Raw genomic sequence first — 50,084 nt, 5'->3', positions numbered from 1 at the left:
AAGAAGCTGCCGCCTGCAACATACAGGCAACAGCTTCTTCACGTATCCTAACCTTTTTTAAAATGTCCTTTACAAGGGGTACAGTTTATTTTCCCGGAAGCCTTTTTTTATTTTACAGATAGCACATCGATCTTAAGAACATACTCCTGCAACAAGGTCCCTTCATAAAGGAGAGGCTTATCGTATAACATGGTTAGGCAAGAATTGCTCGAACAATGCTGATTACTCGTATAAAAAATTCAGAATTAACATCTACTTGACCAATAACCGCAGCATTCCTTGCGGATAAGTCGATCGACTTGGTATGCATAGTCAACGCGGCTCCGCTTAAAATTGTAAGTTCGGGCTTACCCACTAAGCTCCCATTAATATGAATACCTTTAGGAACTTCAACCTCAAAAGAGTACCCCTTCCGGGAGCTGATTACGGGTACTAATACGGCTAAATCAGCAATGGATTCATCAATCAATCCATCGGATAGTACAATGGCTGAGCGATATCCAGCCTGCTCGTGCCCTTTCGTGGGGTTTAGATTCACCCATACTATGCTTCCACGGACTACAGTTCCCGTTATGGGCATTAGATGATCTCATCTCCTACAGGCTCTACGAATTCTTCTTCATGCGCTTTTATACCAGATTTGGAGGATCCTCGTAGACTCAAAAACAATGCTCGAAGGCCTTCTTGATCATCGGCAGCAGGATACGCAGGACGCAGTACAATATTTCCATCTTCCGATACGTGGAAGTTTACGTTTGTGCCTTCTGAAAGTTTTGCTTGTTTAGCCACTTCAGATGGTATACGAACAGCCAAACTGTTACCCCACGATTTTATTTGTCCTTTTGCTAAAGATCTTGTTGCAATCGTCACTTGAATCAACTCCAAAAAAAAGCCCCTTCCGTCATGGGAAGGGGTTTTATAAAGAGGAAGTATTTAACAAAAAATCAGCTTCCCCACCGGCGCTCACCGGTCAGATATTTTTCGGTCAAAATAGACAGCAGCTGGATACCGACCTCGTTCTCCCCGCCCTCAGGGATAATAATGTCCGCATATTTCTTGGAGGGCTCGATGAACGCTTCATGCATCGGTTTCACCGTGCTCAGATACTGGTCGTGGATGGATTGAATCGTCCGCCCGCGATCCTCGATATCACGCACGACCCGGCGCAGAATCCGCACATCGGGGTCGGTGTCAACAAACACCTTGATGTCCAGCAGCTGGCGCAGGTTCTCGTCAGACAGCACATGCAGTCCTTCAATAATGGCAATATGGTTCGGCGTCAGCGCAAGCGTCTCTTTCTGTGAGCGGGCATGATTGGAGAAATCATAAACCGGTGCCTGAGCGGGCTGCCCGGATTTCAAAAGCTCCAGATGCTGAACCAGCAGTGCGGTGTCAAAGGCAAACGGGTGATCATAATTGATCTTTTCACGTTCTGCAAAGCTGAGATGAGGGTTGTCCTTATAGTAATTATCCTGAGATACAAAAGTCACTTTATCAGGTCCCAGTCGGTCAATAACCGAACGGGCCACCGTCGTTTTACCGGAACCGGTACCACCGGCAATGCCAATAATAAGCATGGTGCTTTGCTAAACCTCCCTAAGGTTTTCGTTCCTTGCAATTGTAGTATTGTATCACAGGGAGATGCATTTTTCACTATGGCGCGGGCTGGAACCTTCAGGGATAATGCAGGCATGAATGTAACACCGAACGGGTGGACACGGGCCAGTGCGGGTCATCATCAAGCAGTCGGCCTAATATCAAACATACGAGTCACCTCATCATACAATCCCATAGACATCATAAATTGTTTCAGCAGTTCAAATACGGGAGATGGCGCGTCAAATTGGTTATGAACATACATGTAGTTGATGTCACGGATGAAAGCGAGCTTGGCTTCTATACTGGAGGCAGCTTCAAAATAAGCCGTCATTCTTTGCAGCTCTGCTTCATCCTGAGGTGCATGGGGCTGAAATGCATAGTGTTCGCCGTGGACTAGGGCATTACCGATAATGCCCAACCCATCCAGAGTGGAAAGGACAGAGGACTGCGCCCTCTCATTCATGGTTTCCCGGAGGTATGGAAGCACAGGTCGATTCGCTGCACCTAATTCTTGTTTGAGACGTGAATGGATCTCATCATACGCAAGTCTTAGCGACTGGGGTGCGTCGTCATCAACAGTTTCATAGGTTTCCGGAGGCTGATCCCCGTCCCGATGGGGCCACCAAGCTTCCAAGCACTCGGCATGGGGTACGGAAACGATCAGATCCATGAATTCCACAATATTACGTGCAACTAGGCGCAGCGGAGGGTCATCCGTGGGAGTTACACAGACAATGGGTGCATCCTCCAGATGCTTGACCCGGCCAAAATCCGTTAAAAATCCAAAATGAATGCCAGCCCCGCCCGTGTCGGCGATGGGAATCAGATCTGGCGGTGTGATGGAGTAAGGGAAATAAGAGTTCGCTAAACGAAAGGAGATAAGATCCATGCTAAATCCCCGGTCTAGGAAATGCTTATCAAGCGTATGCAAAGAAACGATGATTTCAGGTACCTTGTAAGATCCGTACGCTGCAAGAAGTGATGTATCCATTGACATTGCTATATCCTCCCTGGGATGATCTGGTTGTACGTTGAAGGTCATTATTTATGGAAAAATAAGGTTATACATATCATATAGTAGCTAAATTTATATGACAACGGCAAAAAGGCTGCCGGGGTGCAGTTTACGACCCCGACAGCCTTTTTATACAGCTTGATATGCTTGGCCAATGCAGTGCATTGCCGATGCAGCAGCCCGACCTCTAAAATCGGCCGCTTCGCCGCACCGTTTCGCCACATTACGCCCAATCACGCCGCAGTGTAAACAGATCCTTCAGCTCTTCGGTCGACAGCTCGGTGATCCAGCCCTCGCTGGAGGAAATGATATTATCGCTGAGCTGCTGTTTGCTCTCCAGCATCTCGTCGATCTTCTCCTCCAGCGTGCCGAGAGAGATGAACTTGTGCACCTGAACATCTTTGGTCTGGCCCATGCGGTAGGCGCGGTCCGTGGCCTGATTCTCCACCGCCGGGTTCCACCACCGGTCGTAGTGGAACACATGGTTGGCTGCGGTCAGGTTAAGCCCGACCCCGCCGGCCTTGATAGACAGGATGAACACATTGGGCTGTTCATCTGCCGGCAGTGTGCGGGACTGGAACTGGTCGATCATCCGGTCACGCGCACTTTTGGACGTACTGCCGTTCAAGTACAGCACCGGTTCTCCAAGCTCCTGGTGCAGCACCTGCTGGAGCATCTCACCCATTCCGATGTACTGGGTGAAGATGAGGCAGCGCTCGCCCTCCTCCCGAAGTTCCTTGACCAGCGCCAGCAGGCGCTCCAGCTTGGCCGAGCGGCTGATGATGCTTTCCGTGTCCAGCAGCTGGGCGGAGGAAGGCTTCGCTTTTCCTGCTGGAATACCCTTGACGGTGATCAGGTCCTGGTCACCGCCAGATTCATCACCTTGAAAGAGATTGTTCCCTAACCCGGCATGCTGCAGCTGGCGTGAAGCCTCAGTGCCAGCAGGTTCCTCCCTGAACGGAAGAGGCTCCTTCGATAGCAGAAGCGGATGGTCGCACAGCTGCTTGAGGCGGGTGAGTGCTGACAGGATCGCACCCTTGCGCTCAATCCCTTCCAGCTTCTGCATCCGTGTCATCAGGTCGCTGACGGTCTGGTCATAGAGCGCACCCTGCTCTGTGGTCAGGTGGATGAAGGTTTTCATCTCATTCTTATCCGGCAGATCCAGCTGGATGTTCGGGTCTTTCTTTTTGCGCCGCAGCATGAAAGGTTTGACAAGCTTTTGCAGATCGGCGGTTTTGTCTTCGTCCTGGCCTTTCTCGATCGCCTGGATAAAACGGTGTGTAAATGCCCGCAATCCCCCCAGATAACCCGGGTTGATAAAATCATAAATCGACCACAGCTCAGCCAGCTTGTTCTCGATCGGCGTACCGGTCAGGGCAATCCGGTGTCTCGCCGGGAAGCTGCGCACCGCAGTGGATTGCTTGGTCTGCGCGTTCTTGATATTCTGCGCTTCATCGAGACAGATGGACTCCCATTTCAGGCTCTGAAGCAGCTCCTGATCCAGTGTTGCCGTGGCATAGGAAGTCAGCACCAGATCCGCTCCGGCTGCTTCAGCAGCAAATTCCTCGCTGCTGTACCGCTTGCTGCCGTAATGCAGCATAATCTGGAGCGAAGGGGCAAACCGGCTGAGTTCCTTCTGCCAGTTGCCCAGCACGGAGGTCGGACAGATGAGCAGGGAGGGCCTGCGCTCCTGGCTGCCTTCTGTCTGCTCCGCGGCGGTCTCTTTGATATGAAGGAGATAGGTGATAAACTGAACGGTTTTGCCCAGTCCCATATCATCAGCGAGACAGGCACCCAGTCCAAAGCGCCGCAGAAAAGCAAGCCAAGAGTACCCCTCATGCTGGTAATGGCGCAGCTCGGCCCGCAGACTGGATGGCACCGGCAGCAGCGGCCCCTCGCTCTGGCGCCCGAGCTGGCTGATCAGACGGAGAAGGTGCTCGTTCAACTCCACCTCCAGGCGGACGCGTTCCGGCGATTTCTCCTCGCCGTCCACAGCACTGCCTTCCGCGCCTTCTTCGCCCGCCCCCAGCAGATGCAGGTGGAGAATGTCCTGAAAGGACAGGCCCTCCGACTTGTCCACACCCGACATGGCTTGACGGATCTGTGCGATGAGTGCCGGGTCCAGCGGAATCCACTGGCCGCGGAACTTCACCAGCCGCTCGTTCCGGGCGACCAGCTCCGCGAACTCGGCTTCCGTGAGGTCGGCATTGCCAATTGCGATACGCCAGTCAAAATTGACAAGAGAATCAAGGCCGAACAGCGAGCTGCCCGCACCGCGTTCCGCACCTTCTCCGGTGCGGACCTTGGCCCGCAGCCGAGGGCGCTTGCGGCTCGCCGCCTCCCACCAGGACGGGAGCAGCACCTGCCATCCGGTCTGCAGCAGCCGGGCGCTGTCTGACGTAAGGAACCGCCAGGCGGCTTCGTCGGTCAGGGGACCTCCGAACAGATCCTGGCTGTCCCCTGAGCGCATGGAAGCAGGAAGAGCTCCGCGGAGGCGTTCCAGCCAACCGGCTGAACGCTCTTCCACATGTACAGACCATGGGTCCGGCCATGAACCATATGCCCGGCCGTCTTCGGTCAACCGAATGGGAAACAGGACGGTGGGATCGGCCTTATCCTGCAGTACCAGGGTGAGCCGCCAGCCGGTTTCTTCTTCATCCGGTTCCAGCAGCTGCAGGATCGGCCGGAATGGGGCGATATCCGCTTTCCAGCCAATGGCAATGAGCCAAGATGAGGCATCCATACCGCTGGCAGCGGTACGGTCGCGGGAGAAGAGAAGCGGATATTCCTGCCGCAGATCTGCTGCATCCGCCTCCGTGCCGAAGCATTGGTGGAAGACCGATGCGGTGAATGCAGCATTCATCCCCTCACTAAAGAGCGGGTCTTCTTCCAAATCGGCAAGCACGGACCTCGCTCTGGCATCCAGCGCTTCGGCATCCCAGGTCCATTGAAGCTTTCCTTCTTTATAAGCGTCAAAGCTCGGGACGAAGGCTTTGCGGCTTATCAGATCCTGCAGGACCGGTGCGAGTTCCATGAACGGCTGGCTTTCATCCCCCCAGTTCCAGGAAATATGCGACAGCAGCGGCAGCTCCGAGAAGAAAGGAATCACCTGCTCTGCAGGCAGCACGACCAGCTCGACATCCTGAATCTGCTGTACCTCCAGCTGCGTACCGTAGACAGAATCTTCATGCCAGGCGAACAGCCGCTGTTTTAAATATTGTCCGGAGAGATAGGTTCCGGTATCCAGTACGCCATAGATCAAGGCGTCTCCGTATGCACTCAACGTAATCTGTACATGGATCGTTTGGGTATGCATGCTCATGATATCAGTTTTCCTCTCCGCAGCTCCTCCTGAAGCGCGCGCAGCCGGCTGTGGCGTTCAGCAAAAGTGTCCATAAACGCGTTCCAGCGCTCGGTCTGCTTTAATTTTTTATACAGCTTGGCCAGCCGTTTCAGGAGTTTGACTGCAGATTTGTAGCTGCTTCGGTTTTTCTGCAAAATATATCGTTCCACCGCCTGGTGGTAAAAAGGGAGCAGCAGCTCAGGAGCCTCTTTCTCAATCGGCGCAAGTACGGTGACCCGAAACTCCAGCGGCTCCCGGCCGGTACTGAGCTGATAATCCATCCACTTGCGCCATTGCCCGCGGGAGAGCAGTGCGTCCTGGTAGATCTGACTGGAGTAGGGAAGCATCTCGCTCAGCGTATCCCACAGCTGCTGCTCGGCATGCGGTATATGCTCTACGGCGTGTTCCCAGTATGACATATATTCGTCCATCCGCTGGTTGCGGTAGCTGGCCAGCAGGGGACCGGCCTGAACCAGCCACTCCGTCAGGCGTTTCCAGGAGGCATTTTGCTTCAGCACCTGCAAAAAATGCAGCAGATGGACAGGCTGGATATACAGTGCTTTGTCGGCTGCACGCAGCAGATCCCAAGCCATTTCATCTTCGTTCAGGTAAAAATGCATCAGACTCTGGGCGAACATGCCGGAAGCACGTAACCCCGGGGCAAGCTCAAGCTCAGCGGTTCTCAGCTGCTGCAGCTCATGTCTAAAGGTTTCCTGATTCCGGCAATAAGGTGCAATGCCATCGATCCAGAGACGATTATAGATTTGTGAGAAAAAAGGGTGGTTTCGCGGCTCGATCAGCATTTTTCCTCTCAGCCAGTGCAGCGTTTCCGTCAGGCGTTCCTGATGTGATCCATCGTTGTCCTCGAGCCGGAACGCCCAAGCCTCGCTTTGCAAGCGGCGGTGGACGTCTTTCGCAATATCATCTGCTGCCATTTGCACATGATAGCCCATGAACAGCGTAGCCCCGGCTCCGGGAGCCTGCGGCTGACCGATAAGCTTATCCAGGACGAACAGCCTGGCGTGAAGGTCATATAAAGCATCCATCAGAGGACGGCTCTTTTCCGCGGAGCTGGGCTTGATATCCGTCAAAGCCGCCAGCATGTTGCGGGCATACAAAGGACTGGAGGCAGGGGTGCCCGTCATGGCTGCCATCTTTTGAAACAGCTCATGCCAGGCGGATATCGGCATGTCCTGCATGCGAGAGGCCTGATCCCGGAGCGCTGCCAAGGCTTCCTGATGCTGCTTCACGGCAGAGGGCGGCTTCTGCGCCTGGACTGCCTGCGGTTTGTCCCTAGTTACAATTTTCGGCACGTCCAGATACGAATGAGCATTAGCCAGAGCAAGGACGGACCTCCCTTGACTGGAGGCCGCTTGGAACAGGACGGCCGCCATATGCTTGCAGGCCTCGCCTACCGGACAGGTGCATGCACTGTTTTCCAGGGATTCCGGAAGGATGCGGACCTGATAGGACTTGCCGCCATTGACGATAGCATCGATCTCGCCCGATTCATGAAGCTGCATCGACTTCACCCGGTTTTGCTTGTAATATTGAAAGCCGCGCTTGATCATAAGGTCCGAAAAATACGCGGCGGTGTTCTGTATCAGTGTCTGCCACTCCAAATCATCCAGCGGCTGAGCAAGATTCATACATATCCATCTCCTAAAAAGCAAAGGTTTCTGGCTCTAATCTAACATATTCCATGATGACAATAAACAAGCTGGTAGAGAAAGGATGGCCGTTTTGGGCTGTTCGCTGCGGCACTTCTAACGGATATTCGCAGCACTCGTCTCTATGGCGCACTGCCGTAGATGCGTCACTCAGCCTCACTTACTTAGATTCGCAGCATCACGTCTCACAGCAGCACATTCGCAGTACTCATTATACTGCCGCAGATGCGGGAACCCCGCTCACAGCAGCACATTCGCAGCGCCCCGTTCCTCTGCCGCACATCCCGCCTCCCGCTTCATAGCCGCATATTCGCAGTAAGCAGTAAGTTGTACTTTAACGGACATACAGTCCGTTAAAGCCCATTTTGCAGGTGTTTTACGATTCTAACGGACACAGGAGACGCTTAGAAGGGAGTTTTGCGCTGTCCCACCCTGTTTTTGGCACGCTAACGGACTGTATGTCCGTTAGCGTATGCAAAAGTGCCAAATATTACTTCTAACGGACTGTATGTCCGTTAGAGCGGATTAAGGGAACCAGATGTCCTTAAATACCTGATAAAATACACCAGCATCTCCGTTTACAGCGACTTCAACTGACAGATCAGCGCCAGCCCAGGGATCTGCCCCTCAGAATACCAACGCCAACAACCTCACTGCACAGCAGCACAGCACTTCGCTGCCCGTTGGGGCCCACCAGCACCAGCTCCCGCCAGCACACAACAGCATCCCCGCCACCACCTCATTGCACAGCACCCCGTTGCCGCTGGGGCACCCCAGCGCATTCCGCACTACGCAGCTACGGCAGCTCTGCCGGGAGGGTCATCTGCTGCTGATCCTCCCGGAATTTCACTGGCGGCATGCCGTATTTGGAGCGGAACACGCGGTGAAAATACGAATAGCTGGCAAAGCCGCACGTCTCGGCAATCTCCTCCAATGTCATAGAGCTGTATTTCATGCGCTCCACGGCGGCGTTCAAGCGGATCTCGAGCGCATACTGAATCATCGTTTTGCCGTAACTGGCCTTGAACAGCTGAACCGCCCGGGACAGGCTGAGACCCACATGAGACGCAGCCTCATCCAGCTTGAAGGTGACCGTCGCGTGTTCTTCGATGAACCGCTTCAGCCGCAGGGCGGTGAAGGCGGAACGGTCTGTCGTTTTGTTTTCGGTGATGGCCCGGTCCAGGCACAGACACAACCCGCGAAGCAGATATCCGATCAGCTCCCCGTTCTCGCCTTCCAGGCCGCGGCGCTTCTCCAGCAGCAGCTGTCTCCATAACCCCAGCAGATGATCGTCGATGGTAATCCGGTTGACCCGCTGCCGCGACATGCGTTTCCACCAGTCCTCGATCCATGTACCGTCGCAAAATATATAGTAATCACCGCTCGACATCCGGCCGTCATTTTTTTCGTCGCTGACCTGCAGTTCATATTCATCCCCCGGCTCCAGCAGCAGCAGGTCACCTGCCTGAAGAAGATATTCGTTACCGTTGCAGTAGGCCCGGGAAGAGCCTTCCGTCTGCAGCCTGAACAGATAGGAGGTCAGTCCGCTTTTGTAGCTGTGGCTGAATCGTTCACTGTGATAGGAATAATCGCAGATCAGCAGTCTTGCTTCCGTCATGGATACACACCCCAATTTAAAAATAAGCAAATAGTGCAGGTTTATGGAATATAGTTTATGTTCATTTTAGCTTAAAATACGTTATGATGGTACCAGATAGAGCAATCAATTAACTTTTTGAATAGAGGTGCATCACCAATGAGAAGAATGAGTATTGGTTTGCAATTGTATACACTGCGCGAGGAAACAGCAGCAGATTTCAAAGGGACGCTCCGTAAAGTAGCAGAACTTGGTTACGAAGGTGTTGAATTTGCTGGATACGGCGGGATTCCGGCCGAAGAAATGAAGGCTCTTTTGGACGAGCTCGGCCTGAAAGCCATCGGCAGCCATGTCGGCCTGCATCTAATGCGCGAGAATCTGCAGCAGGAGATTGACTACCTGAAGACGATCGGCGCTAAATACATGATTTGTCCTTTTGTCCTTCCTGAAGACCGCAAGGGTGAAGAGGATTGGAAATCCCTGTTCTCCTTCCTGGAGGAAGCTGGAGCAGAAGCTACGAAACAGGGCCTCATCTTCGGATACCATAACCATGATTTCGAGTTCACAGATCATGTGGGCAGCGAAACCGTATTTGATGCCATGTATACAGCAGTATCTCCGGAATTCCTGCAGGTTGAGATGGATGTATGCTGGGTGCAGTTCGCCGGCCAGGATCCATTAGCGTATATTAACAAATATGCGGGCCGTCTGCCGCTGCTTCACCTGAAGGATTTTGACAAGGACGAGAACGGTGGCCTCAAGACATTGGAGCTGAGCCAAGGTATTGTAGATCTGCCGGCTGTGATCCAGGCTGCATCTGATGCAGGAACGCAGTGGCTGATCGTGGAGCAGGACAACTGCCAGAACCCGCCGCTCCAAAGCATTGAGAACAGCTTGAACTGGGTGAAAAACAACTATCTGAACCAATTCTAAAAACTTGCCTAAACCACAAAGCAGTGGCGGTATCAGGGATTAAATCCTGTGCTGCCACTGCTTTATTTTGGTCTGCTGACGTGAGATTAGCCGGCTATCTTTTCGCTGAATTTCCTCAGCTCATCCTCGTTCGCAGCATATATCCTTGCACTTAACCGGACATTTCATCCTCGCGTGTTGTATGATAGTTACGAATCTATAAATGAAACGGAGCTGCCGTTGTGCAATATGATTGCCTCATTGTCGATGATGAAATCAGCCTCGCGGAGACGACGTGCGAGTATTTGAATATGTTTGATGTACGGACATCTTTTGTGACGAATGCGAAAGACTGTCTTGATTTTCTGGCAGAGCATGAGCCGTCGCTGATTTTGCTGGACATTAATCTGGGCGGCGATTCCGGGTTTGAACTGTGCAAAATCATTCGCCGCACGCTGCAGGTTCCCATCCTGTTCATCAGCGCCCGGACCAGTGATGACGATGTGCTCATTGCTCTCAATATCGGCGGGGACGATTACATAAAGAAACCATATACACTGAGCGTGCTGCTGGCCAAGGTGAAGGCTGTGCTGAAGCGGTATCAGTCTGTTCAATGGTCACAGCTGCACGGCAGCAGTGAAGTCGGCATGGATGAAGCCGCATCGGGAGGTCATACCCCGGGCTCAGCAGCAGATTGTGCAGCAGTTAAGGGCTCAGCCCCGGGTCAAGCTGCGGCTTCTGCCGCAGCCGCAGTACCAGTACCGGATTTGCCTGTCCTTGTGGATGGTGACCTCGGTTTGGTTCAGGTGCGAGGGCGGGAGATTCGTCTCAAACCGATGGAATTCAAGCTGCTCTCATACTTAATGGAGCACAGGAACCGGGCGCTCAGCAAGGGTGAGCTGTTTCGCAGCGTATGGGGGGATGTCATTACCGGTGACGGTACACTAAATGTGCATATCCGCCATCTTCGGGAGAAGATTGAAGAGGATGCCAATAATCCAAGATGGATACTCACCGTCTGGGGGACGGGTTATGTATTCAAGGACGGTGTCTGAGGTATGAGGCTGAAGGTGTGGGCGGTTGTCTTTTTTGGCGTGATTACGCTTGGCTTCGGATATTCCTGGCAGCAGCTGCAGCAGATGCAGTGGGATTCCGGTGTAGATATTGTGGCGGTGAATGATGTTGTCAAAATAGCGGAGCGGGAGTGGGGCCGTCTCGACCAGCAGGCCTTTGCAGATATATCCTTTGACTATGCGGTTCTGGATATGGACGGAGCGGTACTGCTGAGGTCAACGGATGGGATCTCTACTACCGTTTACGATGCCATCGCGAACCGGGATACGGTGGCGGATGTGATGAAGGGACAGTCCGTTGTCGGTAAGGTTATCATTCCGAGCACGGGCGGACAGGCCGCGCAGCAGACAGCAGCTAACATCCTCACTATGGCTGCCCTTGTGTATGCCGCCGCTGCCGCTGCCGGGGGTTTTTACTGGGTGTACCTGAACAGGACGATCATCTCGCCATTTCGGCAGCTGCAGCAGTTCGCACAGCATGTGGCCCGCGGTCACCTCGACCTGCCGCTGACGATGGACCGGCATAACCGGTTCGGTGCTTTTACCGAGAGCTTTGATCTGATGCGTGATGAGCTGGCAGCTGCCCGGCAGAGCGAATTCGAAGCGAATCAGAGCAAGAAGGAGCTGGTGGCCAGCCTCAGTCATGATATTAAGACTCCCTTGTCTTCCATTAAAGCGGTCAGCGAGCTCATGCTGGTCATGACGCAGGATGAGAAGCAGCAGAAGCAGCTGCGGACGATCTATCACAAGGCGGAGCAGATTAACCTGCTCGTTACGGACATGTTCCATGCGACATTGGAAGAGCTGGAGCAGCTGAATGTCGAGGTGAACGAAACGTACAGTTCGGTGCTTTCGGACATGCTTGATCGTGCAGATATGGATAACAGGCTGAAGTATGAGCCGATCCCGGAGGTCATGCTGCTGACCGATGAGGGCAGGCTTCAGCAGGTGCTGGATAATGTGCTGAGCAACTCGTACAAATATGCGGGCACGCCGGTTACGATCGAATTTTCAATGCAGGCGGAGACGTTGGATGTGACCATATCCGACGATGGACCAGGTGTGCCGGAAGAGGAGATGCCGCTGTTGTTCAATAAATTTTATAGGGGGCGGAATGCGGAGAACAAGTCCGGCGCCGGGCTCGGGCTCTATATTTCCAAATATCTGATGAACCGTATGGGTGGAGGCATCACTTGCCGTAACCGGGAGGGCGGTGGATTCACCGTTACCTTGAGCCTCAGGCTGGCCTAGACCGTCTAGACCGCATAGACTGCGTGATACCTATGAAGGCTCCTGCCGCTGACGACGCAGACAGATCAGCCTCGCGGTCATACCTTCAGCACGAATCTGAGCCGCGCAAAAATTAAGAATTCGTTAAGAATTGCACAAAGCCCTGTTAAGAACATCTCAGGTAAGATAAGGCTGTAAGCATGAGTGCAGTCTTATTTTGTTTGTATAAGGGGAGTGAGTCCGGATGGTGAAATCGTTGATTACGACACAAAAGCTGTGCAAAACCTTTTCCAAAGGCGGCCAGCAGCAGCATGTGCTTAAAAATATGGACCTGGATATCTACGAAGGAGACTTTACGGTAATTATGGGAAGCTCGGGTTCCGGAAAATCGACACTGCTGTACGCTCTGTCCGGTATGGATAAACCGACGCTGGGTGAAATCCGGTTCGCAGGAAGAGAGATTTCCAAGCTCAGCCACGATCAGCTGGCGCTGTTTCGCCGGGATCACTGCGGGTTTGTTTTTCAGCAGATTTACCTGCTGGATAACATGAGCGTGCTGGACAATGTGCTGGCAGCGGGCCTGCTTCAGGCCCGGAAAAAGAAGGCGGTTGCGGAAAAAGCCAAAGAGCTGCTGAAGCGTGTCGGTCTGGCAGAAGAAGCGTGGGGGAAATTCCCCTCCCAGCTGTCGGGCGGCGAGGCTCAGCGGGCAGGCATTGTGCGTGCCTTGATTCATGAGCCGGATATCGTCTTTGCCGATGAACCGACGGGGGCGCTGAATTCGGCATCCAGCATGGCAGTGCTGGATATTTTGACCGAGATCAATGCCGGGGGACAGAGCATGGTGATGGTGACGCATGATCTCAAAAGCGCGCTGCGCGGCAGCCGGATCCTGTACCTGCGTGACGGGATCGTCTGCGGGAAGCTGGCATTGGGCCGATACAGTGCGGCAGCGGGGGCGGAAGACGGGCTGGCAGCCCGTGCAGGAGCCAGTGCAGGAGGCAGTACTGACGGCAGCACGGTGACCCGTACGGAAGATGGTACAGTAGCCGGAGATGACAGCAGCCGGCTGGAACGCCTGAACCGCTTCTTAGCCGAGATGGGGTGGTAGGATGAGCATCTGGAATCTGACTGCAGCGAATCTTCGCAAAAACTGGGGGTCGGCATTGTCTTTAGCGATGCTCATTCTGCTGTCTACCCTGCTGCTGCATGTAGGCCTGGGGATTTTCGTCAAGGTAGATCCGTTTTTTACAGAGCGTGTTGAGGAGAGCCAGAGCGCGCACGGTATCGTTATTTTGCAGGAGAAGCTGTATGAACCGGAACAGCTTGCTTATTTGCAGCAGGATTCCCGTGTCACTTCGGTTGAAGCTGAACAGGTGATGTATATGGGCCAGGCCAGCATAGGAGTGGGCAGTCAAAGCATGGGCGTGGCATCGCTGTTCATGAATCTGGATCAGGAGCGTGACATTGCGCCCGTGAAACTCCTGCAGGAAGCCGCTGTCCCGGCAGAGAAGGCTGTCTATGTCCCGGTCTCGCTGAAAAATATGGGATATGAGCTCGGTGATGCGCTGGACCTCAGCTACTTGAACAAGGATTTTCAGTTCATGGTAGCTGGATATTTTGAAACGACGGCTTTTGGGACGGTGAACTCAGGTACTCTCAAATTTTATGTCAAAGAACCGGCATATCAGCAGCTGGAGAAGTCGATCAAAGACACGGCGGGCAGCCGGATGCTGTCTGTGCGTATGGTGGACCCGGAACAATCGTCCCAACTTCTTCGCAGCTTCAAGGAAGAGACCGGGGTCAGACAGTCCGAGGAAAGTACATTTCTGAACACCAATTTTATGGATTACCGCAGCATGGCGATGGTGACGACAATGATGATTTCGATTTTTGCTATGCTGCTGGTCGCATTTTCATGGATTATTGTCATCGTGGCTCTGATTGTCATTCGATTCCGGGTCGTGAACACAATTGAGGATCAGATGGTGAATATGGGCGTTCTGGGGGCGCTGGGTTATACCAGCCGGCAGATCAAAGCGTCTTTGATTCTTCAGTTTATGGTGATCAGCGCGGTGGGAGCAGGGCCGGGATCGCTGTTAAGTTATGTTGCTCAACCGGCAATCAGTGATCTGTTATCCAGTTTGTCGGGCTTGACCTGGGTCAGCGGTTTTCAGCCGGTGATTGATCTGGTCAGTGCCGTTGTGGTGCTGCTGCTGGTGCTCGGTGTTACCTTTGCAGCAAGCCGGCGTATCTCTAAGCTGCCGCCTGTGATTGCTCTTCGCGGTGGTGTGCATACCCACAGCTTCCGCCGAAACGCGGCTCCGCTGGACAGGGGCTGGGGCGGACTTCAGCTGCGGCTGGCGATGAAAAATATAGGAGCTAATCTTCGGCAGAATGTCATCGTGGCCTTGATCATGGCCGGCGTCACCTTTGCTTCCGTATTCACGGCGATCATTCATTACAATGTTGCTGTAGACAAGGGCGCACTGTATGACATGTTTGGCAGCGAAATGTCTGACATTGTGATCAGTGCACAGGAAGGGGCCGACAGCGCATCTCTGTTCACAGCCTTGGCAGGAAAAGAAGGGGTAGTTAAGGCGAATCTGCTGGATGTTTCCCCCGGGTTCATGGATGGGTTGGACCTGGCGGTGTATGTGGCTGAGGATTTTGACAGCATGGAGAATCTCTCGGTATACAAAGGCAGGATGCCCCTTCATGATAATGAAATCGTCCTGACCGGGGTGATGTCTGACAACGTAGGGAAGACGATCGGGGAGACGGTGGAGCTTGAAGCCGGTGGTAACAGCGGAAGCTTCCTGATCACGGGATTGACCCAAACAATGAATAACGGCGGTCAGGTGGCACTTATGACCCTTTCCGGGATGCATACTTTGAACCCGTCTTACGATATTCGCAGCCTGCATCTATATTTGGATGACCCGAGCAGGGTGGATGACGTTATTGATGAGCTTAAACAGGACTATGCGGAGAACATTGCTCAAATCCAGAACTATTATGAGCTCGCAGAAATGCAGCTATCGACATACAGCTCCTCGATTTCACTGCTCATGACCGTGGTTCTGATCGTGACTTCTCTGGTCGTAGCGCTGATCGTGTATCTGGTGATTCATTCGCTGATTTTGAAGCGGAAGCGGGACCTTGGTATTTACAAAGCAATCGGTTATACCACGTTTCAGCTTATGGTGCAGACGGCGCTTAGTCTGCTGCCAGCCATTGTCGCTGGGGCAGTTATAGGTGGGCTGCTGGCTGCATGGGTTTCCAACCCGCTGTTGTCCCTGCTTCTCTATAATGTCGGCGTATCGAGTGCTGCATTTGATGTTCCCGTGATCGTCGTGATGGTGCTGTGTGCTGCAGTAGTCGGGCTTGCTTATGTCATCTCCCTTGCGACTTCGCGGCGAATCCGCAAAGTATCCGCATATGAGCTGATTGTGGAATAGAAATAAACCCGGCCTGGTGCGCCGGGTTTATTTTTTTGGAGTGATCAGACAGATGACGTTGTGGAGAAATTAGTGGAGCAAGCATTCAGTGTAGTAATCCAGCAGCATTTAGTGGTATTTAGTGGATGGGGTTTGAGCAGTGAAATCTGTTTTTCACTACGGCTTAATGTGTGCACCCACACCATACCAGTGTCCGGATTTTAACTTGAGGGTGAGCTTAACCGGCTCCTTGAACGCGAAGTCAGTATGGGCATAGGTTTGAGAAGTAAACACTTTAGATACGACAAAAAAATGCAGCGGGAAAACCAGCCCAATGTCATGGACGCTGCCCTCATAGGCATAATTCGAGGTCGCACCGCGCTCTGCGGGATGGATGGTTTGATATGTGGCGTCGTTCATATACTCCGTATGATCGGCTTGTCCGCTCATGGCTTTTTCTAGGATGGTTTTAGTATCGTTCGCGATCCAGACGCCAACCCCGACATAGGCAATGATAAACAGCAGGATAATGGATACGGCGAGCTTTCGTTTTTTGCTGCTGAGTTTCAATAGAATTCCTCCTTGGGCTAAGAATTATGGATTAGTTGATACAAAGGCAGACTAGGCAATGGCGACCTGCATGAAGCATCGATATTGTGATTTACTGGTGTATCCGGTGTCTGGTGTGTGGAGCCTTATTGTATAGAACGTTACTTGGGGGGGAATAGTTGGTGAGTTATCATAATAATGTGCAGGGGGAGCGGTAAATGGGACGGATTTGTATGAAACATCGTACAAATGGACGGCGCAAGTAGGGTAAATGAGTAGATTTGTACGAAATATCATATAAAATATGCGGTGTAAGTGGTAAATGAGCCGAATTTGTGTGAAGAATCGTACAAAGCGGCCGTATGAGCGGTAAATGAGGAAAATTTGTGTGAAGAATCGTACAAATGGATTCCGGGAGCGCGGGGGGTGGCGGTGTAGGGGCGGTGCGAGCGGAGTACGGAGCAAATGTGTGTGGAAAACCACATACAATGGGCAATGCGAGCGGAGTATGGAGCAAATGTGTGTGGAAAACCGCATACAATGGGCGCTGCGAGCGGAGTATGGAGCAAATGTGTGTGGAAAACCACATACAATGGGTGGTGCGAGTGGGGTATGGAGCAAATGTGTGGAAAACCACATACATTTGGCGCCGCGCGCAGGGCATGGGTCAAAAAAAAGGATCACCTCTGGTCTCTACAGACACGGAGGTGATCCTTCCTGACGCTACCCGGGCGCTACCCGGGCGCGTTGCCCTGCCACTGACCTGGCACCAGCCAGGGAGCGCAACACCAAACGTTACCCTTGGATACGATGAATCGTAAATCCACCGGTGGATGCGTGAAGCTTGCCTGCTGCCTGTTCCGGCTCGACGCCGCTCAGGCATTCTACCGCATAGCGGAATTCATAGAAGCCGCCGAGCGTGGCCTTGAAGTTGGTCTCCCAGTAGTTGGTCAGGATCCACGCATAGGTGGATAGGCGGCTTCCTTCCGCCTGCATGCCGTGCAGCAAACGCGGCTGAACATCCAGCGTGCCCAGCTGAAGCAGCGGCGTATCCGTCATCGACAGGGCCAGCGCCTGCTTATCCTTGGCGGAGTGCCAGAATACCCCTTCCTGCACACTGGTGTAATCCAGCAGGCTGTTCGGGATCTGGTCGATCCACGGACGGACCAGGCTGCCCGCTTTGTCCGCATACAGCTCTGCACCAGCACCCAGCGAGAACGGCAGAGCAACAAACACGTTCTCCGGCAGCCATACGCTGTCCTTGTGGAAGCGGACAGATACTTCGACTCTAGGCTGCTGCGCGAACATTTTGACGTGCAGCGCATAATAGGCCATGCCTTTGACGTCATAGACGAACTCCACCAGAGCGTACAGCGGTCCGTTCTCGACCACCTTAACCTTGGTCAGACGGCCCGTATCCCGCTGGACGTTGGTGCCCTTGCGGTTGCGGCCCATACGGGAGCGCGTGCTGACCACATGCATCGGATCATGCTCATCAACAGCCGGTGTGACCTCATATACAGGCGTGAATGGCGCGTGCTTCCGCTCCGGATCCAGAAGATCCGCGGCACGCTGCTTGTCATACCAGGCGGTGATGCCTGCACCCAGCTGCCACTCAATGCGCAGGCTGGCGGACTCGATGGAATGCTCTCCGACCATAATAGAGCTGCCGGTCTCCGGTTCTTTGCGAATATCGTCAATACCTTCAGCCGCGATGGAGATGGTATTCAGCGCTGTGACAATCTTCTCGGACGGCGAAGCTCCAGCAGGATCCAGCGGCTGGAACAGCAGCGTACGGGCCTCTCCGGATGCGAGGGTCAGCTCGGTGACCAGCGCATGATTCCGGGCAAGCTGGCAGCTGAGTTCCTTGCCGGTCGACTCGTCAATCAGCTGGAACGGCTTCTGCAGGAGTACCGTTTCCCAGCCATCGAGCGGTACGGTTACTTGCAGCGTGGCTTCCGCCGGCTCGGTGTTAATCACTTCATATCGAAGTGCGCGGTGCGGCGCGAGCAGGGCGCCGTCGCGGGCAGCCAACGTCTCATCCAGCGCACGGTAGGCCAGCACGCTGGCTTCGGCAGCATAAGCCTGCTTGCGCACTTCAAGCATCTGCACCTGCGGATGCCACGGCTCCCAGACAGAGGAGTGGTAGCCCCAGGTGTGCTCGGCATACATCGTCAGCGCCTGGGATGCTTCATCGACCCGGGACGCCGTAGCCACCTTTTGGCCGGGATCCAGACGCTTGACCTTGCGCAGTGTACGCTGGGCATCACGGTAAATCTGCGTATGCATCGCCGTAGAAGCAACACCGTCCGTCCACCAGTCCGGCCAGTCTCCGCGGTGTACCGGCACATCAGAGAGATCCTCCTGCTTCAATGCTGTGAAGAACTCGGACAGGGTGGCCTGCTTGATCGTAACCTGATCGCCGTTCTTCTCATTCCAGTCCGCGATCCACTCCGCAATATCCGAGTTCGGGGAGGCGTTATCGGTGCCCAGTCCGGATACCATTACCGGTACGAAGGAATATGGATATTCCTCCTGCTCCAGATTCCACAGGTAGCGGTTGATCCGGATTTCGGCGATTTCATTGTGAACATACTCCGGTTCCATCAGGTTATGACGGATTTCATCCTTGATCATATACTTGCCCAAGGCATCCGGACAGAAGCCCAGCTCATTGCCGAACATGTAATGCTCTCCATTCCAGACTAACAACTTCTCACCGTTTGGCGCTTCCCACCAGAAAGGCGTCTGCTTTCGTCCCAACGGATACATGCCATGATGTGTGTGAATACAGGAGAACAAGTGCTTAATGTTGTTCTCCAGCAGACTGCCGGCATAGCCCCAACTGTAGCCGTTAATGTCAGCCGTCATGGCGCTGTCGATCGTATGCCCAAAAGATTGTGCATACTGCTGCGCCTTGCTGTGATTGCGAACCAGCAGGTCATAATCCGCGAGCTCGGTCATGTTCAAATAGGTGCCGGACAGCTCAATGTCTCCGCGCAGAATAGCCTGCTGGAAAGCCTCCTTCTCCTCGTCTGTTGCTGCCTTCAGAAACTTTTCCACGGCCCAGAAGGTTTCACAGGTCCAGCGGAATGGCTTCCATTCCGGATGGTCTCCTTTGTGGGCAGCCTCTGTAATCTTGATGGCCTGGCGGATAAAATCCACATGATACTGCTCGATCCGCTCCTGACGCTCGGTGTACCCGATATCCGTATGGGAATGGTGGATGGCATAGATCGTCCAGGGACGGGATGGTGTATGGTTGTTTTTTGTAATGGCGCTCATAGAAATGAACCTCCTCCATAGATATCAAAAATATTAGTTCCTGTCCGGTACCTCAAACAGTCTGTCAATGCCTTTGTACACAAAGGACATAGCGTCCGGAAACTGTACAATCTGAACCTGCAGCGGGCATAAAACCTGATGGAATGCATCTTCCCACAGCTTGCAGCTGTTGGAGATCTGTCCTCCAAGCACGATACGGTCCGGCTTGAATTCAGCCGCGTAGGGCAGGAGCAGTTCTCCCAGTTTTCGTCCATAATCCTGAAACAGCTCGCGGACTCCTTCATCTCCGTTGGCTGCCGCCCAGGCGAGGTCCGCGACATCCAGATCGCCGGTCTCCATGCCCCGGTCGGCTGCCATGCGGAGGATGCCCCTGCGGCCAAAATAATGATCTGCGATTCCGTCCCCGTAAGGTTCAGCGAACAGCATGCCATTATCCGGGACGCCGTCTTTTCCGGCGATGACCTGCCCTTCCGCGACGAAGGCAGATCCGAGTCCTGTCCCGAGTGTAAGGCAGATGAAGCGTTCGGATGGAAACAGCAGGCTGACGCCTGTGCCGAACAGCAGGGCATCATTGCCAAAGGCAATGGGTGCGGAGGCCAAAGCCTTCGTTGCTGGCGTAGACAGTGAAGTGTATAAGCGTGTCAATTCCTCCTGCAGCAGACTGCCGACCGAGAGGCCGTACAGAGCTTCATACTTCGCCACGCCCCGGAGCAGGGCAACCCCTTTTGCATAGTCAAAAGGGCCGGGAAACGCGAGTCCGATACATGTGTCCACGTCCGGGCCGATGGTTCCATACCGCGCCTGATAGGTTTCGAGCAGTGCAAGACAGGATCCCGCCAGGCCCTGGATAATGTCTGCGGCACTTCCTTGAGAACAGGAGGGCCGCTTCATCTCCACACCGGGTACGAGCTCGCCGTTCAGCAGGACAGAGCCTTTCAGAACGGTGCCGCCAGCATCTACAGCCAGAGTAAGCCGATTTCGCGCTGCCGGATGAAGCTCCGCTGGATCAGCGGAAATCATGTCCTGCCTCCTTGCCCGCTTTCCAGGCAAAAGGGAGCAGCGGCTGTTTCCAATCCGGATTGACGCTTGCAGCAATCAGCGTGACGGGAGCATCTGACAGGTTCTCCAGCCGGTAGGCGCCGACTTCTGCCGGTATGATGTAAGCTTCGGCATAGCCCCACTCTACCGCCATGTTTTCATTCGCTTGCGGCACCAGCCGCACACGCTGACCCTCCACGAGGTTCAGCATGACGAACTCCCCGCAGGTATCATCTTCCCACGTGTCCTGAAGCTTAAGACGCTTCACCTGGAACAGCAGATCATCGCGCTGGCCCAGCAGTTCTTCCGTGTTACCGCCCTGGCTGCGAACCACCTCTGGCCGGGCAATCAGCCCGTTCTCAGCCGCTGTGGTATCCATATCATCATCGATGTTATGCCGGGCATGCTCGGGATTCATCGGACGAGGCTTGCCGTCGGCATCCAGGCGCAGATAGTCATAGATTTTAAAGGTGAACCACCAGGGCGTGGAGGAAATTTCGAGCACCAGATTGTCTTTGCCGGAGCAGTGCACCGTGCCCTGAGGAATCAAATACAGATCCCCTGTAGAGGCTTCATATTCATTGACGTAGTCACTTACGGGCAGTGGTGTTTTGCTGTCATGTGCCTGTTCGACGGCTTCAAGCAGTGCGGCTCCGGTTACGCCATTTTTCAGGCCAAGATAGACCTTTGCTCCGGGCTCCTGCTTCATGATGTAATAGGACTCCTGCTGGGTCATGTGCTCATTGAACGTGGACTCGATATAAGACTGCTTGGGATGCACCTGCAGTGACAGTTTGCCGCCGTCCATCGTGTCCAGGTAATCAAACCGGATTGGAAAATAGTCTCCGAACAGCTCCACATTGCGCGGGCCCATAATCTGTTCCGGTGCAGCTTCCATGAGCAGGGTAAACGGAAGCTCGATCGTGGCAGACTGCACCTGAATCAGCAGCGTGTTCTCCGGCGCGATCGGCTCAAAGCTCCATGCGCAGTTAGGCCATTCCTCCGGCAGGTCGCACAGCTTTTTCAAATACTGGCCGCCCCAAATGCCGGGTGCAAAGAACGGCTTAACGCGGAAAGGCTGGCGGGACTGCTGTACAAGCACTCTCTTCAGCGCTTGGACCGGCAGGCCAACCGGATTGTCAGGCTGGTTCATATCGATATAAAAGGCCTTGTTCAAGGCCAACGTTTCGTAATGAGCAAGCCACTCGCGGCGATACGTCTCCCAGACTGGCCACTGCAGGAAATAACAGTCTTTGTACGTCTCGACCTTATCGGATGTATCGCCCAGCCCGAAGCTACCCATGCCGTTGGCATGGCGCAGCTGCTGGTTCTCACGCGAGAAATCGGCATAGAAGCTGATGTCCCCATATTCACCGGCAAGCAGTGCGGCTCCCGGGCCGTACAGTACATGAATGCCTCCTTGGCTGACGGCACTTTGAAGCTGATTCCGGGCATCCTGCTGCGCATCTTCCCGAAAGTATTGCAGAGGGCTTACGCCATGGGCAGTGAAGCCAAACGCCCGGTTATCTGTCAGATAAGAGGCCATGTCATGGCGCAGGCGTTCTTCGGGTTTTAGATAAGCAGAGGTAGAATTTGCTGAAGACGCTATACCTTCACGCTCACAGACTCCTTGAAGTGCTTGTATAAGTGCATCAAAATCCGTGCCGTGCGTTCCGTCGAGGAGCACAACCGTGCTGCCTTGTTCCTTCATGCCCTGATAAGCGGACAGTATGAGAGAAGACCAGGCTTCTGCACCTTCGTACATGAATACAGGCTGGTCCTGAACTGTAAGCCGGTTTACGGGATGTGATTGGAATGTCGTTTGAGGTGTCATGAATAAAAGTCCCTCCCTTACAATGTTGGCGTACACTTTCATTGTAGAAGGAGGGCAGGGAAACGTCTTTGTAAAAAGAGGATCTGTTTTTATAAAATCAGGACATGGTGTCCGAAGGGTTGAAGGTGGAGTCGAAACGTCCCTCTGTAAACTGGGAGCGCCGGAAACGTGCTGGGCTGACCCCCAGCTTTACCGTAAATACACGGGTGAAGTAGTGAACGGATTCAAATCCGCACAGGGCAGATATCTCTTTAATTTGGCGGTCTGTGGTGAGCAGCAGGCTCATTGCTTTTTGCACTCGCTGTTCCTGCACGTAATGGACAAAGGACTGATGCCTGTATTTGCGAAAGCTTCGTGTCAGATGCCTGGAGGTAATATGAAGGTGATGGGCTACGCGCTCCAGCGACAGCGGCTCGCTCAGATTATCCTGAATAAACAGCTCCGCCTGATGAATGATGAAGGCGCCCTCATCCATGCCTTCCGAATCTTCGGCAGACGGAGAACAGTGAGGTCCGTGGGCCGCGAGCAGAGACAGGATCAGGGAGAGGGCTGTATTTTGAAGGGTCAGCGGCGGATAAGCTGCTGCCGGCTTTTGCAAATCAAACATCGATAACAGAGCCTGCCATATATGAGACGAAGGATACAGGGTTCCATCGGGAATGACGGGTATGCCCACTCGGGCCAGTTTACCGAAAGCAGACAGGTAGTCCTGTGCTTCCTGCGCTTCTTGGCGTTCATGCTTCTCAGCTCCACCAAGTTCCACTGGCTCGTCAGGCTGGGCAGGCTCAAAAGCAACATAGCACAGGGCAAGGCCATCACGGCTCTTAATCTGGTGCGGGAGGCCGGGCCTGGAAAGAAACAGGGTTCCGGTGTTCAGCGGATACTCCTGATTTTCTTCAATATATGAGCCTGAGCCATGAAGCACATAGCAGGCCTCGAAGAATGAATGCTTGTGCTCCGTATTGTCAAAATGCCGGGGCATGAATCCCCAGTAGTGAATGTTCAGCGAAATTTCGGGCTGACGTATCGTATGCAGCGTACGGTTCAGCACGGCGTTGGCTTTTTTGAAAGCTGCAATCCGTGAACCTTCGTTCATGCTCATAAGAACAGCTCCTCTTTGGTCATGCGGCCGCTCATAGACAGGCCTTTGCCTTGCATCCAAAGTGTAAACCATATATCTTCGGCAAGAAAGGGCCATACTACTATGAACAAGAACAGCAGGTGATAATGATGAAAATCATGACATTAAACACTCACTCCTGGCAGGAAGAGCAGCAGATGGACAAAATCAAGCAGCTGGCTGCCTTCATCCACGAGCACGACATCGACGTGATCTCTCTTCAGGAAGTCAATCAAAGTATGGGCGCCGAGGCTGTACCGCATTCCCGTCTGACCCATTATCGGCCTGCAGAGCAGGACATCGTCATCAGGGAAGATAATTATGCATACATTTTGCAAAGAGAGCTGAAAACAGAATATTACTGGACCTGGGTTCCTGTACATGTCGGGTTTGTGACCTATGATGAGGGACTTGCGATTCTGTCCAAAATGCCGATCCAGCAGACGATGAGCCACTACGTGTCCGCCATGAGAGACTACAGCAATTACCGTACGCGCAAAATCTTAGGCATCCAGGCTTCCATGCAGGGAATGGACACCTGGTTTGTGAACGGACATTATGGCTGGTGGGAAGATGAGGAATCCTTTCGCGGACAGTGGGACAGGACGGAAGAAGTGCTGGCCGGCTTGAGGCAGGGGCGGCTGTTTATCATGGGTGATTTCAACAATGTTGCCGAGCGGAGAGGCGAGGGCTACGACTATCTCATGAACAAGGGCTGGCATGATCTGTATCTAACGGCAGCGGACCGTGACGAAGGGTTTACCGTGGTCAAAGCCATTGCCGGCTGGGAGGATAATAAACGTCCGCTTCGGATCGACTATATCTGCTCCAGCCATCCGGTCTCTGTGCTGACCTCCCGGGTTGTCATGAACGGGGAGAGGGGACCTGTCGTTTCGGATCATTTTGGCGTCATGGTTGAGATAGAAGGAAAATGAAGGTTAGGGTCGAATGGATAATGTGACCGGACATGTAAGGTTTGGGTCCGGAATGAACCCAAAAGGCTATGGTGATGTCAATGGTGGACGTTAACTATCGGACAGAAAAGGATTTTCTGGGGGAGAAGAAGCTGCCAGCCCAGGCGTATTACGGCATTAATACGGTGAGGGCGATTGAGAACTTTCCCATCAGCGGGGTGCCGATTCATCCGGAGCTGATTACCGCACTTGCAGATGTGAAGAAAGCGGCCGCGCTGGCTAACATGCAGCTGGGCCTGCTCCCGAAGAGCATCGGTCAGGTGATCGTGCAGGCAGCCGAAGAAGTGTTGAACGGACAATTCCGTTCGGAGTTTATTGTAGATTCCATTCAGGGAGGCGCAGGAACCTCCATTAATATGAACATGAACGAGGTGCTGGCCAATCGGGCACTGGAGCATCTCGGCAAAGTCAAAGGCGATTATTTCTACTGCAATCCCAATAACCATGTCAATATGTCGCAATCGACGAACGATGCCATACCGACAGCCATCCGCATTGCCTCGTACCGGCTGGCACAGGAGCTGCTGAGCGTTTTCCGCCAGCTGGTGGATGGCATCAAGGAAAAGGCAAAGCAGTTCGATTCGGTGATCAAAATGGGCCGTACCCATCTGCAGGATGCTGTTCCGATCCGGCTTGGACAGGAATTTGGTGCTTACGCCAGAGTGCTGAGCCGCGATATAGCACGCATCGAGCGTGCAGCACAGGGTCTGCTGGCTATTAATATGGGAGCCACCGCTGTAGGCACAGGGCTGAATGCACCTGTCGAATATATGGAAAGCGTGGTTGCGCTGCTGAAGGAACAGACGGGTATGCCGCTTGCCCAGGCGGATGATTTGGTCGATGCGACTCAGAACACCGATGCATACATGGAGCTTTCTGCAGCTTTGAAAGTATGTGCCGTCAACATCTCCAAAATGTGCAACGATATCCGCATGATGGCTTCCGGACCGAAGGCGGGCTTCAATGAGCTGCTCGTCCCGGCCCGTCAGCCGGGCTCGTCCATTATGCCGGGCAAGGTCAATCCGGTCATGGCGGAAGTGATGAACCAGATCGCTTTTCAGGTGATGGGCAACGATCACACGATCTGTCTGGCTTGTGAAGCGGGGCAATTTGAGCTCAATGTTATGGTGCCGGTTGCGGCGAATAATTTAATGCACTCGATCAAGATCTTGAAGAACGGCATGGAAGTATTTCATCGCAATCTGATTGCTGACCTGGAAGCAAATGTTGAGCGCTGCAAGCATTATGTCGATACGAGCTATGGCATCATTACGGCCCTGAACCCGCACCTGGGTTATGACGTGGCATCCCGGCTGGTGAAGGAGGCCCAGAAGACAGGCCAGAGCGTGAAGGAGATTATTTTGGAAAAAGGCATGCTCACCGAGGAACAGGTTGCATTGATTCTGGATCCGTATCACATGACGTCCCCGGGCATTGCGGGGGAGGAATTCCTGCTCAATCAGTAGTCAGCAAGTGAAAAAATTATTTACCGCCGGCCCCCATTCCAATGGGGGTCTTTATTTCATTCATCCACGAGTCTGTGATCAGGGTTATAATAGGTGGGGATTGTATAAAGATACATATTGAAGTGGAGGGAATCTGCATGTTCCATGAAATATTTATCCAGCTGCTGGTTCTTCTGGCCGTGTCGGTATGCGTGATTGCCGTGGCTAAAAAAATAAATCAGCCGTATTCTATCGCATTGGTTATCGTAGGGCTGCTTCTTGGGATCACCCATATTCCGTTTCTTGAAGAAGCGGAAACCTTTATTACGCAGTCCGATGTATTTCAGGTCATTATTATCTCATTATTTTTGCCGATTTTACTTGGGGACGCTACACTGAAGCTTCCTTTCTCGCATCTTCGGGAACAGAGCAAGCCGGTATTGGCTTTGGCTTTTGGCGGGACGTTGTTGTCGTTTCTGATTGTGGGCCTGTCCGGCCACTATCTGCTGGGCCTGCCGCTGGCGGTGGCCTTTACTTTTGGAGCATTGATGAGTGCCACAGACCCGATCAGCGTCATCTCTATTTTCAAATCCTTGGGCGTCCCCAAAAAGCTTGTGACCATCATTGAAGGAGAGTCTCTGTTCAATGATGGCATTGCCGTCGTCCTGTTTCAGATTTCCTCGGTTTATCTATTGACCTATTTAGAGATGGGCTGGGCGGGAATCGGCAGCGGACTGCTGCTGTTTCTCAAATTCAGTATCGGCGGTATTATTGTTGGTGCAGTGCTTGGATACATCTTCTCGCAGATTATTCGGCTGTATGACGATTATCCTTTAGAAATTGCCTTTTCCATGCTGTTATTCTTCGGCAGCTATTTCATCGCCGAGCACTTTCATGTGTCGGGTGTAATTGCTGTTGTGGTTGGCGGCCTGATTTTTGGCAGTTATGGTGCTAAGATCGGTATGTCCAAGACCACCGAGACGAACATTAACTCTTTTTGGGATGTCATTACGCTTGTGGCGAATTCCCTCATTTTCCTTATGGTCGGACTGGAGATCAAAAATATCGATTTTATGGATAAGTGGGGTTTGATTGCAGCAGCGATTGTAGTGGTGGTGGCCGCCAGAACACTCGCTTTATATACAAGCCTTTCCTGGCTGAAGGATTTCTCCGGCACCTGGAAAATGATCCTGAACTGGGGCGGCCTGAAAGGGAGCCTGTCCATCGCGCTGGCGCTAAGCCTGCCTTCCAGCTTTGAAGGACGTGAGGATGTGCTGGTGCTTACCTTTAGTGTGGTCCTGTTCTCGCTGCTGGTTCAGGGATTGTCCATTAAGCCGCTTGTATTAAAGCTGGGATTGAGCGGTGGGGGTGCGGGGACACCTTCAGGCAAATCTGCCGGTAAACCTTCAGAGGTGGAGTAACGCTGAATAAAAGGAGAGAGACATGCCGTTTACTTTTGCTCATCCCGTTTATGCTGCTCCTCTAAAATACATCCGCCCTGACTTTTTGAGTCTGACTGGGCTGGTGCTGGGGAGCATGTCGCCGGATTTTGAATACTTCCTCATGCTGGAACCCTATCAGAGTATAGGGCATTCCTTAACCGGTCTGCTGATACAGGCCATTCCATTAAGCATATTGTTCGCATGGTTATTTCATCATCATATTAAGAAGCCGCTGTCACTCCATCTTCCTTCACTCTTCAAGCTGGATCGGCGGGCTTATCACCTTGTAGGAGAATGGCGGCTGAAGAGCATGAAAGACTGGATCGTGTTCCTAATATCAGTCATTATCGGTTTTTACTCACATATTGTTATTGATGCGTTCACTCATGTTAACGGGTATGCTGTGCAGCGGCTCCCGTTTCTCGGCGAAGTGATGCTGTTCCAGCTGCCGCTGTATAAGCTGCTGCAGTACGGCCTCTCGCTCGCGGGTCTGCTGGCCCTGGTCATTTGGATATTGATCCGGTTGTCCCGATCCAGCTTCTCGAAGCAGGGAATGGGGATGCCAACCATCATGCCTGGGCAAAAAATATCGTTCTGGCTTCTTGCATTCCTGATCGCCGCAGTGGTAACGGTGCTGAAGCTGACGTTCACCAGCAGCACGAATAGGATCGGCATCCTGGTCGTTGCCCCGATTTCGGGATTGGCATTAGGTTTGGCCGTGGTCTCCTGGACCATGGGACGAAAACTGAAAGCGCAGGAGGGACACTGAGTATGTCGCAGGATGAGCTGTTTGATATTTTCGACGAGCATATGATCGTGATCGGTACAGACACCCGGCAAAATGTTCACAAGCACGGGTACTGGCACCAGACCTTTCACTGCTGGATTTGTGACCGGTCTGGAGATGGCGAACCCTTGATTCTTCTCCAGCTGCGCCATCCAGACAAGGACACGTTCCCGGGTTATCTGGACATTTCCTGTGCCGGGCATCTGCTTGCCGGAGAAACACCGGAGGATGGAGTTAGGGAGCTGGAGGAGGAGCTGGGCGTGACCGCCAAGCTGCAGGATCTGGTGTACAGCGGCCATGTTCAACAGGAATATGTCACCGAGCAGCTGAAGGACCGGGAGTGCACACATATCTACATCTACGAATGCAGCAAGCCGCTGGAGGAGTATGTTTTTCAAAAAAGCGAAATATCCGGCCTCTTCCAATGCACGGTGAAGGAGTATATGGACTTGATTCGGGGAGGAGTCACCGCGGTCACGATGCAGGGTGTTCTTTATGAAGAACAGCAGGATGAGCTGCGGCGGGTCAGCAGGCTTGTGACAGCCGAAGATATCACACCACAGTCTTCGCAGTATTATGAGGTGCTGTTCCGTGCGCTGGCTGATTATGTAGGTGATTTATGAAATCGCTGCTGTTATTGATTCGTTCGATATCGATCCCCACCGCTATCATTATTGGATTCAAGCCGCTTATTAACGAGAAGTGGGAATGGCAGGATCTGATTTTTCCATTATTTATGACGGCGGCGGTTGTCAGTCAGTTGATGCTGAACCGAATGGCGAAGGAAGATCGCAGTGTGAGCAGTAATGCAGGTAGTAGTGATAATAGCAGTGCAAGTTGAGGCCCTAATAGCAGTGCAGAGGATCGCTGGACCATGCGGGGCCCTCGGATTTTAACCGTTTTATCGTATCCACGTCCAAAAGATGCAAAAGGGGGAGTTAGCTTGGAAGCAAAGACTGCAGTGATCATAGAAGCTGCACGCGTAACGGCGGTCCGGGCCGCGAACAGAGCGGGCGAGATGATAAGGAGCTATTTTGACCGAAATGCGGTTATAGAGGAAAAAGGGCTGTTCGGAGACGTGGTCACTGAAGTAGACCGTAAGGCCGAAGAGGTGATTCTGGAGGAGATTATGTCCAAATTCCCGGATCATGGTATTCATAGCGAAGAAAGCGGATCAAACGGAAGGACAAGTGACTGGCTCTGGCTGGTGGATCCGCTGGACGGAACGAACAATTTTGTGATTGGGTTTCCTGCATTTTCGGTGTCCGTTACGTTAATGTATCGGCGGGAACCGGTGCTGGGCGTGATTTATGAACCCATGGTGGACCGCCTCTATGTCACTTCCAAGGATGGGGGGACTTCCTGCAATGGAAACCCGGTGCGTATTCGCAAGGGGGACCGCATTGAGCGGGGGACGATCGGCTGGATTCAAGGCCATGCTGTCCAGAATGACGAGCATGCCGTCCGTCTGCGCCACCACCTGGATTTCACATTCAAGCGTATGATGCGGCTGTGGGCGCCTACGCTGGTTTGGTGTATGCTGGCAAAGGGAGATATTGACGGCATCGTGCTGTATAACTCGGAAGGGGATGACCTGTATTCCGGTATATTAATGGTGCAGGAAGCGGGTGGTCTTGTGATGGATTTTGAAGGCAGACCGTTCAGCGGAATGACGCCGGAGCCTTATCTGATCGCTTGCCATCCGGAGCACAGAGAATATTTTCTAAAGGTAGTCAAGGAAGGAAGAGATACAATTGAACATATGCAAAGCTGATGTATCCCTGGCACAAGGGATTGCAGAGGTTCATATCTATAGCTGGAGGACAACGTACAAGGGAATCGTGGCAGACACCTACCTGTCCTCGTTGTCGGTGGAGAAAAGAGCCGCAGGATGGACATCCAAGCTGAACCAGCTGAATGACGATGAAGCAGTGTATGCAGCGCTGAACGATGAGGGCAAGGTTGTAGGCTTCGCAGTCGGAGGCCGCTGCCGGTACAAGGAGTTCCCATATGATGGGGAGCTGTACGCGATCTATTTGCTGGAAGAATATCAGAGGAAGGGCATCGGCAAGCAGCTGTTCATGTCTGTGGTGGATGACCTGAAGCAAGACGGCTGTACATCTATGATGACGTGGGTGCTTCAGGGAAACCCGGCAATGGATTTCTACACTTCACTGGGCGGTAAAGTTTTTGGACAGGAAGAAGTAGAGATCGGCGAGGAGAAGCATACCGAATTTGCGATGGGATGGGACACGCTTCCTGGTATGCACTAGGCGCGCCGGCCGCCGTACGCGTCCAATGTATGTGGAAAACCACATACATTCCGCGTCCGGCCGCTATCCAAGCCCCTCCAATGGTTTACTTATCCCAGCTCCATATTTCGATAGGCCCCAGCTGGAAGTTACGGAATTCTGGCTGTGCCTTCAGCTTCTCCAGCTCCCGTACAGGTCCAGTGACTGTGGCGCCGTAGACCTGCACGCCGTTCTCCTCCAGATACGCCAGCCGCTGCTCGTCGATGTCCTCTCCGTTATAGCTATTGCTGGCCATCATCCATTCCAGATTAGACAGCAGTAGTTCCACATGGGAAGTCATGTTTTCACCATCAGAAGGCCTGATCGAGCTCTGCCACATGGAAAGCTCATGATTCTCAAATATAGCCTTCGGCCTCAGCGTCAGGTGAGGAACTTCATATTCAGGTCCTCCATTACAGCAGCCCATGCTGTAGGGAGTTTCGAAAGCAGCCAACTCCCCCGCAAACACCGGCATACCCGTCACGCGAACATCGTAACCCTGCAAAAGCTTGATCAGCTCTCCCGGCGGCATCAACGTTTGGGTAGAGAAAGAAAGCTCCGCCACATATCCGTCTTCAATACTGCTTAACCGTGTCAGATCAGGCTCGATCCGCTCTTCGTTGTTACTTAAGCGTGACTTTTCCGACTGTATCTGCTCGTTATTTTCTAAGGCTTCAGGATCCTTCACTGCGGAATACGGCAAAATAAAACGCGGGCCATCATTTTCGTTCAGATACCTCCCGTCATGGCTTATCTTGTAGCTCATATGGCCTGTGATCGTCTTTTTAGCATGAACCTCACCAACGATGACCTGCCGGTCGCCAACCTCCCGAAACAGCTTCAGGTTTGCTTTTTGGCTGAGGAACGGAGTTACTTCAAATGGGCCTGTCACAGACTTCTCAACTTGAAGGCCGTCCTCATTCAGTTCAACAATCGAGATCACGGATCTGAAGAAATCCCCGCGAACTTGAGTCTGATTGAAATAAATATGTAATGCACCCAAGTACATGGTATATAGCAAAAATAATAACAGCGCCGCAGCCGCACCATTGATCAGCAGCCGCAAACGGGTGCGCCAGATCATCCGGCGGAATCGACCCGGGCTCCATGCCGGCGGCTCCGGTGTAAAATCTTCACTGCGCAGAACGCCCCGCTCCTCGTCCAGAGCATCGTGCTCCATGGCCATGTCATTTTCGCCGCGCAGAACGCCCTGCTCCGAACGCGCATCAGGTTCATCCTCATACAAATCACGCCGCTTATGCACATCATCTCGCTCTAGTTCTTTCTCTTTATCCTCTTCAGTCATCTTCTCCAGCTCCTTCTATAGCCATCATTTCCCGTTTGAATCGCTCCCTGGCGCGGTACAAGGTGACCTTGACCTGATCCGGGCTGAGCTCCAGCACTTCCCCCAATTCCTTATACGACAAACCGTCCATTTCCCGCAGCAGCAAAATACTCTGGTAAGACTCCGGCATCCGGCTGATTCCCCGCGCTACCCGAATTTGGCGCTCACTTGCACTCAAAGCTTCCTCGGGGGTCGGGTAGACGTTCTCCGGCTCCATGCTCGAAAGCTCCTCCTGCATCTGCACTTCGCCGCGCCGCTTTCGGAACCAGTCGATAAAAAGATGACGCGCCACCTTGTACAGCCATGCTCTGGCATATTCACGGTGTTCGGCTTTCATGGAGATCATCGCCCGGTAGAAGGTTTCTTGTACCAGTTCCTCGGCGATTTCCCTGGATCCGCACATCCGGTAGAGATAAAGGTAGAGCGAAGGCTGGTGCTGTTTGAACAGCTCGGTGTATAAATCGCTGCGCATGCATCTCATCCCTTTCATCTTGACAACGGCCGGCCAGTCGAAATGTTACACCCTTTTCAAAAAAAATCTCCGAGCCTCTGATCCGGCGGCCATCGGTTTGCCTGAGAATACGGAATGAAACGATGGGTTATTTTCAGCAAATTATATAACTTTTGCTTTGGAGAAACGTTCTAATAATGCATAAGGTTTTATCATAGGAGGTGTCTGCGTGAGAAATATTGCGGCTATGATTGCACTGATTTTTATCGCTGCACTCGCTTTAGCAGGTTGTAATGAGAGTGAAAAATCATACGCCTCCATCCTGATCTATGAGGACAGGGAATACATAGGTAAACACGTAGTATCAAAAGAAAAATATCAGAATATTGAAGAGGTCGGTGTGGTTTTGAGCAAGACTGAAGCAGATGAGCTTCCCGAAGATGATTTTTCGTCAAATGAAATGAAAATAGGCACAAAAATATATAAGGAAACAGAGCGTCACGACACACTTCTTCTGGAATATGACATAGAACAATATAAAGTTTTTGAAGTTCAAAATTGAGGTTTACATGCCCGGCGAGTTGCCGGACGAATTGCTCTGATCCCGCATGGACGTAGGGGAGTGGCCGGTCGTTTTTTTATACATTTTGGAGAACAAAAAGGGGTCCGTATAACCGACAGAGCGCGATACATCGCTTACCGTCAGATCCTTGTTCCGCAGAAGCTCGGTCGCGCGTGTCATCCGGTATTCCAGCAGGAAACGCTGCAGTGACAAGCCGAACCTGGATTTAAACAGCCCTGACAGATACGTGCGGTCCAATCCGACTTCGCGGGCAATATGCTGCACCGTAATTCTCTGACTATACTGGTTCTCGATAAATTCCACGGCCTGGCGGATATATTTATCTTTCGACGCTGGAGGGCCGGCGAAAGTACTATGTTCATCTGGAGAACAGCGGATCAGCTCGGCCATGATGCGGTACAGGATACTTAAGCTGAGCACATCCCGGCTTTTCTCCTCTCGTGCCGCTACCAGCTCATGGTGAAAGGATTCGAAGCTGGCGCTTTCCGATCTGCGCTCTGGTGCTCCATGGGCGAAAATATCAAAGACGGGCTGACGGCTACTTAAACCCGCACGCTGCATCAGGGATTTGGTCTGCACCCCTGCGAAGCCGTACCAGGAATAGGTCCATGGGTCATCTCCATCCGCCTGGTAATGCACAAGTGTTCCGGGAGGGATCATAAAGCCCTGGCCTGCCTGCAGATCATAATGGTGGTCCCCGATCTGAAAGCGGCCTTGGCCGCTATGTATATAATGTATGATATAGGAGTCTCGGAGGCCGGGGCCCCAGGCGTGAGACGGTATACATTTCTCTTTGCCAAAAAACAGCAGACGGAGATCCAGCTGCGGGTCGGACGAGGAGTGAAACAAGTCTACCTTGTTTTGGGTCATGAGCGGCCGCCGCCTTTCGTAGATGAGAGTATTTCTTCTATATTAATATATAGGATAACTGTTTAGAAAGTGTTGGCTCCTGCGGTTCTTCGTTGTTCTTCATGAAGTCCGGCCTGGCGCAGGTTATTTTTCCCATGGAACGGGAAGCCTAACGATAAGGCTGACTGTGTTGTGGGAGGAGATGACGATGAACGTGATATTGGTATTAAAATCCATTGGAATCGTTATTTTAGGAACCCTGCTGTTCCGGATCGGTGGCAGGAAGTCTATTGCCCAGATGAGCATTACCCAGGTCATCATTATGATCAGTATCGGCTCGCTCCTGGTTTATCCGCTAAGAGAGGAAAATTACTGGGTGACGATGGGGCTTGCAGGTGTGCTCGTCCTGACCATGCTGGCCATGGAGTTTATAGAATTTTATGTAAATCGAATGGAAACGCTGATTTCAGGTAAAGCGGTCCTGGTCATCGTGCAGGGCCAGTTCCATGAGCAGAATCTGAAGCGGCTTCGTCTAACAGTAGACAAACTGGAGATGAGGCTTCGGCAAGTGGGGATCAACCGGATCTCGGATGTAGAATGGGCGACGCTGGAGGTCAGCGGAAATATAGGCTATGCCTTAAAGCCTGAGAAGCAGCCGGCAACCCGGGAAGATCTGAACAGGATTGTGGAGCTCCTGCAGCAGCTTCATCCCGATTTGAAGCAGCAGCCACCACCTCAACCTGCAGAGAGTTCTCCCGATAACAATATATTTACCGAGTTAGTACGAACTAAAGAGAACAGCAATCCTGAAAAATGGCAGTAAACATCATCGTTCCCCAAAAAAGTGACTCTATAGGAGTCATTTTTTTCGTTCCAATCTGGTTCATATCTGGTGTATAATTCATATCAATATGACACGGAAGGAGATTATGATGATACATATCTCAGAGAATGAAAAGCTGTTTTACCTGGGGAACGATCATTTTGGCTATGCCATGGAAGTTGTAAAAGAGGGGTATTTGGCGCATGTGTACTGGGGCAAAAGTGTGCGTCCATCGTCGCTTCATCGCGTGCTGCAGTACCGGGGCCGAAGTGCAGTCTCGCCGCGGCCTGTGCCGGAAGACCCGTCCTTCTCGCCGGATACGCTTCCGCAGGAATATCCGGCTTACGGGGCGGGGGATTTCCGGAACCCGGCATTTCAGATCAGGCAGCCGGACGGTTCCACCGTTACCGCTTTGAAGTACCGGGCTTACCGGATCACCCAGGGCAAGCCGGAGCTGCAAGGGCTCCCGGCAGTTTACGCTGAAGCTGAAGATGGTGCGCAGACACTGGAGATTGAACTGCTCGATGAGCTGATTGGCCTTCGGGTATTTCTGTCATATACCGTCATTCCCGCATTTAACGCCCTGTTCCGATCTGTGCGGTATGAGAATGGGGGAGAGCTGGAACTGGTCCTTCAGCGGGCGCTCAGTATGAGTGTGGATATGCCGCATGCAGAGTATGAGCTTCTTCATCTGTCAGGAGCCCATCTGCGGGAACGGCATATGCACCAGCGGCGGCTGGAGCCGGGTGCGCTTGTTCTCGAGAGCCGCAGGGGTGCAAGCGGGCACCAGCACAATCCGTTTGCAGCACTGCTGGCACCCGGATCGACAGAGGATGCGGGCGAAGTGTTCGGGTTCAGTCTCGTATACAGCGGCAGCTTTGCCATCCAGGCGGAAGTGGATCAATTTCTGACGACCCGTCTGTCGATGGGCATCAATCCCCTTGGCTTTGGCTGGCAGCTGCAGCCGGGAGAATCTTTTCAGACACCGGAAGTCGTCATGGTCTATTCGGATCAGGGGCTCGGCGGGATGTCGCAGACCTACCACCGCCTGTACCGTGACCGGTTATGCCGGGGCGTGTACCGTGATCGCGAGCGTCCGGTTCTGATCAATAACTGGGAAGCGACCTATTTTGACTTTAATGAAGAGAAGCTGCTCACCATTGCCAAGGCAGGAGCAGAACTGGGCATGGAGCTGTTCGTGCTGGATGACGGCTGGTTTGGCACACGGGATCATGACCGCTCTTCGCTGGGAGATTGGACGGTGCATCGTGACAAGCTGCCGTATGGCCTGAAGGGACTCGCGGAGCAGGTAGAATCCTTCGGCATGTCCTTCGGATTATGGTTCGAGCCGGAGATGGTATCTCCGGACAGTGAACTGTACCGCAGCCATCCCGACTGGTGCCTGCATGTGCCGCAGCGCAAGCGGACAGAGAGCCGTCACCAGCTGGTACTGGATCTGTCTAGGTCTGATGTTTGTGATTATATTGTGGAATCGGTCAGTGATATACTGGCGAGTGCTCCGATCTCTTACGTGAAGTGGGATTTTAACCGCAATCTCACCGAGATCGGCTCCGCCCTGCTCCCTCCGGAGCGTCAGGCGGAAACAGCGCACCGCTATATGCTGGGACTGTATGATGTGCTGGAGCGGATCACACAGCGCTTCCCGGACGTGTTATTCGAGAGCTGTGCCGGAGGCGGAGGCCGGTTTGATCCTGGTATGCTGTTCTACATGCCGCAGGTGTGGACCAGCGATAATTCGGATGCGATCAGCCGGCTGTACATTCAATATGGAACGAGTATGGTGTATCCGGCGGTCACGATGGGCGCGCATGTGTCTGCTGTACCCAACCACCAGGTTGGGCGGAATACGCCGCTGGATATCCGGGGTCATGCAGCGATGTCCGGAAACTTCGGCTATGAGCTGGATCTGACAACATTGTCCTCTGCAGAGAAGGAAGAAGTCCGGGAACAGATCATGCTGTACAAGGAGCTTCGTCCGCTTATCCAGTTCGGGGATTTTTACCGGCTGATGAGTCCATTTGAGCATCGGGAAGCCGCGTGGATGTTTGTGTCACGGGATAAGCAGGAAGCTGCTGTGTTTTATTTTCAGATTGAGGCTGATACGGCAGGCCCATTGAGAAAGCTGAGGCTCAAGGGACTGGATCCCATGAAGGATTACGCGGCCATCGGCTCCGAAGATGAAGTATATGGCGGAGACCACCTGATGGGGATCGGGGTTTCGCTGCCGTATCTTCACGGCGATTACCGGAGCATCTTGTTCCGGTTCCGGCAGGCTGGAGGATAAGGAATTTCATTTTTGCCAAATGTGGATCAGAATCGGTATACTAGAAGAATGAATTGATGAAGTGGTCCAGATTTGGAATAAAAAGGTGGAACATATGGCGAAATCCGACCGATATACGTTTCAGAGCAAAATGAAACACATGATGGCCGATCTGCGGCAAAAAATCAACAGCGGCATTTACGCTCACGGGGAGTACCTTCCGTCTGAAATGACACTGATTGAACTATACAGCCTGAGCAAAAACTCGGTCCGGCAGGCCCTGGACCAGCTGGTACAGGAAGGGCTCATAATCAAGGTACCGAGAGTTGGCACTCAGGTGATTGCTTCCTCCAGGGAAAAGCGAAAAATAAGATTCGGCATGTATCCTTCTCTCTATATGGAAGCAGAGATGGACGCCGTGTTGGCTCTGTTCGGGGAGCGGTATCCGGATACGTCTGTGGAGATCGTTGATCTGCCTTACGAACATCCCGAAAGCATCGCCAATCTGATGAGGCTCGGCATTGTCGATGCCTTGTCGGTCAACATGCAGGATATGATGCATTTTCAGGAGAGCGGAAGTACTGGCCTGTTTCGCACACAGCAGCCCCGTGCGTCTACGTATTCTTTTCTGCATGCTCCGTTTATGGATGATGAAGGACAGCTTGCTGTCCAGCCGTTCATCCACTCACCGGTTGTAATGGCCTACAACAAGGAGCATCTGCGGGAGAAACAGCAGTTTGAGCCGGACAGCAGCTGGAGCTGGGATGAGCTGCAGCATATGCTGCGTTCATTGCGAAGCCCGGGACGCTACAGTTTTGCGCTCCAGCTGTATTCGCTGAACCGTTGGCCGATTTTCCTGATGCAGCAGCGAGAAGCCGGAGATACAGGACCGTCCTGGAGTCAGGCCTGCAAGGGCCTTGCGTGGCTGCGGGGACTGATTCACGAAGAAGGCATGTTTCCGCTGGCTCTGGCGCAGGGAGACTTTGAAGCTGAGAAGCTGTTCAGGGAACAGAAGGTTTCTGTGATCCTGACGACGTATTACATGCTGAACCAGCTGAAAGATGTGGCATTTGCCTTTGATGTGGCGCCGCTGCCGCATTTCGGAAATGGCAGCACGCTGCTGCTCGGCACCGGAATTGGCGTAAACGTGTTGTCCAGAGAGCAGGAGCTGGCTCAATCCTTTGCTGATTTTCTCGTCTCTGACGAGGTGCAGGAACATATCCGCAGACATTCGTACAGCCTGCCGGCAAACCGGTATATGACCGAGAATGTAGATCCGGAACTGGCGGGAAAGCCATCCCGTCTGAATCTGCACCGTGAGCTGGCGCACCTCTACAAAACCTGCCGCGATGTAGGGTTGAGTCTGGATGAGATGATCGCCTTGCGTGAGCAGTTAAAGCATTATTTTTCTTACCTCATGGATGAAGACGAGCTGCTGTCTGTACTGGGCAGCAAGCAGGCCTGAGATTTTTCGACTCATTTAATCCAATAAATATCCGCAGGCAGCGTAAGCGCCTAGCTTGTATCACTTAATCAAAAGCCCTGTTCTCATCCCATGAGAACAGGGCTTTTTCCTGTATAGCGGCAGACAAATGCGTCGGTGTAGAAAATTGCATCATGCATTTTTTTGGATAAATGCATCCTAAACGTCATATTGCTACTGGTCGCCTCGGCCGCCTCCTTTTATCCTTTGACTAATCACAAGAGAGGAGGATGCCTATGAGGGGTCCATCAACATTAACGGAGCCGCAGGTGAATTTCGATGCTAACCCAAGGGTGGAATCGAAGGTCTGGAGGTCCATCAAGAGAAGCAGATTTTATTACCTGATGTTTGCGGTCCCCTTGGTTTATTTCATTGTGTTTCACTACATCCCGATGTTTGGCATCATGATCGCCTTCAAGGATTACAGCGTCTTTAAAGGGATTGCGGGAAGTGAGTGGGTGGGCTTTAAGTATTTTGGAGAGTTTTTGTCCGATCCCTACTTTTACACATTAATCAAGAACACCCTGCTCATCGGTATCTATCAGATTATTTTTGCTTTCCCTGCGCCGATCATTCTGGCGCTGCTGCTCAACGAGCTGCGAAACGGTATGTTTAAACGATTTGTGCAGACCGTCAGCTACCTGCCGCATTTTCTTTCGACCGTGGTGGTGTGCGGGATTCTGGTGAATTTCCTTTCTTATGATGGAATGATTAATCAGTTTCTGCACTGGCTCGGTCTGGAACAAGTGCATTTCTTAATGATTCCCGAGTGGTTCAGATCGATTTATATCAGCTCGGAAATCTGGCAGGGCATTGGGTGGGGGTCTATTATCTACCTGGCAGCGCTGACCAATATTGATCCGCAGCTCTATGAAGCAGCGACCATGGACGGAGCCAACCGGTGGAAACAGGCGAAACATATCACACTGCCCGGCATCGCACCGACGATTATTATTATGTTTTTGTTCAGTATCGGAGCCATCATGGCTGTATCTTTTGAGAAGGTGCTCCTGCTGTCCAATGGATCAAACTTTGAAACCTCGGATATTATAGCCACTTATGTTTACCGGAGAGGTCTGGTCTCTAGTGACTTCAGCTATGCCACGGCCGTAGGATTGTTTAACTCCGTCATTGCCCTGGTTTTCCTGACGATTGGCAATACCATCAGCAAGAAAGTGAGTGAAACCAGCCTATGGTAAAAACACAGCGAAACCTGATCAAAAAAAGTCCGGGCAGCCGCGCTTTTGACATCATCAACGTCATTCTGATGCTGCTGCTGGTGTTCATGACCTTCTACCCGATTTATTATGTGCTCGTCGTTTCACTTAGTGAAGGCAACGCGGTCATGCGGGGTGAGGTTTCTTTCTGGCCGATAGGGTTTAATCTGAGCACTTATGCCTTGATCTTTGAAGATCCGTCGATTCTGCAGTCCTATGGCAACACGATTCTGTACACGGTTGTAGGTACAGCCATTAACGTCATTTGCACCGCCTTTTGTGCCTACCCTTTATCGAAAAAAGAGTTTTACGGCAGAGGGTTCTTCACGCTGCTGATTGTGATTACGATGTTCTTCAGCGGCGGGTTAATCCCTTCATATCTGCTGGTCCAGCATCTGAACATGCTGAATACGATATGGGCTTTGGTCATCCCGGGCGCGATCAGCGTATGGAACATGATTGTGATGCGCACGTTCTTTCAAGGGATTCCCCAGGAGCTGTATGAGTCCGCGTATATCGACGGATCCAGCGAATTTATGTCTTTTCTTAAAATTACCCTGCCTCTATCCAAGCCAATCCTGGCGACGATGTCGATGTTTTATGCAGTAGGTCACTGGAACAGCTTCTTCTCTGCCATGATTTATCTGGACGAGAAGAGCAAGTACCCTCTGCAGATTATCCTGCGCAATATGGTTGTGATGGGTGAGATGTCGAACCAGACACAGGAGCTGGGCGGGGTGTACGCCGCGGTAACAGCAACCAACATCAAGTATGCGGTCATTATCATTGCCGTGCTTCCGATTATTATGGTGTATCCGTTTATTCAGAAATATTTTGTCAAAGGGATGATGATCGGTTCTTTAAAGGGTTGAATTCCGATGCATCGCCACAGATAATCGTACAAAAGGGAGAGGTTGAATAATGAAAAGAAGAAGCAGAGTGATCATGAGTGTGCTGTTAAGTTCCATGCTGATGGTGAGTGCGTGCAGCTCAGGCAAGGCCGAAGAAGGCGCAGCCAGCGGGGAGAACGGGAATGCCGAAGTAACGGTACGATGGATGAGAGGCGAGAATGCGGCCCAAGCCATCAAACAGGACACTCCTGTTCTGAAAGAAATTCAGAAGCAAACCGGGGTGAAGATCAACCTGGAGCCCGTCCCAGGCAGCAATTACGGGGATAAAAAACGCGCACTGCTCGCAACGAACAATATTCCGGACATTATCGGCATCGAGGCGGGTGATGCTGCGGAGTTCGCTGATACCGGTATGTTTGTTACGATTTCAGACTATCTGGATCAAATGCCGAATTTTCAAAAAGTAATGGAGACCAATCCGGAGATCAAAAAGCTGTTCATTGACGGCAAGCTGTACTCTCTTCCTGTAGCGGAAAAGTACAAAATTCAGGGCGGTAAGGCCTTGATGATCCGGTCCGATATTCTGGAAGAACTTAACCTGGAAGTCCCTGCAACATTTGATGAACTATATACGGTCCTGAAAAAAATGAAGGAAGCGTATCCTGAATCTTATCCTTTTTCCACACGGGGCATGTCCTTTATGGATGCCTTCTCGGCTGGAATGGGCAGCGGATACGGAATGTCTTATGATGATAAAACGGAAAGTTATTTCTACGCACAGAACAAGCCGGAATTCAAAGAGGTATTGACCTATTTAAACAAGCTGTACAGTGAGAAGCTGCTGGATCCGGATTTTGCGATTAATACCAAGCAGAATTGGGATGAGAAGCTGAGTACGGGGAGATCCTTTTTCTTCTATGACAACAATTCCTTTGCCGTTAACTATAACTCTGCCCTGCAGTCCAGTGATCCGGATGCCCATTTCGATTTGATTCCTTACTTGAAAAATTCCCACGGGGAGGTTAAGGGCTGGCTGTATCCGAAAGGCTGGCTGCTGGACAATTACGCAATCAGCTCTAAGACGAAGAACCCGGAGAAGCTCATTGCGATGTTTGACTGGATGTACGGCGAAGAGGGAACCCGTGTCACCAACTTCGGTGTGGAAGGGGAGACCTTTGAGATGAAAGACGGGGAAGCCCAGCTGCTTCCGGCAGTACTCGAGAAATACAAGGCTTCCGCCGACCCGGCACGCACCATGATGTCCGAAATTGGAACCGGCCTGCTGGCACTCGCAGTTCATGTGGATGAGACGCCGGTCAAGCAGCTTTCTGATCCCGATCTGGTGGAGTGGGGAGATAAGCTGGTAGAAGACCCGGGAGCTTATTATGCACCCGCTTTAGCGCCATCCTTCACAGACGAAGAGAAGGAAAAGCTGAAGCAGTATACGACAAAAACCTCACCGCTGGAAGAAGATGTGGTAAAGTTCATTATTGGAACGAAACCGTTGAGTGATTTCGAGAAGTGGGCGGAGCAGCTGACGGCTGCAGGCGCAAATGAGATCGAGACCATTTACAACGAGGCGCTGAATCGTACCAAATAAATAATGAGGTAACAGCATTTTCATAAAGGGGGAGAACCGGAATTGAAACAAGTCATAGACAGTATTCGCGTAAACAAGTTCTTTGGCAAAATTCTGTTCTCCTTCTTGTCCTTTTTAATTCCTTTAGTTGTACTAGGGACATTAACGTATACGAACTTTGTCTCCGAGTTAAAGGCAGACTATGCGGATAAACTGCACACGGCCTTAACATCTTCCACAGAAACGGTCAATGCCTACTGGCAGCGGATCCATGAAACACAGGTCGGATTCTTTGGTGATCCATATGTAGCCCGTCTTCTGAAGCCGCAGAAAGGCTGGAGCGATCAGGACAGAAGCAATCTGCCGCAGCTTCAGGCCAGCCTGGTCAGAGCCAAGTTCCATATTAATTCGATCGTGGATGATCTTTTCACTTATGTGGACGATGAGTTTGTGCTGACAGCCAATGGGATTAACGATTTTCAGCCATTTTTCAATAAATTTTATCGTTATCATGGTCTGGACTCACAATTTTGGATTCAGAAACTGGAGTCTGTCCGGTATGTGGAGGTCATGAAGCCCGTCAGGGTGGATACCCTTTTCGATTCAAAAGAAGTGATCACGTACCTGTCTTCAAGCCAAATGGGCGATGACAAAGCGGTGCTGGCCGTCACGGTTCCTGTAAAGACCATTTGGCAGGCTTTTGAGCCTATTCTGGATCCGGGTGTCAGTAAAGTCATTGTTGCAGATGCTTCCGGCGGAACGGTGATGTATTCAGATTCTTTATTCTCCAATGGGACCGCTCTTGGGCATATTGAAGAGGCTTCCGGGGAACAAAACACCTCAACTCCGGTCATAGAAGTGGACGGAAGCAGATACATGACGGATCAGGTTACCATGGATACGCTGGGGTGGACCTTCTATACCGTGACACCAGTGCGTGCTTTTAACCAGCAGGCCTCCGGTATTCTGGAATTTGTCATGAGCTTGTGCCTCATTCTTGGCATTGTCAGTCTGGTGTTTGCCTTCTTGTTCAGTTACCGGTTGTATACACCGATCCGCCGGATCGGCGAAGTGCTTGAGAACAGTTCAGTGGAAGAGGGCGGCACGTCAGGTGCCAAGCATGCCCGGGATTTCCGGCAGATCGGAGATGGCGTAAACCGCCTGCTCCATCACAGAGTTCAACATAAAGGGCAGATGGAGCTGCTGGCCCAGGAGTATCTGGATCAAGTGCTGTTCCAATTGGTGCAGGGCAATGTCCTGCGTGAAGACCAATTTGAGAACCTGAGCAAATTTATGCAGACCCGGCTGCATTTTAAAGAGAACGGGTTCCTGTGCTGTACGGTAAGCATGAAATTCAAGGAACGGTTTATCACGGACATTCAGGATGTTGACCGCATTGTGATTGAAAATAAGATGAAGAATCTGTTTTACGGTTTACTGCGGGAATATGCCTGTCTGTATGTGCTGGAAACCGGAGAATCTTCTTACCTGTGTGTGTTCAATGTGAAGGATTCGAAAGCCGCGGTACAGGTCAAGAAGGGAATGGAGCAATTAGGCGGGATATTCAGCAATGATTGGACGTACTGCCGTCTTCATATCGGAATGGGGACCACGCATCAAGGGGTGGAAGGCATTGCGGAATCCTATCAGGAAGCAGTATCTGCGTTGTACCAGATCGAGGGTGATCCGGACTTCAGTGTAATGGAGTTCAATGACAAGGCTTCGTGCCATGAATGGATTTACACATATGCCGAAGAGAACAGGCTGCTGCAGCTGCTGCGGTTCGGCGACAAAGCCGGAGTCAGCGACTGGGTAGAAGAAATGACAGAACAGCATAAAGAAGCTTACTATTCGCTGAATAAGCTGTATGACAAAATGTTCGAGACCGGCCGAAGGTTCATGCTGGAACGCAACCACGATGCGGATCAATGGATTGCAGAAGAGCATCCTTCTGTCCTCGGTAAAACCGGAACTATAAAAGGTTCACCAGAGGAGCGGAAGCAGGTACTGATCCAATTCCTGCATCATGCGATGGACCAGGTATCTGAAGCCTTTAAACCGCAGAAGTCCAGTGATCTGGCTGCCGCTATTAAGACATACGTTGAAGAAAACTTTACCCAGGATCTGCATCTGGAGAAAATTTCGGAGGAAATGGGCCTCTCGCTGAAATATGTCTCCCGTCTGTTTAAAGAAAGCTACAACATGAACATTACGGGGTTCATCAGTGAACTGCGTGTGGAGAAGGCCAAGGAGCTGCTGCGCGACACCGATCTGCCGATCACGGCAGTCTCCAAGCAGGTCGGTATCTTTGACCGGACGACATTCCTGCGCACGTTCAAAAGATTAGAGGGCGTTTCTCCGAATGATTACCGGAAGCAGATCAGGGCATAAACCATAGCCGAAAGTAGGGAAGGCCCATGACGAACGTTATTGCTGAAAAACAATTTATTTTTGAAGAACCGCAGCCTTTTCGCAGCTGTCATGCATCTACGGTAGCAGTGCTCGCTAACAATAACGTCCTTGCCGCCTGGTTTGGAGGCACTTATGAGAAGGCGAAGGATGTGGCGATCTGGATGTCTGTCCGCACGGACGGGGAGTGGAGCATTCCTCAAAAAGCTGCAGATGAAGAAGGGATTGCCCACTGGAATCCGGTGCTCCATGTACATGATGACGAGATCTCCCTCTACTATAAGGTTGGCCATGAAATTGTAGATTGGTATACCCGGGTCATCCGCTCTACAGACGGCGGCCGGACTTGGACGGAGCCGGCAGATCTTGTGCCCGGAGATATTGGAGGCCGTGGGCCTGTAAGAAACAAGCCGATTACACTTGCGGATGGAGCGATCCTGGCGCCGTCCTCGATTGAGAGACGGGATCCCCTTCTGCCGGGCAAAGAAATTTGGGAGGCATTTGTCGATATCTCCCAAGACGGCGGCCGGACCTGGAAGAAAAGCAGTTCGGTGCCAATGGATCTGGAAAGCTATGTGGGTGCGGACCACTGGATTGCCAAGGGGCTGATTCAGCCTACGCTTTGGACCACTGGTCTGAACTCCGTTCATATGCTCCTGCGCAGTACAGAGGGCTCTATCTTCCGGAGTGACTCCGAAGATGGCGGACAGAGCTGGTCGAAGGCCTATCCGACGGGCCTGCCCAACAACAACTGCGGCATTGACGCCGTTCAATTGGAAGACGGGACGCTTGCCCTTGTGTTTAATCCGGTTCAGGGCTTTGCTACGGACAGTCCGAGAACGCCGCTCGTACTTCAGTTCTCCAGAGATAACGGGGAATCATGGGGAGATGAGATCGTGCTTGAGAATGAGCCGGGTGAATATTCCTATCCAGCTATCGTAGCAAAGGGCAGGGATATGTATATTACCTACACCTGGAAGCGGACGCGGATCGCTTTCTGGAAAATCACACAGCGGAGCTCGAACTGATATGGACAACATCAAGATGATTCCGTCAGGAGTGTGGCCCACCATGCTGACGCCGTTCACCGAGGAAAACCGGGTGGATTGGGTCAGTCTGGAGCGTTTGATCGAGTGGTATATCGACCAGGGTGTACACGGGCTGTTTGCTGTCTGCCAGTCCAGTGAAATGTTTCATTTATCGCTGGAAGAGAGGGCGGGGATCGCTGCCTTTGTTGCCCAAATTTCAGATGGACGGGTACCTGTGGTGGCGTCCGGTCATACTGGTGAGTCCTTTGATGAGCAGACAAAAGAACTTCAGACTATGGCGGATACTGGAATTGATGCTTTAGTGCTGATCTCAAATCGCCTGGTTTCCGAGCAGGAAGGTGACGATCTGTTTCAGCAGCGGCTGGAAATGCTGCTGGCGGAGCTGCCTTCCGATCTGCCGCTCGGCTTCTACGAATGCCCTTTTCCTTATAAAAGACTGCTGAATCCGAAGCTTCTTGAATATATATCCGGCACGGGACGGTTTCAGTTTCTGAAAGACACCTGCTGTGACGCGGAGGAGATCAAGAGGAGACTGGAAGTGATCCAAGGGTCCGGCATGAAGCTGTTTAATGCCAATACAGCTACGCTGTGGGAAAGCATAGGCTGTGGCGCATCGGGGTACAGCGGAATCATGGCCAATTTTCATCCATCATTATATGTGCGGCTGTGGGAGCAGCGGGATCAGGAGCCGGAGCTCTGTGAAGAGCTGGCTGCGTTCCTGACAGTGACCTCCTGGATTGAGAAGCAGGGCTATCCGGTAAATGCCAAGTATCATCTTATGCTGGAGGGCATCGTGAATCATACGAACAGCCGGGTGAATCCGGCTGCCCGGCTAAGCGGTACCGCGCGCCGTGAAGTAGAACAATTCCGCATCGTGAATGATATTTTATTGAAGCGTTATGTCTCCGGAGCACGCTGAGCGTCCTGCCAGAGCAGGGTTGTCTTAAAGCAGGTTTGCTGTTTGCGGGAGGAGCCGATTGACTAGGTTAGGTCAGCCAGCATGTTCTGGCTGGCCTTTTTAGTATCTTATAACCTTGAAAAAAGTGCCTATCGTAAGATATTTAAAACCAGATAAGAACCAGTTGACAGCCCGGAAGAGCTGTGATAAATTCTTTGCAACCAAAAGAACTACATAAATACCAAGTCATCGATAATGCGCTTACATGGAAGGAGATGAGATACCAGCTTCGACAAGGGAAATGTTCAACATTCCAAAAAAGAAATGAGGATGAAATGATGAATGTAACGCACAGCAAGCTTCCCGCGAAGAAGGGGCTGCGGCTGCACAGCTTGTGTATCGCCCTTTGTGTCTCGTTATTGTCAGCCGTATTGTTTCCGGGAAACGCCTCGGCAGCGATTGGTAAAACATACAGCGAACCGATCGATCTCGGGTCTCCCATGCAAAGTGTTGCTATTTATGATGGGGCATTTGGTGTCCAGGATGGACGGGAAGTCATGTATACGACGGTTAGCGGAAAGCCGGCTATTTTTCATGTGATTGATTTGAAATCCAAAGAAGTACTGGGCACGCATCCGTTAACCGGATCGGAAAGCTCCTGGACCCATATTACGACACCTGACGGCACCGTATATATCGGGGGCAATGGCACCTTATATTCCTATTCTCCCGTAACGAAAGAACTCAAAAATCTCGGCGGTATCGGCGAACAGGTCGTGTACGGCTTATCACATGATGAACAAGGACGTGTGTATTTCGGTTCTTATCCGAATGCTAAAGCGGGTCGTTATGACCCATTAACAGGGGAAATGAAGGATTACGGCATTGTCGGCACAGGCCAGAGCTACAGCCGTTCCACGGCCTATTATGATGGATACTTGTATGTTGGAATCGGCATTGAAGGCAGCATCGTAAAAATGAATGTGGAGACCGGTGCGAAAGAGACGATCGCGCTCCCGTCCTATGGCGGAGCGGTCGACATCGGCATGGTGAACCAGCTGGATGTGGCGGGCAAATATCTTGTGGCCGGCATCAACAAAGGAAACAGTGCACTGGTGTTTTACGATCTGGAGCAGCAGCAGTGGAGTGAAACGTATCATCTGAACAACAAAGGCATCCGTCTCTCCTACGGACCGGAGGGCAGCAATACGATTTATTTTGTGCAGAACAATCATCTGATGGAAGTGGATCTGGACACTCTTGAAGCTGTGGATACCGGCGTCGTGTATGGAACATTCCTGCGCAATACGGCATGGGTTGAATTCCCGAATGATCCGGATCTGCCTGGTGTCTCGCTAGCCACCGTTCAGTTTGGCGGCAGTGTAGCTTATATGAACCTGGAGACGAAAAAGGTGAAATTGATTCCTTATCCAGTTCAGGGCAACCCGATTCCGATCCAGACAATGGAGAATGGTCCGGATGGACGTCTGTTTATCAGCGGATATCCGGGCGGTACCGGCTCAGCGTATTCGATTGACGATAATGCATTTGAAACCTTCCCGATGGGGCAGGCGGAAGGCATGACAGCCTTAAATGGCAAAATGTACATGGGCGTTTATCCGGGCGCGGACATTTTTGAATATAATGCAGAAGATCCAACACAGCGCAGAAGCCTGTTCAAGATAACCGGACAGGATCGTCCGTTCATCATGAGAGCGGCCGAAGGCAAGCTGTTTATCGGCACCATTCCGGATTACGGCAAGCTTGGCGGGTCTCTGACCATTTATGATCCTGCGGACGGCAGCTCCTATACCGAGTACAAGAATGTCATCAACAACCAGGCAATTTCCGGTATCGCTGTGAAAGATGGCAAGGTGTACGGTTCCACCACTGTTGCAGGCGGTCTCGGTATTAATCCTTCCGAGCCAGCAGCGAAAATGTTCATCTGGGATATCGCAACAGGGGAAGTGGAGAAGGAGTGGGTACCTTCTATTGAAGGTGCAGCGTCTGCGCCCCAAATCATCAGCGGCACCAGCTTCGGTCCGGACGGACTGCTGTGGGCGGCATTTGACGGAACGGTATTCGCCGTCGACCCGGCCACTGGGCAGGTGGTAAAGAGCAAGACGATTTATGAAGATGTTGAAAACTACGGCAGATGGCGGCCGGTCTACTTGCGCTGGAGCGATGACGGTCTCATGTACCTGACCCTCGCCGGGCAAGTGACGGTAGTCGATCCGGCAACAATGGAGCATCGGACGCTGGCGGAATCCCAGCATGTGAACCTGGGGCATGACGGCAACATTTATTTTACGAACGATACACAGTTAATGAAGATTGAAGTTTCCGATGCTGCAGCCGAGCCGGACACCGTGCAGGCCTTGATGGATGACATCGAATCCTGGAAAGCACAAGGAGATATCAGCCATCCGGTCAGCAAACAGATCGGTAATGCGCTGAAGCAGGCACAGCGAAAACAGCAGCAGGGGAAACAGGTTCAGGCAGTGAAGCACTTGAAGGATGCGCTGAAGCATCTGGATCGAGCGAAGTCTGGTCAAATCTCAGAAGAAGCACGAGCGGATATCAAGCAGCGTATTGGAATTTTCGTCAACGTGTGGTCCTGAGTGCGGCTGGTGTGCTGCAGCTTATTAAGATGAAACGAACCAAGGTTTTTAACAGAGGTGATTCCTGTATTGAACAGGAATCATCATATACAATGTACGCACAGTCCAGCATGAGCGTAGATTATAAATGATGAAAGTCCTGAACCGAGGATTTCGAATTTGGAAGCGAATACACGATCCACAAGTACATGAACTCAATTTGAGGTAAGGTTAGTAGGGTGACTAAACATATTTGAAATCCGAAGTCGCCAGGAGTTAGTTTTGTAAATGCGTGGGAGATGTCTCGAAAATATAAACAATGCCCTTCCAACTTCCTATTGGAAGCGAAAGGGCTGAAATGTTTGCTTTTTTGAGATTAGAGCAGTGGTAACTTCTTTGGAACCGCCGTATACGGACCCACTTGTATGGTGGTGTGAGCGCACGAAGGCTAGGCACTTCTTTCTGCTCGATTTCTTTCGTTTTAGTCTTTGAAAACCAGAAACTAAAGATAAACATTTACTTTTTAAATTGTGGCCCCTCAATCCCATTGGAGTTTTCTTCAGAAGGCTCAGCTGTAATACCTTCTTCAATTGTTGCCTGAACTTTGTCCTCACTAGCAGCTGATTCTTGACTCTCTGGTTGAGTTCTTGTCCAAGTTTCATTTTTTAAAACTGGGGATTGCCACCAAAAAAAATCACGATATACTAGGTCTGCAGTCAAATACAATAGCTTCGAGCTATCACTTTCATCGAAAATAGTCAGCTCATATTGGGATATTCCAATACCCTTGACATCATTAAGTGAAGTGATCCACTCTTCAATTTTTGGAATGAGACTGTTCACTTCTAAGTTATTCGCTGTAAGTGATATAGCAGCCATCTTCCCTCCAAGTGCATTATCCGTAACATCCACTGACTGTACAATCACACCATTTTTTTTCAATTCACTGTACACTGCCTCTTTTACTATTTCGGAATCCAAATTCCCTACAATTTTAGATGAGAAATCGGGTATCTGAGTAA

At 51.9% G+C, this 50,084-nt stretch carries 41 protein-coding genes (1 of these 41 only partly in view); 25 read left to right on the top strand and 16 right to left on the bottom strand.

Features of this window, described 5'->3' with window-relative positions; translation table 11 throughout:
* Positions 1-193 precede the first annotated feature (193 nt).
* The 6 genes from HII30_RS11830 to HII30_RS11805 form a co-directional block, all read right to left on the bottom strand.
* Positions 194-580: a type II toxin-antitoxin system PemK/MazF family toxin gene (locus HII30_RS11830; protein WP_169505239.1), complete on the bottom strand. Its 387-nt coding sequence runs from the start codon at positions 578-580 to the stop codon at positions 194-196.
* Entirely contained in the window at positions 580-885 is a 306-nt protein-coding gene (locus tag HII30_RS11825) for an AbrB/MazE/SpoVT family DNA-binding domain-containing protein (RefSeq protein ID WP_211184558.1), read from the bottom strand. The genes HII30_RS11830 and HII30_RS11825 overlap by 1 nt, the downstream gene beginning before the upstream one ends.
* 59 nt (positions 886-944) lie before the next feature.
* Positions 945-1,577 (bottom strand): uridine kinase, encoded by a 633-nt coding sequence (gene udk / locus HII30_RS11820; RefSeq protein WP_169505238.1) that lies wholly within the window; start codon positions 1,575-1,577, stop codon positions 945-947.
* Between the two features lie 161 nt (positions 1,578-1,738).
* Positions 1,739-2,596 (bottom strand): hypothetical protein, encoded by an 858-nt coding sequence (locus HII30_RS11815; RefSeq protein WP_169505237.1) that lies wholly within the window; start codon positions 2,594-2,596, stop codon positions 1,739-1,741.
* A 241-nt stretch (positions 2,597-2,837) separates the two neighbouring features.
* Positions 2,838-5,936, bottom strand: coding sequence for a DEAD/DEAH box helicase (locus HII30_RS11810; protein WP_169505236.1), 3,099 nt, complete (start codon positions 5,934-5,936; stop codon positions 2,838-2,840).
* A complete protein-coding gene (locus HII30_RS11805) occupies positions 5,933-7,606 on the bottom strand; it encodes an SWIM zinc finger family protein (RefSeq protein ID WP_169505235.1) in 1,674 nt (557 codons plus the stop codon). Before HII30_RS11805 ends, HII30_RS11810 begins: the two co-directional genes overlap by 4 nt.
* Before the next feature lie 53 nt (positions 7,607-7,659).
* On the opposite strand from HII30_RS11805, the gene HII30_RS11800 reads away from it, so the two are divergent.
* On the top strand, positions 7,660-7,929 hold the full coding sequence (locus HII30_RS11800) for a hypothetical protein (protein ID WP_169505234.1): 270 nt from the start codon (positions 7,660-7,662) through the stop codon (positions 7,927-7,929).
* 494 nt (positions 7,930-8,423) lie between these two features.
* On the opposite strand, the gene HII30_RS11795 is transcribed toward HII30_RS11800, so the two are convergent.
* Complete coding sequence (locus tag HII30_RS11795) at positions 8,424-9,245, bottom strand: helix-turn-helix domain-containing protein (protein WP_169505233.1); 822 nt, start codon at positions 9,243-9,245, stop codon at positions 8,424-8,426.
* Positions 9,246-9,383: 138 nt separating this feature from the next.
* On the opposite strand from HII30_RS11795, the gene HII30_RS11790 reads away from it, so the two are divergent.
* From HII30_RS11790 to HII30_RS11765, 5 genes are all read left to right on the top strand, one after another.
* A complete protein-coding gene (locus tag HII30_RS11790; protein WP_169505232.1) occupies positions 9,384-10,157 on the top strand; it encodes a sugar phosphate isomerase/epimerase family protein in 774 nt (257 codons plus the stop codon).
* 221 nt (positions 10,158-10,378) lie between these two features.
* The gene (locus HII30_RS21930; protein WP_343045098.1) at positions 10,379-11,191 is read left to right on the top strand and encodes a response regulator transcription factor; all 813 of its coding nucleotides are present in this window, start codon (positions 10,379-10,381) and stop codon (positions 11,189-11,191) included.
* Between the two features lie 3 nt (positions 11,192-11,194).
* Positions 11,195-12,460 (top strand): HAMP domain-containing sensor histidine kinase, encoded by a 1,266-nt coding sequence (locus HII30_RS11775; RefSeq protein WP_169505231.1) that lies wholly within the window; start codon positions 11,195-11,197, stop codon positions 12,458-12,460.
* Positions 12,461-12,683: 223 nt separating this feature from the next.
* Positions 12,684-13,547: an ABC transporter ATP-binding protein gene (locus HII30_RS11770; RefSeq protein WP_169505230.1), complete on the top strand. Its 864-nt coding sequence runs from the start codon at positions 12,684-12,686 to the stop codon at positions 13,545-13,547.
* Between the two features lies 1 nt (position 13,548).
* Positions 13,549-15,897: an ABC transporter permease gene (locus tag HII30_RS11765; RefSeq protein WP_169505229.1), complete on the top strand. Its 2,349-nt coding sequence runs from the start codon at positions 13,549-13,551 to the stop codon at positions 15,895-15,897.
* A gap of 156 nt (positions 15,898-16,053) precedes the next feature.
* Here HII30_RS11765 and HII30_RS11760 read toward each other — a convergent pair whose 3' ends face one another.
* The 5 genes from HII30_RS11760 to HII30_RS11740 form a co-directional block, all read right to left on the bottom strand.
* The gene (locus tag HII30_RS11760) at positions 16,054-16,446 is read right to left on the bottom strand and encodes a hypothetical protein (protein WP_169505228.1); all 393 of its coding nucleotides are present in this window, start codon (positions 16,444-16,446) and stop codon (positions 16,054-16,056) included.
* 774 nt (positions 16,447-17,220) lie between these two features.
* The gene (locus HII30_RS11755; RefSeq protein WP_169505227.1) at positions 17,221-19,710 is read right to left on the bottom strand and encodes a glycoside hydrolase family 38 N-terminal domain-containing protein; all 2,490 of its coding nucleotides are present in this window, start codon (positions 19,708-19,710) and stop codon (positions 17,221-17,223) included.
* Positions 19,711-19,743: 33 nt separating this feature from the next.
* Positions 19,744-20,730, bottom strand: coding sequence for an ROK family protein (locus tag HII30_RS11750; RefSeq protein WP_169505226.1), 987 nt, complete (start codon positions 20,728-20,730; stop codon positions 19,744-19,746).
* A complete protein-coding gene (locus HII30_RS11745; RefSeq protein WP_169505225.1) occupies positions 20,717-22,582 on the bottom strand; it encodes a class I mannose-6-phosphate isomerase in 1,866 nt (621 codons plus the stop codon). The genes HII30_RS11750 and HII30_RS11745 overlap by 14 nt, the downstream gene beginning before the upstream one ends.
* Before the next feature lie 97 nt (positions 22,583-22,679).
* Complete coding sequence (locus tag HII30_RS11740; protein ID WP_169505224.1) at positions 22,680-23,684, bottom strand: AraC family transcriptional regulator; 1,005 nt, start codon at positions 23,682-23,684, stop codon at positions 22,680-22,682.
* Positions 23,685-23,812: 128 nt separating this feature from the next.
* Here HII30_RS11740 and HII30_RS11735 point away from each other — a divergent pair, with 128 nt between their 5' ends.
* From HII30_RS11735 to HII30_RS11700, 8 genes are all read left to right on the top strand, one after another.
* A complete protein-coding gene (locus HII30_RS11735; RefSeq protein ID WP_169505223.1) occupies positions 23,813-24,637 on the top strand; it encodes an endonuclease/exonuclease/phosphatase family protein in 825 nt (274 codons plus the stop codon).
* An 80-nt stretch (positions 24,638-24,717) separates the two neighbouring features.
* The gene (locus tag HII30_RS11730) at positions 24,718-26,142 is read left to right on the top strand and encodes an aspartate ammonia-lyase (protein ID WP_169505222.1); all 1,425 of its coding nucleotides are present in this window, start codon (positions 24,718-24,720) and stop codon (positions 26,140-26,142) included.
* A gap of 137 nt (positions 26,143-26,279) precedes the next feature.
* Positions 26,280-27,542, top strand: a complete 1,263-nt coding sequence (locus HII30_RS11725) for a cation:proton antiporter (protein WP_211184556.1) — start codon at positions 26,280-26,282, stop codon at positions 27,540-27,542.
* A 22-nt stretch (positions 27,543-27,564) separates the two neighbouring features.
* The gene (locus tag HII30_RS11720; protein WP_169505221.1) at positions 27,565-28,332 is read left to right on the top strand and encodes a DUF4184 family protein; all 768 of its coding nucleotides are present in this window, start codon (positions 27,565-27,567) and stop codon (positions 28,330-28,332) included.
* A 2-nt stretch (positions 28,333-28,334) separates the two neighbouring features.
* Positions 28,335-28,973: an NUDIX hydrolase gene (locus HII30_RS11715; protein ID WP_169505220.1), complete on the top strand. Its 639-nt coding sequence runs from the start codon at positions 28,335-28,337 to the stop codon at positions 28,971-28,973.
* Positions 28,970-29,191: a hypothetical protein gene (locus tag HII30_RS11710; protein ID WP_169505219.1), complete on the top strand. Its 222-nt coding sequence runs from the start codon at positions 28,970-28,972 to the stop codon at positions 29,189-29,191. Before HII30_RS11715 ends, HII30_RS11710 begins: the two co-directional genes overlap by 4 nt.
* Before the next feature lie 102 nt (positions 29,192-29,293).
* Positions 29,294-30,124, top strand: a complete 831-nt coding sequence (locus HII30_RS11705) for an inositol monophosphatase family protein (RefSeq protein WP_246246317.1) — start codon at positions 29,294-29,296, stop codon at positions 30,122-30,124.
* The gene (locus HII30_RS11700) at positions 30,105-30,623 is read left to right on the top strand and encodes a GNAT family N-acetyltransferase (RefSeq protein ID WP_169505217.1); all 519 of its coding nucleotides are present in this window, start codon (positions 30,105-30,107) and stop codon (positions 30,621-30,623) included. The genes HII30_RS11705 and HII30_RS11700 overlap by 20 nt, the downstream gene beginning before the upstream one ends.
* A gap of 85 nt (positions 30,624-30,708) precedes the next feature.
* Here HII30_RS11700 and HII30_RS11695 read toward each other — a convergent pair whose 3' ends face one another.
* Positions 30,709-31,947, bottom strand: a complete 1,239-nt coding sequence (locus HII30_RS11695) for an anti sigma factor C-terminal domain-containing protein (protein WP_246246315.1) — start codon at positions 31,945-31,947, stop codon at positions 30,709-30,711.
* Positions 31,940-32,458 carry an RNA polymerase sigma factor gene (locus HII30_RS11690; protein ID WP_169505216.1) on the bottom strand — a complete coding sequence of 173 codons (519 nt, stop codon included), beginning with the start codon at positions 32,456-32,458 and terminating at the stop codon, positions 31,940-31,942. Before HII30_RS11690 ends, HII30_RS11695 begins: the two co-directional genes overlap by 8 nt.
* Before the next feature lie 208 nt (positions 32,459-32,666).
* Here HII30_RS11690 and HII30_RS11685 point away from each other — a divergent pair, with 208 nt between their 5' ends.
* Positions 32,667-32,999, top strand: coding sequence for a hypothetical protein (locus HII30_RS11685; RefSeq protein WP_169505215.1), 333 nt, complete (start codon positions 32,667-32,669; stop codon positions 32,997-32,999).
* Between the two features lie 3 nt (positions 33,000-33,002).
* Here HII30_RS11685 and HII30_RS11680 read toward each other — a convergent pair whose 3' ends face one another.
* Positions 33,003-33,890, bottom strand: a complete 888-nt coding sequence (locus HII30_RS11680) for an AraC family transcriptional regulator (protein WP_169505214.1) — start codon at positions 33,888-33,890, stop codon at positions 33,003-33,005.
* Between the two features lie 187 nt (positions 33,891-34,077).
* Here HII30_RS11680 and HII30_RS11675 point away from each other — a divergent pair, with 187 nt between their 5' ends.
* The 10 genes from HII30_RS11675 to HII30_RS11630 all read left to right on the top strand — a co-directional run bounded on the left by HII30_RS11675 (position 34,078) and on the right by HII30_RS11630 (position 49,083).
* Entirely contained in the window at positions 34,078-34,692 is a 615-nt protein-coding gene (locus HII30_RS11675; RefSeq protein ID WP_169505213.1) for a DUF421 domain-containing protein, read from the top strand.
* Between the two features lie 106 nt (positions 34,693-34,798).
* Entirely contained in the window at positions 34,799-36,997 is a 2,199-nt protein-coding gene (locus HII30_RS11670; protein WP_169505212.1) for an alpha-galactosidase, read from the top strand.
* A gap of 94 nt (positions 36,998-37,091) precedes the next feature.
* Entirely contained in the window at positions 37,092-38,441 is a 1,350-nt protein-coding gene (locus HII30_RS11665) for an extracellular solute-binding protein (RefSeq protein ID WP_169505211.1), read from the top strand.
* Between the two features lie 254 nt (positions 38,442-38,695).
* On the top strand, positions 38,696-39,658 hold the full coding sequence (locus tag HII30_RS11660; RefSeq protein WP_169505210.1) for an ABC transporter permease: 963 nt from the start codon (positions 38,696-38,698) through the stop codon (positions 39,656-39,658).
* The gene (locus tag HII30_RS11655; RefSeq protein ID WP_211184555.1) at positions 39,652-40,548 is read left to right on the top strand and encodes a carbohydrate ABC transporter permease; all 897 of its coding nucleotides are present in this window, start codon (positions 39,652-39,654) and stop codon (positions 40,546-40,548) included. Before HII30_RS11660 ends, HII30_RS11655 begins: the two co-directional genes overlap by 7 nt.
* 49 nt (positions 40,549-40,597) lie before the next feature.
* Complete coding sequence (locus tag HII30_RS11650; protein WP_169505209.1) at positions 40,598-42,127, top strand: extracellular solute-binding protein; 1,530 nt, start codon at positions 40,598-40,600, stop codon at positions 42,125-42,127.
* A 42-nt stretch (positions 42,128-42,169) separates the two neighbouring features.
* Positions 42,170-44,497 (top strand): helix-turn-helix domain-containing protein, encoded by a 2,328-nt coding sequence (locus HII30_RS11645; RefSeq protein WP_169505208.1) that lies wholly within the window; start codon positions 42,170-42,172, stop codon positions 44,495-44,497.
* A gap of 26 nt (positions 44,498-44,523) precedes the next feature.
* Positions 44,524-45,543 carry a sialidase family protein gene (locus tag HII30_RS11640; RefSeq protein ID WP_169505206.1) on the top strand — a complete coding sequence of 340 codons (1,020 nt, stop codon included), beginning with the start codon at positions 44,524-44,526 and terminating at the stop codon, positions 45,541-45,543.
* Between the two features lies 1 nt (position 45,544).
* Entirely contained in the window at positions 45,545-46,483 is a 939-nt protein-coding gene (locus tag HII30_RS11635; protein WP_246246313.1) for a dihydrodipicolinate synthase family protein, read from the top strand.
* Between the two features lie 317 nt (positions 46,484-46,800).
* A complete protein-coding gene (locus tag HII30_RS11630) occupies positions 46,801-49,083 on the top strand; it encodes an FIMAH domain-containing protein (protein WP_169505205.1) in 2,283 nt (760 codons plus the stop codon).
* Between the two features lie 495 nt (positions 49,084-49,578).
* Here the strand turns inward: HII30_RS11630 and HII30_RS11625 are convergent, their stop codons facing one another.
* Positions 49,579-50,084 carry the 3' portion of a hypothetical protein gene (locus HII30_RS11625; protein ID WP_169505203.1) on the bottom strand. The gene runs 346 nt beyond the window's last position, so 506 of the gene's 852 nt are visible here — the last part of the coding sequence; its start codon lies off the right edge, out of view; its stop codon occupies positions 49,579-49,581.

Source organism: Paenibacillus lemnae, from assembly GCF_012933385.1.
GTDB lineage: Bacteria > Bacillota > Bacilli > Paenibacillales > Paenibacillaceae > Paenibacillus_AQ > Paenibacillus_AQ lemnae.
Note: the sequence above shows the minus strand (reverse complement) of the source record. Positions and strands in the feature narration are given on the sequence as shown.

Bases quoted from the DNA above. Each gene is read 5' to 3' on its own strand.
- HII30_RS11830 (WP_169505239.1), bottom strand. From the start codon at position 580: ATGCCCATAACGGGAACTGTAGTCCGTGGAAGCATAGTATGGGTGAAT.
- udk (WP_169505238.1), bottom strand. From the start codon at position 1,577: ATGCTTATTATTGGCATTGCCGGTGGTACCGGTTCCGGTAAAACGACG.
- HII30_RS11815 (WP_169505237.1), bottom strand. From the start codon at position 2,596: ATGTCAATGGATACATCACTTCTTGCAGCGTACGGATCTTACAAGGTA.
- HII30_RS11810 (WP_169505236.1), bottom strand. From the start codon at position 5,936: ATGAGCATGCATACCCAAACGATCCATGTACAGATTACGTTGAGTGCA.
- HII30_RS11805 (WP_169505235.1), bottom strand. From the start codon at position 7,606: ATGAATCTTGCTCAGCCGCTGGATGATTTGGAGTGGCAGACACTGATA.
- HII30_RS11800 (WP_169505234.1), top strand. From the start codon at position 7,660: ATGATGACAATAAACAAGCTGGTAGAGAAAGGATGGCCGTTTTGGGCT.
- HII30_RS11795 (WP_169505233.1), bottom strand. From the start codon at position 9,245: ATGACGGAAGCAAGACTGCTGATCTGCGATTATTCCTATCACAGTGAA.
- HII30_RS11790 (WP_169505232.1), top strand. From the start codon at position 9,384: ATGAGAAGAATGAGTATTGGTTTGCAATTGTATACACTGCGCGAGGAA.
- HII30_RS11775 (WP_169505231.1), top strand. From the start codon at position 11,195: ATGAGGCTGAAGGTGTGGGCGGTTGTCTTTTTTGGCGTGATTACGCTT.
- HII30_RS11770 (WP_169505230.1), top strand. From the start codon at position 12,684: ATGGTGAAATCGTTGATTACGACACAAAAGCTGTGCAAAACCTTTTCC.
- HII30_RS11765 (WP_169505229.1), top strand. From the start codon at position 13,549: ATGAGCATCTGGAATCTGACTGCAGCGAATCTTCGCAAAAACTGGGGG.
- HII30_RS11755 (WP_169505227.1), bottom strand. From the start codon at position 19,710: ATGAGCGCCATTACAAAAAACAACCATACACCATCCCGTCCCTGGACG.
- HII30_RS11750 (WP_169505226.1), bottom strand. From the start codon at position 20,730: ATGATTTCCGCTGATCCAGCGGAGCTTCATCCGGCAGCGCGAAATCGG.
- HII30_RS11745 (WP_169505225.1), bottom strand. From the start codon at position 22,582: ATGACACCTCAAACGACATTCCAATCACATCCCGTAAACCGGCTTACA.
- HII30_RS11740 (WP_169505224.1), bottom strand. From the start codon at position 23,684: ATGAGCATGAACGAAGGTTCACGGATTGCAGCTTTCAAAAAAGCCAAC.
- HII30_RS11735 (WP_169505223.1), top strand. From the start codon at position 23,813: ATGAAAATCATGACATTAAACACTCACTCCTGGCAGGAAGAGCAGCAG.
- HII30_RS11730 (WP_169505222.1), top strand. From the start codon at position 24,718: ATGGTGGACGTTAACTATCGGACAGAAAAGGATTTTCTGGGGGAGAAG.
- HII30_RS11725 (WP_211184556.1), top strand. From the start codon at position 26,280: ATGTTCCATGAAATATTTATCCAGCTGCTGGTTCTTCTGGCCGTGTCG.
- HII30_RS11720 (WP_169505221.1), top strand. From the start codon at position 27,565: ATGCCGTTTACTTTTGCTCATCCCGTTTATGCTGCTCCTCTAAAATAC.
- HII30_RS11715 (WP_169505220.1), top strand. From the start codon at position 28,335: ATGTCGCAGGATGAGCTGTTTGATATTTTCGACGAGCATATGATCGTG.
- HII30_RS11710 (WP_169505219.1), top strand. From the start codon at position 28,970: ATGAAATCGCTGCTGTTATTGATTCGTTCGATATCGATCCCCACCGCT.
- HII30_RS11695 (WP_246246315.1), bottom strand. From the start codon at position 31,947: ATGACTGAAGAGGATAAAGAGAAAGAACTAGAGCGAGATGATGTGCAT.
- HII30_RS11690 (WP_169505216.1), bottom strand. From the start codon at position 32,458: ATGCGCAGCGATTTATACACCGAGCTGTTCAAACAGCACCAGCCTTCG.
- HII30_RS11680 (WP_169505214.1), bottom strand. From the start codon at position 33,890: ATGACCCAAAACAAGGTAGACTTGTTTCACTCCTCGTCCGACCCGCAG.
- HII30_RS11675 (WP_169505213.1), top strand. From the start codon at position 34,078: ATGAACGTGATATTGGTATTAAAATCCATTGGAATCGTTATTTTAGGA.
- HII30_RS11670 (WP_169505212.1), top strand. From the start codon at position 34,799: ATGATGATACATATCTCAGAGAATGAAAAGCTGTTTTACCTGGGGAAC.
- HII30_RS11665 (WP_169505211.1), top strand. From the start codon at position 37,092: ATGGCGAAATCCGACCGATATACGTTTCAGAGCAAAATGAAACACATG.
- HII30_RS11660 (WP_169505210.1), top strand. From the start codon at position 38,696: ATGAGGGGTCCATCAACATTAACGGAGCCGCAGGTGAATTTCGATGCT.
- HII30_RS11655 (WP_211184555.1), top strand. From the start codon at position 39,652: ATGGTAAAAACACAGCGAAACCTGATCAAAAAAAGTCCGGGCAGCCGC.
- HII30_RS11650 (WP_169505209.1), top strand. From the start codon at position 40,598: ATGAAAAGAAGAAGCAGAGTGATCATGAGTGTGCTGTTAAGTTCCATG.
- HII30_RS11640 (WP_169505206.1), top strand. From the start codon at position 44,524: ATGACGAACGTTATTGCTGAAAAACAATTTATTTTTGAAGAACCGCAG.
- HII30_RS11635 (WP_246246313.1), top strand. From the start codon at position 45,545: ATGGACAACATCAAGATGATTCCGTCAGGAGTGTGGCCCACCATGCTG.
- HII30_RS11630 (WP_169505205.1), top strand. From the start codon at position 46,801: ATGAATGTAACGCACAGCAAGCTTCCCGCGAAGAAGGGGCTGCGGCTG.